69 protein-coding genes (2 of these 69 running past the window's edge) are annotated in these 53,051 nt (G+C 70.6%); 21 read left to right on the top strand and 48 right to left on the bottom strand.

What is annotated here, in order from left to right:
- Together JT721_RS14520 and JT721_RS14515 are read right to left on the bottom strand one after the other, a co-directional pair.
- A protein-coding gene (locus tag JT721_RS14520; protein ID WP_205473954.1) for a calcium-binding protein crosses the window boundary here: on the bottom strand, positions 1–49 show its start. 455 nt of this gene lie to the left of the window's left edge; only the first 49 of its 504 coding nucleotides appear in the window; its start codon is at positions 47–49; its stop codon lies beyond the left edge, outside the window.
- A gap of 123 nt (positions 50–172) precedes the next feature.
- Positions 173–376: a hypothetical protein gene (locus JT721_RS14515; RefSeq protein ID WP_205473953.1), complete on the bottom strand. Its 204-nt coding sequence runs from the start codon at positions 374–376 to the stop codon at positions 173–175.
- 109 nt (positions 377–485) lie between these two features.
- On the opposite strand from JT721_RS14515, the gene JT721_RS14510 reads away from it, so the two are divergent.
- A complete protein-coding gene (locus JT721_RS14510; protein ID WP_205473952.1) occupies positions 486–1,394 on the top strand; it encodes a glucose 1-dehydrogenase in 909 nt (302 codons plus the stop codon).
- Positions 1,395–1,404: 10 nt separating this feature from the next.
- On the opposite strand, the gene JT721_RS14505 is transcribed toward JT721_RS14510, so the two are convergent.
- Entirely contained in the window at positions 1,405–1,836 is a 432-nt protein-coding gene (locus JT721_RS14505) for a VOC family protein (RefSeq protein ID WP_205473951.1), read from the bottom strand.
- Between the two features lie 88 nt (positions 1,837–1,924).
- Here JT721_RS14505 and JT721_RS14500 point away from each other — a divergent pair, with 88 nt between their 5' ends.
- Positions 1,925–2,527, top strand: a complete 603-nt coding sequence (locus tag JT721_RS14500; protein WP_205473950.1) for a hypothetical protein — start codon at positions 1,925–1,927, stop codon at positions 2,525–2,527.
- Between the two features lies 1 nt (position 2,528).
- On the opposite strand, the gene JT721_RS14495 is transcribed toward JT721_RS14500, so the two are convergent.
- The 3 genes from JT721_RS14495 to truA are packed head-to-tail and all read right to left on the bottom strand — an operon-like array spanning position 2,529 to position 4,518.
- The gene (locus JT721_RS14495) at positions 2,529–3,086 is read right to left on the bottom strand and encodes a hypothetical protein (RefSeq protein ID WP_205473949.1); all 558 of its coding nucleotides are present in this window, start codon (positions 3,084–3,086) and stop codon (positions 2,529–2,531) included.
- Positions 3,083–3,691 (bottom strand): class I SAM-dependent methyltransferase, encoded by a 609-nt coding sequence (locus JT721_RS14490; RefSeq protein ID WP_205473948.1) that lies wholly within the window; start codon positions 3,689–3,691, stop codon positions 3,083–3,085. Before JT721_RS14490 ends, JT721_RS14495 begins: the two co-directional genes overlap by 4 nt.
- Positions 3,688–4,518, bottom strand: a complete 831-nt coding sequence (gene truA / locus JT721_RS14485) for a tRNA pseudouridine(38-40) synthase TruA (RefSeq protein ID WP_205473947.1) — start codon at positions 4,516–4,518, stop codon at positions 3,688–3,690. The genes JT721_RS14490 and truA overlap by 4 nt, the downstream gene beginning before the upstream one ends.
- A gap of 768 nt (positions 4,519–5,286) precedes the next feature.
- Between truA and JT721_RS14480 the strand changes: the two genes are divergently transcribed.
- From JT721_RS14480 to JT721_RS14445, 8 genes are all read left to right on the top strand, one after another.
- A complete protein-coding gene (locus JT721_RS14480; protein ID WP_205473946.1) occupies positions 5,287–6,075 on the top strand; it encodes a 1-acyl-sn-glycerol-3-phosphate acyltransferase in 789 nt (262 codons plus the stop codon).
- 83 nt (positions 6,076–6,158) lie between these two features.
- Positions 6,159–7,160, top strand: a complete 1,002-nt coding sequence (locus JT721_RS14475) for an RNA polymerase subunit sigma-70 (protein ID WP_240340753.1) — start codon at positions 6,159–6,161, stop codon at positions 7,158–7,160.
- The gene (locus JT721_RS14470) at positions 7,157–7,582 is read left to right on the top strand and encodes a DUF6069 family protein (protein ID WP_205473945.1); all 426 of its coding nucleotides are present in this window, start codon (positions 7,157–7,159) and stop codon (positions 7,580–7,582) included. The genes JT721_RS14475 and JT721_RS14470 overlap by 4 nt, the downstream gene beginning before the upstream one ends.
- Positions 7,583–7,585: 3 nt before the next feature.
- Positions 7,586–7,996 carry an NAD(+)--rifampin ADP-ribosyltransferase gene (gene arr, locus JT721_RS14465; RefSeq protein WP_205473944.1) on the top strand — a complete coding sequence of 137 codons (411 nt, stop codon included), beginning with the start codon at positions 7,586–7,588 and terminating at the stop codon, positions 7,994–7,996.
- Between the two features lie 155 nt (positions 7,997–8,151).
- Positions 8,152–8,928 carry a hypothetical protein gene (locus JT721_RS14460; protein WP_205473943.1) on the top strand — a complete coding sequence of 259 codons (777 nt, stop codon included), beginning with the start codon at positions 8,152–8,154 and terminating at the stop codon, positions 8,926–8,928.
- 620 nt (positions 8,929–9,548) lie between these two features.
- Positions 9,549–10,709: a DGQHR domain-containing protein gene (locus JT721_RS14455; protein ID WP_374220889.1), complete on the top strand. Its 1,161-nt coding sequence runs from the start codon at positions 9,549–9,551 to the stop codon at positions 10,707–10,709.
- A 1,376-nt stretch (positions 10,710–12,085) separates the two neighbouring features.
- Positions 12,086–13,213 carry a DNA adenine methylase gene (locus JT721_RS14450; protein ID WP_205473941.1) on the top strand — a complete coding sequence of 376 codons (1,128 nt, stop codon included), beginning with the start codon at positions 12,086–12,088 and terminating at the stop codon, positions 13,211–13,213.
- Positions 13,214–13,452: 239 nt separating this feature from the next.
- Positions 13,453–15,123, top strand: a complete 1,671-nt coding sequence (locus JT721_RS14445; protein ID WP_205473940.1) for an FAD-dependent oxidoreductase — start codon at positions 13,453–13,455, stop codon at positions 15,121–15,123.
- Here the strand turns inward: JT721_RS14445 and JT721_RS14440 are convergent.
- Together JT721_RS14440 and JT721_RS14435 are read right to left on the bottom strand one after the other, a co-directional pair.
- Positions 15,120–16,028, bottom strand: a complete 909-nt coding sequence (locus tag JT721_RS14440; RefSeq protein WP_240340752.1) for a PfkB family carbohydrate kinase — start codon at positions 16,026–16,028, stop codon at positions 15,120–15,122. The two genes, JT721_RS14445 and JT721_RS14440, sit on opposite strands and share 4 nt — an antisense overlap.
- 25 nt (positions 16,029–16,053) lie before the next feature.
- A complete protein-coding gene (locus tag JT721_RS14435; protein WP_240340751.1) occupies positions 16,054–16,833 on the bottom strand; it encodes an SDR family NAD(P)-dependent oxidoreductase in 780 nt (259 codons plus the stop codon).
- Positions 16,834–16,939: 106 nt separating this feature from the next.
- On the opposite strand from JT721_RS14435, the gene JT721_RS14430 reads away from it, so the two are divergent.
- Both JT721_RS14430 and JT721_RS14425 read left to right on the top strand, forming a co-directional pair.
- Complete coding sequence (locus JT721_RS14430) at positions 16,940–17,299, top strand: GntR family transcriptional regulator (RefSeq protein WP_205473938.1); 360 nt, start codon at positions 16,940–16,942, stop codon at positions 17,297–17,299.
- Complete coding sequence (locus JT721_RS14425; protein WP_205473937.1) at positions 17,296–17,568, top strand: hypothetical protein; 273 nt, start codon at positions 17,296–17,298, stop codon at positions 17,566–17,568. Before JT721_RS14430 ends, JT721_RS14425 begins: the two co-directional genes overlap by 4 nt.
- Before the next feature lie 62 nt (positions 17,569–17,630).
- Here JT721_RS14425 and JT721_RS14420 read toward each other — a convergent pair whose 3' ends face one another.
- Positions 17,631–18,065: an NUDIX domain-containing protein gene (locus JT721_RS14420; protein WP_205473936.1), complete on the bottom strand. Its 435-nt coding sequence runs from the start codon at positions 18,063–18,065 to the stop codon at positions 17,631–17,633.
- Between the two features lie 16 nt (positions 18,066–18,081).
- On the opposite strand from JT721_RS14420, the gene JT721_RS21930 reads away from it, so the two are divergent.
- Positions 18,082–18,255, top strand: a complete 174-nt coding sequence (locus JT721_RS21930; protein ID WP_374220890.1) for a ketopantoate reductase C-terminal domain-containing protein — start codon at positions 18,082–18,084, stop codon at positions 18,253–18,255.
- Positions 18,256–18,305: 50 nt separating this feature from the next.
- On the opposite strand, the gene rplQ is transcribed toward JT721_RS21930, so the two are convergent.
- The 33 genes from rplQ to rpsJ all read right to left on the bottom strand — a co-directional run bounded on the left by rplQ (position 18,306) and on the right by rpsJ (position 38,503).
- Positions 18,306–18,914: a 50S ribosomal protein L17 gene (gene rplQ / locus JT721_RS14410; protein WP_205473934.1), complete on the bottom strand. Its 609-nt coding sequence runs from the start codon at positions 18,912–18,914 to the stop codon at positions 18,306–18,308.
- 77 nt (positions 18,915–18,991) lie between these two features.
- The gene (locus tag JT721_RS14405; RefSeq protein WP_205473933.1) at positions 18,992–20,008 is read right to left on the bottom strand and encodes a DNA-directed RNA polymerase subunit alpha; all 1,017 of its coding nucleotides are present in this window, start codon (positions 20,006–20,008) and stop codon (positions 18,992–18,994) included.
- 127 nt (positions 20,009–20,135) lie between these two features.
- A complete protein-coding gene (gene rpsD, locus JT721_RS14400; RefSeq protein WP_205473932.1) occupies positions 20,136–20,744 on the bottom strand; it encodes a 30S ribosomal protein S4 in 609 nt (202 codons plus the stop codon).
- A gap of 25 nt (positions 20,745–20,769) precedes the next feature.
- Complete coding sequence (gene rpsK, locus JT721_RS14395; protein WP_205473931.1) at positions 20,770–21,174, bottom strand: 30S ribosomal protein S11; 405 nt, start codon at positions 21,172–21,174, stop codon at positions 20,770–20,772.
- 70 nt (positions 21,175–21,244) lie between these two features.
- Positions 21,245–21,619 carry a 30S ribosomal protein S13 gene (rpsM, locus tag JT721_RS14390; protein ID WP_205473930.1) on the bottom strand — a complete coding sequence of 125 codons (375 nt, stop codon included), beginning with the start codon at positions 21,617–21,619 and terminating at the stop codon, positions 21,245–21,247.
- A 182-nt stretch (positions 21,620–21,801) separates the two neighbouring features.
- A complete protein-coding gene (gene rpmJ / locus JT721_RS14385) occupies positions 21,802–21,915 on the bottom strand; it encodes a 50S ribosomal protein L36 (RefSeq protein ID WP_004008316.1) in 114 nt (37 codons plus the stop codon).
- 23 nt (positions 21,916–21,938) lie between these two features.
- A complete protein-coding gene (gene infA, locus JT721_RS14380) occupies positions 21,939–22,160 on the bottom strand; it encodes a translation initiation factor IF-1 (protein ID WP_036490070.1) in 222 nt (73 codons plus the stop codon).
- 276 nt (positions 22,161–22,436) lie between these two features.
- A complete protein-coding gene (locus JT721_RS14375; protein WP_205473929.1) occupies positions 22,437–23,480 on the bottom strand; it encodes an LLM class flavin-dependent oxidoreductase in 1,044 nt (347 codons plus the stop codon).
- 51 nt (positions 23,481–23,531) lie between these two features.
- Complete coding sequence (locus JT721_RS14370; RefSeq protein ID WP_205473928.1) at positions 23,532–24,536, bottom strand: TerC family protein; 1,005 nt, start codon at positions 24,534–24,536, stop codon at positions 23,532–23,534.
- A gap of 1,087 nt (positions 24,537–25,623) precedes the next feature.
- Entirely contained in the window at positions 25,624–26,442 is an 819-nt protein-coding gene (gene map, locus JT721_RS14365) for a type I methionyl aminopeptidase (protein WP_205473927.1), read from the bottom strand.
- An 8-nt stretch (positions 26,443–26,450) separates the two neighbouring features.
- Positions 26,451–27,026 carry an adenylate kinase gene (locus tag JT721_RS14360; RefSeq protein WP_205473926.1) on the bottom strand — a complete coding sequence of 192 codons (576 nt, stop codon included), beginning with the start codon at positions 27,024–27,026 and terminating at the stop codon, positions 26,451–26,453.
- Entirely contained in the window at positions 27,027–28,322 is a 1,296-nt protein-coding gene (gene secY / locus JT721_RS14355; protein ID WP_205473925.1) for a preprotein translocase subunit SecY, read from the bottom strand.
- A 265-nt stretch (positions 28,323–28,587) separates the two neighbouring features.
- Positions 28,588–29,028, bottom strand: a complete 441-nt coding sequence (gene rplO / locus JT721_RS14350; protein WP_205473924.1) for a 50S ribosomal protein L15 — start codon at positions 29,026–29,028, stop codon at positions 28,588–28,590.
- Between the two features lies 1 nt (position 29,029).
- Positions 29,030–29,212: a 50S ribosomal protein L30 gene (gene rpmD, locus JT721_RS14345; protein WP_205473923.1), complete on the bottom strand. Its 183-nt coding sequence runs from the start codon at positions 29,210–29,212 to the stop codon at positions 29,030–29,032.
- Positions 29,212–29,826, bottom strand: a complete 615-nt coding sequence (gene rpsE, locus JT721_RS14340) for a 30S ribosomal protein S5 (protein ID WP_205473922.1) — start codon at positions 29,824–29,826, stop codon at positions 29,212–29,214. The genes rpmD and rpsE overlap by 1 nt, the downstream gene beginning before the upstream one ends.
- A 31-nt stretch (positions 29,827–29,857) precedes the next feature.
- Positions 29,858–30,241 carry a 50S ribosomal protein L18 gene (rplR, locus tag JT721_RS14335; RefSeq protein ID WP_205473921.1) on the bottom strand — a complete coding sequence of 128 codons (384 nt, stop codon included), beginning with the start codon at positions 30,239–30,241 and terminating at the stop codon, positions 29,858–29,860.
- Between the two features lie 2 nt (positions 30,242–30,243).
- Positions 30,244–30,783 (bottom strand): 50S ribosomal protein L6, encoded by a 540-nt coding sequence (rplF, locus tag JT721_RS14330; protein ID WP_205473920.1) that lies wholly within the window; start codon positions 30,781–30,783, stop codon positions 30,244–30,246.
- A gap of 28 nt (positions 30,784–30,811) precedes the next feature.
- The gene (gene rpsH, locus JT721_RS14325; RefSeq protein ID WP_205473919.1) at positions 30,812–31,219 is read right to left on the bottom strand and encodes a 30S ribosomal protein S8; all 408 of its coding nucleotides are present in this window, start codon (positions 31,217–31,219) and stop codon (positions 30,812–30,814) included.
- A gap of 77 nt (positions 31,220–31,296) precedes the next feature.
- Positions 31,297–31,482 carry a type Z 30S ribosomal protein S14 gene (locus JT721_RS14320; protein WP_090849746.1) on the bottom strand — a complete coding sequence of 62 codons (186 nt, stop codon included), beginning with the start codon at positions 31,480–31,482 and terminating at the stop codon, positions 31,297–31,299.
- Between the two features lies 1 nt (position 31,483).
- The gene (gene rplE, locus JT721_RS14315) at positions 31,484–32,053 is read right to left on the bottom strand and encodes a 50S ribosomal protein L5 (RefSeq protein ID WP_205473918.1); all 570 of its coding nucleotides are present in this window, start codon (positions 32,051–32,053) and stop codon (positions 31,484–31,486) included.
- Positions 32,053–32,403, bottom strand: coding sequence for a 50S ribosomal protein L24 (gene rplX / locus JT721_RS14310; protein WP_205474011.1), 351 nt, complete (start codon positions 32,401–32,403; stop codon positions 32,053–32,055). Before rplX ends, rplE begins: the two co-directional genes overlap by 1 nt.
- A gap of 26 nt (positions 32,404–32,429) precedes the next feature.
- A complete protein-coding gene (gene rplN, locus JT721_RS14305; protein WP_205473917.1) occupies positions 32,430–32,798 on the bottom strand; it encodes a 50S ribosomal protein L14 in 369 nt (122 codons plus the stop codon).
- Between the two features lie 90 nt (positions 32,799–32,888).
- Positions 32,889–33,167, bottom strand: a complete 279-nt coding sequence (rpsQ, locus tag JT721_RS14300; RefSeq protein WP_205473916.1) for a 30S ribosomal protein S17 — start codon at positions 33,165–33,167, stop codon at positions 32,889–32,891.
- On the bottom strand, positions 33,164–33,415 hold the full coding sequence (gene rpmC / locus JT721_RS14295) for a 50S ribosomal protein L29 (protein ID WP_205473915.1): 252 nt from the start codon (positions 33,413–33,415) through the stop codon (positions 33,164–33,166). The genes rpsQ and rpmC overlap by 4 nt, the downstream gene beginning before the upstream one ends.
- Entirely contained in the window at positions 33,415–33,834 is a 420-nt protein-coding gene (gene rplP / locus JT721_RS14290; protein ID WP_205473914.1) for a 50S ribosomal protein L16, read from the bottom strand. Before rplP ends, rpmC begins: the two co-directional genes overlap by 1 nt.
- 3 nt (positions 33,835–33,837) lie before the next feature.
- Positions 33,838–34,692: a 30S ribosomal protein S3 gene (gene rpsC, locus JT721_RS14285; RefSeq protein WP_205473913.1), complete on the bottom strand. Its 855-nt coding sequence runs from the start codon at positions 34,690–34,692 to the stop codon at positions 33,838–33,840.
- Positions 34,692–35,132: a 50S ribosomal protein L22 gene (rplV, locus tag JT721_RS14280; RefSeq protein WP_205473912.1), complete on the bottom strand. Its 441-nt coding sequence runs from the start codon at positions 35,130–35,132 to the stop codon at positions 34,692–34,694. Before rplV ends, rpsC begins: the two co-directional genes overlap by 1 nt.
- Positions 35,129–35,410 carry a 30S ribosomal protein S19 gene (gene rpsS / locus JT721_RS14275; RefSeq protein ID WP_056599671.1) on the bottom strand — a complete coding sequence of 94 codons (282 nt, stop codon included), beginning with the start codon at positions 35,408–35,410 and terminating at the stop codon, positions 35,129–35,131. Before rpsS ends, rplV begins: the two co-directional genes overlap by 4 nt.
- A 5-nt stretch (positions 35,411–35,415) precedes the next feature.
- Complete coding sequence (gene rplB, locus JT721_RS14270; protein WP_205473911.1) at positions 35,416–36,252, bottom strand: 50S ribosomal protein L2; 837 nt, start codon at positions 36,250–36,252, stop codon at positions 35,416–35,418.
- Positions 36,253–36,275: 23 nt separating this feature from the next.
- Positions 36,276–36,581, bottom strand: a complete 306-nt coding sequence (rplW, locus tag JT721_RS14265) for a 50S ribosomal protein L23 (protein WP_205473910.1) — start codon at positions 36,579–36,581, stop codon at positions 36,276–36,278.
- A complete protein-coding gene (gene rplD, locus JT721_RS14260) occupies positions 36,578–37,522 on the bottom strand; it encodes a 50S ribosomal protein L4 (protein ID WP_205473909.1) in 945 nt (314 codons plus the stop codon). The genes rplW and rplD overlap by 4 nt, the downstream gene beginning before the upstream one ends.
- Positions 37,523–37,524: 2 nt before the next feature.
- Positions 37,525–38,184, bottom strand: coding sequence for a 50S ribosomal protein L3 (gene rplC, locus JT721_RS14255; RefSeq protein WP_205473908.1), 660 nt, complete (start codon positions 38,182–38,184; stop codon positions 37,525–37,527).
- 10 nt (positions 38,185–38,194) lie between these two features.
- Positions 38,195–38,503 carry a 30S ribosomal protein S10 gene (rpsJ, locus tag JT721_RS14250; protein ID WP_139977667.1) on the bottom strand — a complete coding sequence of 103 codons (309 nt, stop codon included), beginning with the start codon at positions 38,501–38,503 and terminating at the stop codon, positions 38,195–38,197.
- Positions 38,504–38,913: 410 nt separating this feature from the next.
- Here rpsJ and JT721_RS14245 point away from each other — a divergent pair, with 410 nt between their 5' ends.
- The 7 genes from JT721_RS14245 (at position 38,914) to JT721_RS14215 (ending at position 45,906) form a co-directional block, all read left to right on the top strand.
- Positions 38,914–40,041, top strand: coding sequence for a dihydrodipicolinate reductase (locus JT721_RS14245; RefSeq protein ID WP_205473907.1), 1,128 nt, complete (start codon positions 38,914–38,916; stop codon positions 40,039–40,041).
- Complete coding sequence (locus JT721_RS14240; protein ID WP_205473906.1) at positions 40,038–40,529, top strand: carboxymuconolactone decarboxylase family protein; 492 nt, start codon at positions 40,038–40,040, stop codon at positions 40,527–40,529. Before JT721_RS14245 ends, JT721_RS14240 begins: the two co-directional genes overlap by 4 nt.
- 306 nt (positions 40,530–40,835) lie before the next feature.
- A complete protein-coding gene (locus JT721_RS14235; RefSeq protein ID WP_205473905.1) occupies positions 40,836–41,792 on the top strand; it encodes a glycerophosphoryl diester phosphodiesterase membrane domain-containing protein in 957 nt (318 codons plus the stop codon).
- Positions 41,789–42,436: a DUF4129 domain-containing protein gene (locus JT721_RS14230; RefSeq protein WP_205473904.1), complete on the top strand. Its 648-nt coding sequence runs from the start codon at positions 41,789–41,791 to the stop codon at positions 42,434–42,436. The genes JT721_RS14235 and JT721_RS14230 overlap by 4 nt, the downstream gene beginning before the upstream one ends.
- Positions 42,433–43,608, top strand: a complete 1,176-nt coding sequence (locus JT721_RS14225) for a DUF4350 domain-containing protein (protein WP_205473903.1) — start codon at positions 42,433–42,435, stop codon at positions 43,606–43,608. The genes JT721_RS14230 and JT721_RS14225 overlap by 4 nt, the downstream gene beginning before the upstream one ends.
- Complete coding sequence (locus JT721_RS14220; protein WP_205473902.1) at positions 43,605–44,606, top strand: MoxR family ATPase; 1,002 nt, start codon at positions 43,605–43,607, stop codon at positions 44,604–44,606. Before JT721_RS14225 ends, JT721_RS14220 begins: the two co-directional genes overlap by 4 nt.
- Positions 44,607–44,613: 7 nt before the next feature.
- The gene (locus tag JT721_RS14215; protein WP_205473901.1) at positions 44,614–45,906 is read left to right on the top strand and encodes a DUF58 domain-containing protein; all 1,293 of its coding nucleotides are present in this window, start codon (positions 44,614–44,616) and stop codon (positions 45,904–45,906) included.
- 40 nt (positions 45,907–45,946) lie between these two features.
- Here the strand turns inward: JT721_RS14215 and JT721_RS14210 are convergent, their stop codons facing one another.
- Positions 45,947–46,942 carry a stage II sporulation protein M gene (locus tag JT721_RS14210; protein ID WP_205473900.1) on the bottom strand — a complete coding sequence of 332 codons (996 nt, stop codon included), beginning with the start codon at positions 46,940–46,942 and terminating at the stop codon, positions 45,947–45,949.
- Positions 46,943–46,997: 55 nt separating this feature from the next.
- Between JT721_RS14210 and JT721_RS14205 the strand changes: the two genes are divergently transcribed.
- On the top strand, positions 46,998–47,804 hold the full coding sequence (locus JT721_RS14205) for an RDD family protein (protein WP_205473899.1): 807 nt from the start codon (positions 46,998–47,000) through the stop codon (positions 47,802–47,804).
- 93 nt (positions 47,805–47,897) lie between these two features.
- Here JT721_RS14205 and trmB read toward each other — a convergent pair whose 3' ends face one another.
- The 5 genes from trmB to rpsG all read right to left on the bottom strand — a co-directional run.
- Positions 47,898–48,626, bottom strand: a complete 729-nt coding sequence (gene trmB / locus JT721_RS14200) for a tRNA (guanosine(46)-N7)-methyltransferase TrmB (protein WP_205473898.1) — start codon at positions 48,624–48,626, stop codon at positions 47,898–47,900.
- Positions 48,623–49,051, bottom strand: a complete 429-nt coding sequence (locus JT721_RS14195; protein ID WP_205473897.1) for a hypothetical protein — start codon at positions 49,049–49,051, stop codon at positions 48,623–48,625. The genes trmB and JT721_RS14195 overlap by 4 nt, the downstream gene beginning before the upstream one ends.
- A gap of 140 nt (positions 49,052–49,191) precedes the next feature.
- Positions 49,192–50,385: an elongation factor Tu gene (gene tuf, locus JT721_RS14190; protein ID WP_205473896.1), complete on the bottom strand. Its 1,194-nt coding sequence runs from the start codon at positions 50,383–50,385 to the stop codon at positions 49,192–49,194.
- A 72-nt stretch (positions 50,386–50,457) separates the two neighbouring features.
- On the bottom strand, positions 50,458–52,569 hold the full coding sequence (fusA, locus tag JT721_RS14185; protein ID WP_205473895.1) for an elongation factor G: 2,112 nt from the start codon (positions 52,567–52,569) through the stop codon (positions 50,458–50,460).
- Positions 52,570–52,651: 82 nt separating this feature from the next.
- Positions 52,652–53,051, bottom strand: partial view of a 30S ribosomal protein S7 gene (gene rpsG / locus JT721_RS14180; RefSeq protein ID WP_205473894.1) — the 3' portion only. The gene runs 71 nt beyond the window's last position; the window shows 400 of its 471 coding nt (coding positions 72–471); its start codon lies beyond the right edge, outside the window; its stop codon occupies positions 52,652–52,654.

Here is a 53,051-nt window from a genome sequence, read left to right as displayed (position 1 = left end):
TGGCGAGCGCGGCGAGACGGACGAGCACGGGGCGGCGGGATGCGGTCATCGGTGGATCGTAGACGACGGGGAGCGGTAGTCACGGGCGATCGACATCCGAATCGGGCTCTCGGGCCTGCCGAACGTCCGTGACTACCCCGATGGGTCGCCCCGGCCGTCGCACCCCGGCGTGTCAGCCCTGGCTGGCGCGCTCCGGCTCCGAGGACTCGTCGAGGACGTCGTCGAGGGCCTCGCGTACCGCCTGCCGGGTGGCGAGCCGCACCGAGGCGGCCCGCTCGACCTCGGCGTTCTCGGCGTCGGCGACCCGCTGCCGCTCCTCCTCCTCGGCCGCCAGGGCCCTGTCGCGTGCGTACCGGATGCGTTCGAAGATCTCCATGCGGCGCGGTACCCGGGCGGCCGCCAGCCACAAGTGCCCGCCCGTGTCGAGGTGCACGAGCCGGGTACAGGCCCACCCCGACCCACCCCGGCCTCCCGGAGGACATCCCATGAACGACGACCGGCCCACCCACGACCCCGCCCAGGTGCACGACCAGCCCGACACCGAGGGCGAGCAGCTGCCCGACCCGGGGTCGCCGGAGTCGGTGACCCCGGAGATGGGCGAGCAGCCCGACCACGGCGAGGACAGCTACGTCGGCCACGGCCGGCTCACCGACCGGGTCGCGGTGATCACCGGCGGCGACTCCGGCATCGGCCGGGCGGTGGCGCTGGCCTTCGCCCGGGAGGGCGCCGACGTCGTGATCGCCTACCTCGAGGGCGAGGACGAGGACGGCCGCGAGACCGGCCGCCTGGTCGAGGACGCCGGACGCCGCGCCGTGCTGGTGCCGACCGACCTCACCCGCGAGGAGGCCTGCCAGGCGCTGGTCGACCGCGCCGTCGCGGAGCTCGGCCGGATCGACGTCCTGGTCAACAACGCGGCGTACCAGATGGCCCAGCCCGGCGGCATCGAGGACATCACCACCGAGCAGCTCGACCGGGTGATGAAGACCAATCTCTACGCGATGTTCTGGCTGTGCCGGATGGCGCTGCCCCACCTGGGCCGCGGGGCGTCGATCATCAACACCTCCTCGGTGCAGGCGTCCTCGCCGTCGCCGGAGCTGCTCGACTACGCCACCACCAAGGCCGGGATCGCCAACTTCACCCGCGGGCTGGCCGCGATGGTCGCCGAGCGTGGCATCCGGGTCAACTGCGTCGCCCCCGGTCCGATCTGGACGCCGCTGATCCCCGCGACCATGCCGGAGGAGAAGGTGGCGTCGTTCGGCGAGCAGACCCCGCTGGGCCGGGCCGGGCAGCCGGCCGAGGTCGCGACGGCGTTCGTCTACCTCGCCTCGGCCGACTCCAGCTACATCACCGGCGAGGTGCTGGCCGTCACCGGCGGGCAGCCGGTCACCGTCTGACCCCGACCGGTCAGGAGTCGCGCCAGCAGAAGAACTCCAGGAGGTTGCCGTCGAGGTCGAGCGCGGCGAGCTCGCGGGTGCCGTACGACGTGTCGACGGCGCTCCCCCGGTCGGTGGGGTGGAGCACGCCGGCCGCCGCCAGCTCGGCGTACAGCTCGTCGACCGCGGCCACGCCGTCGACCTCGATCCGGCAGCTCGCCGTGCCGGCGAGGAACGACTCCGCCCCGCTGCGCACCGGCGTCTCCGCGAGGTCGGCCGCGCCCCGCTGCCGCCACCTTTCATCGCCGGCCCGCCACAGGTGCAGGCGCACGTCGTCGCGCACCAGCACGGCGAACTCGTCGTCGCTGTGCACCAACGTGAACCCGAACCGGGTCGTGTAGTACTTCGCCGCTGCCACGACGTCGCGGCACGGCAGCGCGGGCACGGCCGCGGTGAGACGCACCCACCCAGCATCGCCCCCGCTCCCACGTCACGGCGATAGCCCGTCCGCGCCATTGCCGAGGCCGACCACGCTGGGGACAGTGGGGCCCATGCCCCGTCTGTCACCCTCCTTCGCCGTCGCCGCGCTGGCCCTCGTCGTCGCCTGCAGCGGCGGCGCCTACGCCGCCGCCAAGATCGGGTCCGCCCAGATCAAGGACAACTCCGTGCAGTCCCGCGACGTCCGCAACGGCACGCTCACGGGCAGGGACGTCAAGGACGGGTCGCTCACACCCGCCGACGTGCGCGCTGGCCTGCCGAGCACCATGTCAGCCGGTGTGGTCATGGGCAACGGCAGCTACTCCTCGGGCTGCCCGCAGAGCTTCCACTTCCCCGCCGGCCACACCCCTGGCAGCGGCGCGAGCAGCATGGCAGCGGCCGGCATGGTGGTCCCGGTGGCCCTGGTCGCACGCGACCTCACCGTCGTCACCGAGCGGCCCGGTGCCCAGTTCTACCTGCTCGTCAACGGGCAGCGGAGCGCGCTGACCTGCACCACGCCCGCCAGCAGCACCACCGGCTATCGCTGCTCCAACACCACCGCTCGGGTGCGCGTGCCGGCGGGGGCCGTGGTCGCGCTCGAGCAGTACCGCCTGATCAGCGGCGGTACGAGCGAGCCCGTGCCTCTCGCCTTCGGCTGGCGCGCCACCACCTCCTAGCTCACTCCGGCGGCGGCTCGTAGACTTGGTACGACGCCGCGGGCGCCGTCGTCGACGGGGTGCTCCGCTCCGCCGCCGGGCCGGTGCCGGTCTGGGCGTCGCGGACCGCCTTGCGCAGCGCGTCCTCGTCGTCCCCCCAGAGGTTGCCGACCTTGGTCTCCTCACCACCGGAGTGGACGAACTTCACGTTGTCCATGAACCCCGTGACCTCGATGTCCTCGATCTCGGTCACGGGGATCTGCAGCCACCACGACTTCTGGAGGTCGTCGAGCTCGTCGCGGATGCCGCCGACGACCCGCTGGGTGGTGACGCCCACCCAGTCGGTCGGCGGCGAGATCTTGGCGACGGCGAAGACCGCGAGCAGCCGCTCGCCCTCGCCGAGGCGCACCCGGATGCTGCGCACCAGCTCCGCCCGCTCGGCGTCGTCCTCGCCGTAGCGCGTCGAGACGAAGACGACGTCGTCCTCGCCGGGCAGCGGCCGGTCGCGGGGCAGCTCGCCCGGGCTGCCGTCGGGGTCGTCGGGCGGGACGGGCGAGCCGTAGGGCACGTACTCGGTCACGACTGCTCCTCTCGGCGGCACTCCAGCACCCGGAACCCCTTGGCGCTGGCGATCCGCGTCGTCGGGTGGCCCTGCTCGACGAGCCACCGCTGGAGGGAGTCTGCACCGAGGTTCTTCCCGACCACCAGCACCGCCCGCCCACCGGGCACCAGCCGCGGCAGCCAGGTGAGCAGCAGCTCGTGCAGCGCCTGCTTGCCGATCCGGATGGGCGGGTTCGACCAGATCTCGTCCCACTGCTCCTCGGCCGGCACGGCGTCGGGGGTGGTCGCGCGGAACCGGTCGGCGAGGCCGAGCGCGGCGGCGTTCTCGTTGGCGAGCAGGACGGCGCGCTCGTTGACGTCGACGCCGGTGACGTGGGCGTCCGGTACGGCGCGCGCGATGCCCAGCCCGATCACCCCCCACCCGCAGCCGAGGTCGAGGATCCGGCCGGGCGCGGGCGGCTCGGTCTCGCGGAACAGCACCGCGGTGCCGACGTCGAGCCGGCCCTGCGCGAAGACGCCCGAGCCGGTGACGACGTCGAGGTCGTGGCCCCACACCGACACCGTCACCGGCGTGCGCGTGAAGGCGACCGCGGGGTCGGCGGTGAAGTAGTGCTCGTCGCTCACACCGGCTCCCGCCTGGCCCGGGTCAGCTCCACGCGCGCGCCGAGCTCGGCGTCGGGCGGGTAGGCGACCTCCTCGAGCGTCAGCCCGTGCGCGTGGGCGACGCGCACCGAGGAGTCGCGCTCGCGGGCGGCCAGCCGCTCGGCAGCCCAGCCCACCGGCCGGCGCCCCTCACCGATCGCGAGCAGGCAGCCCACCAGCGCGCGCACCATGCTGTGGCAGAACGCGTCGGCCCGCACGGTCGCGACCGCGAGTCCGTCGTCGTCGCGCGCCCAGGTCAGGTCGTGCACCACCCGCACGGTCGTCGCCCCCTCGCGCTGCTTGCAGAACGACGCGAAGTCCTGCTGCCCGGTGAGCGCGGCCGCGGCGTCGTTCATCAGGTCGAGGTCGAGCGGTCGCGGCCAGGCCAGCACGTGCCGTCGGGCCAGCGGGTCGACCAGGGCGGGGTCGTCGCAGACGCGGTAGGCGTAGCGGCGCCAGAGCGCCGAGAACCTCGCGTCGAACCCCTCCGGCGCCTGCGCCGCGCGCCGCACCCTCACGTCGGGGTCGAGGATGCCGTTGACCCGCCTGACCAGCGCGTCGAGCGGAGGGTCGGTCGAGCGCCCGGCGCTCGCCGCCACTACGGCCTCGTCGACGTCGAGGTGCACCACCTGCCCGCGCGCGTGCACCCCGGTGTCGGTGCGCCCCGCACACGTCAGCCCCACCTCCGGCACCCGCAGCGCGGTCGCCACCGCCCAGGTCAGCTCCCCTTGCACCGTTCGCAACCCCGGCTGGGTCGCCCAGCCGTGGAAGTCGGTGCCGTCGTAGGCGACGTCGAGGCGGATCCGCACCCGCTCAGACTAGGGCGAGCTTCAGTTGAGGAGGGGCGAGTACCCACCGCTGGTTGAGGAAGGACGAAGTCCTGTCTCGAAACCCGGTGAGACGAAGGCCTTCCGGCGACCACCGCTGGTCGAGGTGCGAGGAGCCCCGGCGACGAGCCTCGAGACCCGGCGAGCCGAACGCCTTCCGCGACCCACCGCTGGTTGAGGAAGGACGAAGTCCCGTCTCGAAACCCGGTGAGACGAACGCCCTCCCTTGGGAACAGGAGGGCTCCCGGCTAACGAGGTTTCGAGACAGTTGCTAGCGCAACTTCCTCAACCACCGGTGCCCGCTGGTCGAGCAGCGAGCCCCAGCGAGGGTCGTCGAGACCCCGTACGCCGAACGCCCTCCCGCGACCCACCGCTGGTTGAGGAGGGACGAAGTCCCGTCTCGAAACCCGGTGAGAGAAGAACCCTCCGGTGGGAACGGGAGCGCTCCCGGCTCACGGGGTTTCGAGACAGTCGCTAGCGCAACTTCCTCAACCACCGGTGCCCGCTGGTCGAGCAGCGAGTCCCGGCGGGCGTCGTCGAAACCCCGTACGCCGAACGCCCTCCGGCGACCACCGCTGGTCGAGGAGGGACGAAGTCCCGTCTCAAAACCCGGTAAGAGAAGTACCCTCCGGTGGGAACGGGAGCGCTCTCGGCTCACGGGGTTTCGAGACAGTTGCTAGCGCAACTTCCTCAACCACCGGTGGGCCGAACGGCACAGATCGACACCCGGCCGCCACCTAGAGTCGCGCCATGCCCGACCTGACCCTGCGCCCCCAGCACCTGCGGCCCTCGCGCCTCGTGCACGGCCTGCTCAGCCGCTTCCTCGGCTGGGTCGCGGGGCTGTTCTCCGACGTCGAGGTCGTGGGTCTCGAGCACGTGCCGAGCCGGGGCGGCGCGGTGCTGATCTGCAACCACCGCAGCCTGTTCGACGCCGTGGCCCTGGGTGCCGCCCTCGACCGCACCGGGCGCGACGTGATGGTGCTGGCCAAGGCGGAGCTGTTCCGGGCCCGGTTCGTCGCGGCGGTGCTGCGCCGGGCCGGGGTGATCCCGGTCCACCGCGGCACCGAGCGCGCCGCCGACGCGCTCGTCGCCGCCGTCGCCAGCCTCCGCGGGGGCGAGCTGGTCGCGGTCTTCCCCGAGGGGACGATCCCCAAGGACGGCGTGCTGCTGCCGTTCAAGTCGGGCGCCGCCCGGATGGCGCTGCAGGCCGGCGTACCCGTGATCCCTGTCGTGCTCGTCGGCACCGACCACGTGATCAGCAGCAGCAACCAGCGGGTCAAGCGCACCCTGTGGCGTCGGGCCGCCGACCGCGCCGACATCGACGTCGTGATCGGCGCCCCGATCCACCTGCCGCCCGGTGACGGCCCCGACGCCGTCGACCGCGCCACCGAGACGCTGCGCCGGGCGGTCGTCGACCTGCTCGCCGTGCACGACCGGCCCCCACCGCCGTCGCACCGCAAGCGCGACCTCGCGCTGGCCGGCCTCGCCGGCGTACCGCTGATCGGCTGGCTCGTACGCCGCCGGCTCCGCCGCCGCTGACCCCCACGAGCAGCCGAGTGATGAGTTCTGCCGCCCGCACCCGTCACACCTACGACGGACCAACCAGGCGGAAGGACGAGACGATGACGGTGGACATGCGACCGGAGGAGCTGGGCGTGCACGATCTGGGCGAGGTCGACGAGCCGACGTTCACGCGGCTGGCCGAGCGACACCGGCGCGAGCTGCACGTGCACTGCTACCGGATGCTCGGCTCGTTCGAGGACGCCGAGGACGCCGTGCAGGAGACGTTCCTGCGAGCCTGGCGGCGGCGCGAGACCTTCGAGGGGCGCTCGACGTTCCGCGCCTGGCTCTACCGGATCGCCACCAACGCCTGCCTCGACCTGCTCGACCGGCGGCGGCCGAAGCCGGCGACCGGCGGCGAGGTGCTGTGGCTGCAGCCCTACCCCGACCGGCTGCTCGACGAGCTCACGACCGCCGACGCCGACGAGCCGGAGGCGGTCGCTGTCGCCCGGGAGACGATCGAGCTGGCCTACCTGGTCGCGGTGCAGCACCTCGCGCCGCGGCCGCGGGCGGTGCTGGTGCTGCGCGACGTGCTCGGCTGGCCGGCCAAGGACGTCGCCGACCTCCTCGGCGACTCGGTCAACTCGGTCAACAGCGCCCTCCAGCGCGCCCGCGCCGGCATGCGCGAGCACCTGCCCGCCGAGCGGCAGGACTGGACAGGCGACGAGTCGGACCCGACCACCCTCGACGTGGTGCGCCGCTTCACCGAGGCCAGCGTGGCCAAGGACGTCGACGCCATCGCCGCGATGATGCGCGACGACGTCCGCTGCTCGATGCCGCCCACCCCCGGCCTCCAGGTCGGCCGCGACGCCGTGGTCGCCAACTGGCTCGACGACGGCTACCCGGAGCTGGGCGAGCTGCGCACCGTCGCCACGTCGGTCAACCGGCAGCCCGCGATCGCCTTCTACCTCTGGCGCGACGACGAGCGCGCGTACCTGCCGCTCACGGTCGACGTGCTGCGCATCGTCGACGGGGCGATCGACGAGATCACGACCTTCCACGACGACCAGTTCCCGCTGCTCGGGCTGCCCGAGCGGCTGGTTGCGGACGGGGCCGAGCGATGACCACCGCCCCCGACACCGCCACCCGTCGTACGGCGCCCGGGTTCGCCGCCACCGGCCTCCTCGCCGTCGCCGCCGCGGTCGCGGCCACCACCCTCGCCGCCGCCCTGGCCCGCGCCGCCGGCGTCGACCTCGAGGTCTCCGGCGAGGACATCCCGGTCTCGGGCGTGGCCTTCATGACCGGCGTCCTCTCCCTCGTCGGCGTGCTCCTCGCCCTCGCGCTGCGCCGCTGGAGCACGCGCCCCGCCGAGCGGTTCGCTCTGACCGCCTGCACGCTGACCGCGCTCTCGCTGGTGCCGCCGTTCCTCGCCGACGCCGACGCCGCGACCACGCTCACCCTGGTCGGCCTCCACCTGCTCGCCGCCGCGGTGGTGATCCCCGCCCTGACCCGCACCCTTTGCACCCCGGCGGCGCCTAGGCTCTGAACCGTGAGCGACGTGCTGGACGACGGGCCGTTCTTCCACGGCACCAAGGCCGACCTGCAGCCCGGGGACCTCCTCACCGCGGGCTTCCGGTCGAACTACCGGCCCGAGGTGGTGATGAACCACATCTACTTCACCGCCCTCGTCGACGGCGCCGGCCTGGCCGCGGAGCTCGCCGCCGGCGACGGTGAGCCCCGCGTGTACGCCGTGGAGCCGACCGGTCCCTTCGAGAACGACCCGAACGTCACCGACAAGAAGTTCCCCGGCAACCCCACCCGCTCCTACCGCAGCCGCGACCCGCTCCGCGTCGTCCGCGAGGTCACCGACTGGACCCGCCTGAGCCCGGAGGCGCTCCAGGCGTGGCGGGACCGGATCGCCGCGCTTCGCGCGGACGAGCGCGCCGAGATCATCAACTGACGGGAACGCGGTGCACCGACGGCCGTCGACCTCTGCGTCAAACGCGGCGGTAAGACGCACCCACCGCGGCCCGCCGTCATGCGATTCCGAGTGGAAGGGCCACGCCGTTCATAGAGAATGGGCACGTGCCCCCTAGCCCAATCAACGGCGAACACATGGATGCGGTCGATGTTCGTCGCGGCAAGCATGACCACCAGAAGATGGCGACCCCCGACGATCTCAGCGAATTCCTCGAACGCATCGGTTCCGTGTCGACCGAGGCGCGAGAGCGGCTGGCTCAACTCGGCACCGAAGCCCGTCGGCCGGTCGAGGAGATCCTCTTAGCAATAATGGAGCTGTCACCCCGAGGGTGGTCCGTTGCGTCGATGCCAATCTCCGCCGTGCGCCGAGCACTTGGAGCGATCGTAGAAGAGTCGGGAGAAGAAGCTGATCAGCTTCTGGCTGACGTATTCGATGGTCCGGGCGCTGAGCGCTTGACGCGCATCTGCTCGCGGGTCGCGCGGATACGCGTCGAGGACGACGCATTGCGTGGGTTCTTCACCGAGCGCGCCCGGTTGCTGCGATTGGCGAGCGATCACCATCTGGCGGGTCGCTACGACGCGTCGATTCCCATCCTTCTGGCGCAGATCGAAGGCATCGTCATCGACATTAGCGGTGGAAAGAAGTTTTTCACCAAAGGTCGCCACAAGGCCGATCTCTCGTCTCCGGATCGTGCGGCCAGCTTGCTTGGCGGCCTCACCGCGCTGCAAGCCCTCTTCGGAGAGGATGTGAAGCACACCCAGGCTCGGGGCAGCCTCTCACGTCACGGCGTCCTGCACGGTCGAGAGTTGGCATACGACACCCGCGTCAACTCGGCTAAGACTTGGTCGGTCCTGGAGGCCCTTGTCGATTGGTCTGAGTCACGGGCTGTTGAGGAGGTACGGACGGCATGACCAAGCCCCGGAATGCACAGAAGGTTGCCGCAGTCGCGCTTCATGGCGGCGCTGTCGGTGGTGTCCGCCATCCTGTCTACTCTGCTCGGCCCCAACAATCCGTAGCGCACACACAGACAGTTGCAGCTACCTGCGCCGCGTGAAGACACGCTTAGGCCCCGGTTCACAACTGAGTAGGCTGTGGCGGCGCGGTGACCGAAGTACGCGAGAAGGCCACAGGCGTGGGGAGGTGACCCACTAGATTGGTCCACAGCCCTAGATGAGGAGTGCCGCGCCTGATGACGGACTTGCAGGCCCTAGTGGTTCGGCAGTGGTTGCCGGACTGGGACCGAATGAACTTTTCCGAGCCGAACAGACAGAGGCGCCCAGAGCCGCACTTCTACTTGATGAGCGTCCGTGCGTCGGACCTGAGGCGCCTAGCGGACATCCATCGGCGAAATCCCGAAGGGCCGCGCGCTCAGGACCTGGCGATCCAGCGGCGCCACGATGGCGAGCGAAGCCAAGAGATCCGGAGGTACATCCGCGATGGCTTCCCAGTCTCAACGCTAGGTCCCCGAAAAGCAGCCGAGGCGGACAATCTGCGCAAGCCTGGGTGGCTTCCAAGTGCCATCATCGTCAACTTGATCGAGCCTCACGGCGAGCGCGGCGGCAGGATTCTGGACCCCGATGACGCGATCGCCGTCGGGGAACCGGTCGGCTCCATCGTCACGGTCGGACTTCCTGAGGGTTTCGATGAGGAGTGGGAACCGAAAGATCTGGCACCTATCGAGATCATTGATGGCCAGCACCGCCTGTTCGCATTCAATGACGACGACTCAGATGACTTCGAGCTTCCGGTAGTCGCATTCAAGGGACTTGACCTGTCTTGGCAGGCCTACCTGTTCTGGACTGTAAACATCAAGCCGAAAAGAATTAACGCCTCTCTGGCATTCGACCTCTATCCACTCCTGCGGGAACAGGATTGGCTGGATGCGGGCGAAGGAATTCACGTCTACAGGGAGACGCGCGCGCAAGAATTGACCGAGGCTTTATGGGCAACCCCCGAGAGCCCCTGGTTCCGTCGCATCAATATGCTTGGCGAGTCCGGACTGCGGTCTCGTCAGCCAGTTACTCAAGCGGCCTTCGTTCGCGCTCTGACCCAGACCTTCGTGAGAGCCTGGCACACCCCCCGCACGACCGTGGGCGGCCTGTTCGGCGGGGGCGAATTCGACGGACAAGGTGGGCTCGACTGGCCACGGGTGCAGCAAGCTGCGTATCTCGTCGCGTGCTGGCGTGCTATGGACGATGCAGTGGCGGATTGTGACGAGTCCTGGGCAACCGAGCTCCGCGATCTACAGGCCGAGGGCGACCTCGACTCGGTCGCCGACCCTGCGTTTGCGAGTCCATATTCGATGCTCGCATCGGATCAAGGTGTTCGGCCCCTAATGGGCCTCTTTAACGATCTGTCATATGCTGCGACTCAAGCACTGAAACTGCGACAGTGGCGCGTGGGTCAAGTCGTCGACGACCTCAATCCTGACGAGGTTTCGAGGATCGTGGAGGAGTTTAGTGAGCAGCCAGCCAGCTCCTTCTTGACGAAGATTGCCGAGGGACTTGCTACATATGACTGGCGAAGTTCAAAGGCGCCCGGGTTGGACGACGACATCCGCGGTCGGAAATTGGCATTTCGCGGCAGTAGCGGTTACAAGGAACTCCGGCGTCAGCTTCTGGACCACCTTTACGAAGAGGCGGAAGACGACACTCTAATAGGCGCCATTGAGCATGTACGGGACCGCACCTGATGGGCGGGAGTCGCAAGCAGGTGGTTGAGGCTCGACGGGCGCGCGAGGAAAAGTGTCGCGCGGCGAGCCCCGCACTAGTGGCCGCAGGGTTCAGGGAGGCTTTTCATCGAGGTCCGATCGCTTGGCTAGACACGTCAACGCAAGAACATTCAGACGCCGAGAATTTCCTTCGCAAGATGACTACCGAGGATCGTCGCGGATCTAGAGATCTAGTCGCCCAATTGGCGGGCGCATCGGCCTTTCTTCACTGCGCGGATAGCTGGACGCTTCTGGGTCGTGCCATCGACGCGATCACGATGGGGTCCCTCGCCGAAGCAGCGCATCTCGCCTACTACGCCGAAGTTCGCGCGGCTATTTCGATGATGGCGCGATCGGGTCTGCTTGTCGTAGGGAGCCAAGTCGTGTCCGTGACGGATAACGGAATTGAGACGATCAATAGTGGCGGCTCAACACACACGAACGCATGGGACTTCTTGGAAATCTGGTCTGCGACTCCTGCGGCTCTATCGACTGTGGCCCGTCAGGTCCAGTTCCGCGGGCAGCCTTTGGACCGGTGGTTAGAGGCAGCGCGGCCGAATGGGGCCTCATCGGCCCTCGCGTCGTTCTTCACTGAGTCCTGGGGCGCCGATCTCAAGGCGATGAGAGACGACCGTGACCGGCGAAACATCGCGAGTTACCACCCATCTGGGTTCAGCCCCGCCGACCCGGATGGGTACTCAACCTGGTGCGCAGACGTGGTCGCGAGCCTTGTTGAACCTCTCGGGCCGGGCGCTCCAGGCACGTTCCCCGACCTCGACTCTGCAATCGTCATCCAGGTTCTTGGTCATCTCGCGGCAGACGGCGATCGAGAGTCTTGGATTCAGCGAGCCGTTACGTCCGTGACCGGCTCTTCCTACGGCTCCGATGAAGTGGCGCGTGGCGTGGTTGAAGCTCTTCGACATCCTCACAATTCATGCGTCAGCGCGGCCATGGAGGTCGGCCCGGTGCCGGTTCTCGGCCTCACTAGAGGCGAGGTCAAGGCCATGCTCAGCCGCGCGCTGCTGCTAGCTCGCTTCGCTACGGGTGCATCCAGAAGCATGCAACGCGAGGCTGGCTTGGATCCCGAGGATTTTCGCTGGTGGTCCGATCACGTCGGAACCATGGCTGGATACTGGGATCCACTACCTCGTCCCGAGCCGATGACGGATCTCTGGCAGGATCTTGAGGCTGGTCTGGAAGACTTGGACGCACTTTCGACCGGGAACCCCCGTGGGAGCTTGGCTCTCCGCCACCAGGCGCCTTGGACGGTTCGAGAACTTTCTGGACTAGGGCGCGCGGGCCTTTGGAGTCTCAGTGCCTGAACTTCATCCTGATTCGGCGGTTCTGTTTTGAAGTACATGGGATCGAAGCAGGCTTTGCTGAATGGTGCGCTGGGCAGGGCTTTGCTCCGCCATACGGAGCCGGGACGACCCTTCGTCGACTTGTTCGCTGGGTCTGGCGTCGTCGGAACATTCGTTGCCGAAAAAACCGACTCTGTTGTGACGACGGTTGATTGCCAATCGTTTAGTTCCGCACTAGCGCTATCCGTCATCGACCGCGAGAGCGCGGTTGATCAGGGCGAGATCGTGGCGGATTGGCTAAAAAGGTCTCGAGAGATCTTCGATGAGCGACGTAGTGATCTTGGTTTCACTGACCTGGACTGGACTCAGCCCGAGAACGTCGCACGATCGCGGATGCTATGCCGGGATGCCGACGCTGGATTCATCGTGCGCGATTACGGTGGGCACTACTTCTCGCCTTTACAAGCTTTGGCACTCGAATGCCTGCTTCCGGTTAAGAGCGTGGGGGTCGACGACCTCTACTGGCTCAAGATGGGCGTGATTATTCGGACAGCTTCGCGAGTTTCGGCGTCGCCAGGTCACACCGCCCAGCCATTCCAGCCGACCGAGCGGCTCTTGCCTTACATCGGGGCGGCGTGGAGGCGCGACGTCTTCGTGGCAGCGGAGTCCATCTTGAACGCGCTTGCCCCGCGGTTCGCTAGGAGACGCGGCAGCGCGGTCGTTGAGGATGCGAACGATTACGCCGTGCGGGTTCCAATGGATGCCACGGTTTTCTGCGATCCGCCGTATTCGGACGTCCAGTACAGCCGCTTCTACCACGTTCTAGAAGGGATCGCCCGGGGTGGGTGGCCAGAGGTCCACGGGGCGGGCCGGGCTCCAGATCTGCCGTTGCGGACGTCCTCGCGGTACAGTTTGAGGACGGCGTCCGAAAAGGCGCTAGACGAACTGCTGGATGGCCTTAGGAGTCGGCGCGCAACGGTACTGCTCACGTTCCCTTCGGGCGATGCTAGCAATGGGGTCAGCGGCGATATCGCGCGCAACTTAGCCAAGAAGTACTTCAAGGTGCGCAGCCAACTGTTGCCGCACACGCATAGCACCCTGGGAGGCCCAGCCACCGCGAAAACTGGGTCACGGATGGCTCGGCGTCCCCTGAACGAACTGCTTCTCGTTATGAAGCCGAGTTGAGCGGATCAGCTTGACCCAACGCTGTCCAGGAGTCCGCTGAGATCCCCTGTGCGTTCGGTTCCTCGCCCCCCTGGCCGCGCTACTGCATGTGTCGCCCTACCTGAGAGTCGGCTCCTGAAGTCGCCCATTCCGGGCTGATGGTCGCCCCCTCGACGTGGCCCATCTGGGCGGAGTGACGCGCGACCCACCGTCTAGTCACGCTCTGGAGCACCCAGCAACCCCCGACTAGCCTTGATGACGTGCCAGCCCCCGCAATCGTGCTCGTCAGCGACACCCACCTGGCGGACCTGGAGTCGGCGTTCGCCCGCTACACCGCCGAGTACGACGTGCGTACGGCTAGGTCGCGGGGGGAGGCGACCCGGGTGGCGGAGCAGGTGGTGGCCGAGGGGGGCACGGTCGCGCTGTTCGTGTCCGACTCGCGGTTGCCCGACGACCACGTGCTGGCGGCGTGCCACCTGTGGCGCACGGTGGTGCCGACGGCGCGGCGGCTGGTGACGGCCCACTGGGACTACTTCATCGAGGACGCGCCCGCACTGCGGCAGGGCATGGCGGTCGGCAAGTACGACGCCTACCTGCTGATGCCGCGCGGGACGCGCGACGAGGAGTTCCACAACGCCGTCACCGACCTGCTGTCCGACTGGGGCGCCACCGTGCCCGACCCGGAGGTCGTCTCGGTCAAGGTGGTCTCGCCGACCAACGACGGGCTGACCATGGCGATCCGCGACTTCCTCGACCGGATGGGGATGCCGTCGCGGCGCTACGACCCCGACAGCGAGGGCGGGCGCTACGTCCGCGCGATGCTGCCGGACGACGCGACGTACCCCATGGTCTTCGCCAACAACCGCCCGGCGATCTCGGCCACCTCGGTGCGCGACGTCGCGCGCACGCTCTTCTCCGCCGACGACGTCGACATCGACCGGGTCGTCGACCTCGCGGTCATCGGGGCCGGGCCGGCGGGGCTGGCGACCGCCGTGTACGGCGCCTCCGAGGGGCTCTCGGTCGTGGTGGTCGAGGCCGAGGCGATCGGCGGCCAGGCCGGCACCAGCTCGATGATCCGCAACTACCTCGGCTTCCCGCGCGGCATCTCCGGCATGCGGCTCGCGCAGCGGGCCCGCAACCAGGCGCTGCGGTTCGGCACCGAGTTCATCACCGGCCGCGAGGTCGTCGGCCTCGAGCCCGACCCCGCCGGCGCCGCCCACCTGGTGCGCACCGACGGCGGCGACCTGCGCGCCCGCTCGGTCGTCGTCTCCACCGGCGTCTCCTACCGCAAGCTCGGCGTCGAGCCGCTCGAGGCGCTCGTCGGCAACGGCGTCAACTACGGCGCCGCGATGACCGCCGCCCGCGAGATGGAGGGCTACGACGTCTTCGTCGTCGGCGGCGGCAACTCCGCCGGCCAGGCCGCCGTCCACCTCGCCCGGTTCGCCCGCTCGGTCACCATCCTCGTACGACGACCCGGGCTCGCCGAGACCATGTCGGACTACCTCGTGCGCGAGCTGGAGTACAACCCCCGGGTCAGCGTGCGCCCGTGCACCCAGGTCGTCGACGGCGGCGGCGAGGGCCGGCTCTCGTGGCTCTGCCTGGAGGACACCCGCACCGGCGAGCGCGAGCGGGTCGAGGCCCAGGGCCTCTTCCTGCTGCTCGGCGCGGTGCCGACCTGCACCTGGCTGCCCGAGGAGATCGAGCTCGACGCCAACGGCTTCGTGCTCACCGGCCGCGACGTGCCGCAGGACCACTGGCGCGACGGCCGCCCGCCGGCCGACCTGGCCACCACCGTGCCCGGCATCTTCGCCGCCGGCGACATCCGCGCCGGCTCGATGAAGCGGGTCGCCGCGGCCACCGGCGAGGGCGCCAGCGTCGTGCCGCTCGTGCACGCCCACCTCGCCGGCATCCTTCAGAACGAGCCCGTCTAGAGCTCGTGGCGCCACGGCGGGTCGGCGCCGGGGCGCGACACCGTCACCGCGGCCGCCGCCGCGGCATGGGCGAGTACGTCGCGCACCTCGTCCTGCGGCAGCTCCCGCAGCGCCGCGCGCGACCCCGCGCCCAGGCGGCCGCGCGACCACAGCGCGTCGAGCAGCCCGGCGCCGAACGTGTCACCGGCGCCGATCGTGTCGGCCACCTCCACCCGCTGCGAGGCCACCCGCACCGAGCGGGCGGCGTCGAGCCACTCCGCGCCGCCCTCCCCCAGCGTGACCACGACGGCCGCCGGGCCGAGTGAGAGCAGGCGGTCGGCCGCCTCGCGCACCGTGCCGCCGGGCCACAGCGTGCGCAGGTCCTCGTCGCTGGCCTTCACCACGTCGGCGAGCGCCGCGACCTGCTCGACCCCCGCCACCACCTCGGGTCCGGCGCCGGTGACGGCGGGGCGCGCGTTGACGTCGTAGGTCACCGTCGAGGTGGCGCGCAGGTCGCCGAGCAGGGCGCGGACGTCGTCGGCGCCCGGCGCCAGCACCGCCGCCACCGACGAGGTGTGCACCGCCAGCGGCGCCGGCTCGCGCGGCACCGGCCCCAGCCGCCAGTCGAAGTCGAAGACGTACGACGCCGACCCGTCGGCCGCGATCGTCGCCTCGGCCGAGGAGGTGCGGGCCAGCACGTGGGGGTCCCCCGCGAGCACCACGCCCGACCCGGCGAGGTGCTCGACCAGCAGCGCGCCGTAGCGGTCGTCGGCCCAGGCCGAGGCGAACCGGACGCCGCGCCCGAGCCGACCCAGCGCCACCGCCACGTTGGCCGCGCTGCCGCCGGGGTGCTCGACCCGGGTGCCGTCGGCGCGGACCACCACGTCGACCAGGGCCTCCCCCACCACCAGCACGTCGTCGGTCATGGCCCCATCCTGCTGGAGCGAGGCGTCAGGCGCCCAGCCCCATGCCGCCGTCGACCGCGACGTCGGCCCCGGTGAGGTTGGCGGCCCGCGCGGACGCCAGGAACACCACCAGGTCGGCCACCTCCTCGGGCTCGCTGAACCGGCCGGTGAGCACGCGCAGCGCCTGCGGGATCATCGAGCCGACCACCTCCTCGGCGCTGGTGCCGGCCTGCGCGGCGATCAGGTGGGCGAAGCCGCCGTCGTCGGCCGTCCACAGCGGCGTCCGCACCGGGCCCGGCGAGACCGTGTTGACCCGGATGCCGCGCGGGCCGAGCTCGCGGGCCAGGCCGAGGCTGAAGTTGGTCAGCGCGGCCTTGGCGGCGCTGTACATGGGAATGTACGGGTCGGGGTGGCGGGCGTTGCCCGACCCGATCGTCACCACGGCTCCGCCGTCGCTCAGCACCGGGATCGCCGCCCGGGTGGTGCGCACCGCGCTCAGCAGCGTCGCGTCGAGCACCCGCGCCCACGCGGCGTCGTCGGCCGCCTCGATCGACGGCCCCGGCTCGCTGGCGCCCACGTTGTTGACCAGCACGTCGACCCGCCCGTGCGACCGCACTGCGGCCTCGACCAGCCGCGCGGGCCCGTCGGCGGTGGCGAGGTCGACCTCGACGGCCACCACCCGACCGCAGCCGACGAGCGCCGCCAGCTCCGGCCCCGTCGTCCGGGCGCCGGTCACGACCCGCGCCCCCTCCTGCACCAGCCGCCGCACCACCGCGAGGCCGATGCCCTTGCTGCCCCCGGTCACGAGGGCCACCTTGTCCGTCATCTCCAGATCCATGGCCCCAGCCAACCGCGGCGGCGCGCCGCCGTCCGGCGGGATCCGGACAGCCCATCCCAGCGGGAATCGGACGCCGCGTCGTAGGTTGGCGCCCATGGACGTCCGCCCCCTCGACACCGGCTCGCCGGTGCCACCGTTCGAGCAGCTGCGCACCCAGCTCGCCGCGCGCGCCGCCTCCGGCGACCTGCCGGCCGGCACCCGGCTGCCCACGGTGCGGGCGCTGGCCGCCGAGCTCCGCATCGCCGCCAACACCGTGGCCCGCGCCTACCGCGAGCTCGAGGCCGAGGGCGTGCTCGTCACCGAGGGCCGGCGCGGCACCTTCGTCGCTTCCACCGGCGACCTCGGGTCGGCGGCGCCCGCGGCGGCGGCGTACGCCGCGGAGGCCCGGCGCCGCGGACTCACCCTCGCCGAGGCCCACAAGCTGCTCGACGAGTCGTGGATGATCGACCCATGAGCGACCCCGAGCAGCCCGCACCCCAGTCAGGGGCGTACGAGCCCTACCCCGCGGCGGAGCCCGCCGACCCCGCCGACGGCCTGCGCAAGAACGGCCGCCTGTTCCAGACCCTCGGCCTCAGCGACCTCGCCATCGGCGTGTTCCTGCTGCTGATCGGCCTGACCCAGGACGTCACGGCCCTGGTCGTGGTCGGCGTCGTCTTCGTGGTCCTCGGCGCCGGCATGACCGCCGCGATGACCGTGGCCCGCAACCGGCCCACCCGGCTCTGAGGTGCGCTACGTCGTCCACGGCTCCGGAGTGTCGTGCAATTGATGGGGGAGCCACGGACCATTCAGTCCGGGAAGTGGGGTACGTCAGCCAACAGGGATCGGAACGTCCGCTCGACGTGCCACACCAACGGCAGCTCAAGTGCCTCGCGAGGGAGAACCCACTTGAAGTCGTCGTGCTCTTCGACACTCAGTGCTACCTCGGGCACACCGGGCTCCGGATTGAGGAGAAACGTGAGCGTGTGAAACACAAGAGGTCGACCCTCGGTGTCAGCGTTCGTGTAGTGCGCGACCTGGGGGCCGACCGTGGTGAGGATCCCCGCCTCCTCGGCACACTCGCGAACCACAGCCTCCTGGGGCGACTCATGGGCTTCCACGGCTCCACCGGGGATGTCCCATTGACCACCCAGGTAGCGACCTTCACGACGTCGCAGAACCAGGTACCTGCCACCTTGCTGGACGAGGCCGTGGGCGACGTAGCGATCCCGGACCGTAACCATGCCCGCACGGTAGTGACTGGCCGCAGAGCACGTTCAGCGGCGCGCCTGCCCTCGGCCCGGCCTGGCGACCGAGGTCGACCACCGCGCCGGGGAGCTGGTGCTGCTCGGCCGGCTGCACGGCGTGCCGACGCCCGCGTGCGAGCGGGTCGTCGCGGCCGCGCGTCCCCCCGTGCGGACGCCTGCGAAATGACACCGACCCGCCAGCAGCGCTGACGGGTCGGTGGCGAGGTGGATCAAGGCTCAGGCCTTGTCGTCCTCGTCGGTCGACTCCTCGGCGGACTCCTCGGCAGGGGCCTCGTCGGCGACGGGCTCCTCCTCGGCGATCACGCTCTCCTCGGGCGAGGCCTCGTCGGTCAGCTCGGTGGGAGCGTCCTCGACGGCGGTCTCGTCGGTGGCCTCGTCGGTCTCGGTCTCCTCGACGTCGACCTCCTCGGCGGCGGGAGCAGGCGCGGCGGCCCGGCTGGACCGACCGGTGGCCGGCTTCGGGTCGTAGGCCTCGGTCACCAGCTCGATGACCGCCATGGGGGCGTTGTCGCCCTTGCGGGGGCCGATCTTGGTGATCCGGGTGTAGCCACCGGGACGCTCCGCGAAGGTCGGGGCGATCTCGGTGAAGAGGACGTGCACGACACCCTTGTCGCGGATGGTCTTGAGGACCTCGCGACGGTTGTGCAGGTCGCCCTTCTTGGCCTTGGTGATCAGCTTCTCCGCGACCGGGCGCAGCACCCGGGCCCGGGCCTCGGTGGTGGTGATCCGGCCGTGCTCGAACAGCGCCGTGGCGAGGTTGGAGACGATCAGCTTCTGGTGGGCCGGGCTGCCGCCGAGGCGGGCACCCTTCTTGGGAGTGGGCATCTGCTTCTCTCGTTCTCTCCGGCCGTGTCAGGTACCGGGGTAGACGGTCCTCGGGCGAGGACCGATTTGGGGGTGGATCAGTACTGCTCGTCCTCGACGAACGCGTCGTCCTCGTCGTCGCCGTACGCCGCGAGGGCGGCCTGCGGGTCGAAGCCGGGCGCGCTGTCCTTGAGGGACAGGCCCATCTCGACCAGCTTGGCCTTGACCTCGTCGATCGACTTCGCACCGAAGTTGCGGATGTCGAGGAGGTCCTGCTCCGAGCGGCTGATGAGCTCACCCACGGTGTGGATGCCCTCGCGCTTGAGGCAGTTGTAGGAGCGGACGGTCAGCTGCAGGTCCTCGACCGGGAGGGCGAGGTCGGCGGCCAGCTGCTCGTCGACCGGCGACGGGCCGATGTCGATGCCCTCGGCCTCGACGTTCAGCTCGCGGGCCAGGCCGAACAGCTCGACCAGGGTCTTGCCGGCCGAGGCGATCGCGTCGCGGGGACGGATCGACGGCTTGGTCTCGACGTCGATGACGAGCTTGTCGAAGTCGGTGCGCTGCTCGACACGGGTGGCCTCGACCTTGTAGGTCACCTTGAGCACGGGCGAGTAGATCGAGTCGACCGGGATCCGGCCGATCTCGTTGTCGGCGCCCTTGTTCTGCACCGAGGAGACGTAGCCGCGGCCGCGCTCGACGACCAGCTCCATCTCCAGCTTGCCCTTGTCGGACAGGGTGGCGATCTTCAGGTCGGGGTTGTGCACCTCGACGCCGGCCGGCGGCGCGATGTCCGCGGCGGTGACGTCGCCGGCACCCGACTTGCGCAGGTACATGGTGACCGGCTCGTCGTGCTCCGAGGAGACGACCAGGCCCTTGAGGTTGAGGATGACCTCGGTGACGTCCTCCTTGACGCCCTCGATGGTCGAGAACTCGTGGAGGACGCTGTCGATGCGGATGCTCGTGACCGAGGCACCCGGGATCGACGAGAGCAGCGTGCGGCGCAGCGAGTTGCCGAGCGTGTAGCCGAAGCCGGGCTCCAGCGGCTCGATGACGAACCGCGAGCGGAACTCGTCGACGGACTCTTCCGACAGGGTGGGGCGCTGTGCGATGAGCACTGGTTCTTTCCTTTCCGGTCCCGACCGCTATTTGAGGGGACCGAACATTGCGATGGCGGCGATGTGAAGTTCTGACGGTCCGCCGCCGTGGACCCGGCAGGGTCCACGGGGCGGAGCCCCCGGGGGACTACTTCTTGGAGTAGTACTCGACGATCAGCTGTTCCTGGACCGGGATGTCGATCTGGGCCCGCACGGGGAGCTGGTGCACCAGCACCCGCATCCGCGACGGGATCGCCTCGAGCCACGCCGGCACCACGCGCTCGCCGTGGGTCTCGCGAGCCACGATGAACGGGGTCATCTCCAGCGACTTCTCGCGCACGTCGATGATGTCGTAGGCCGCGACCTGGTACGACGGGATGTTGACCTTCTTGCCGTTGACCAGGAAGTGACCGTGGGTCACGAGCTGGCGGGCGTGCCGGCGGGTGCGGGCGAAGCCGGCGCGGTAGACGACGTTGTCGAGGCGGCACTCGAGCAGCTGGAGCAGGTTGTCACCCGTCTTGCCGCTGCGGCGCGAGGCCTCGGTGTAGTAGTTGTGGAACTGCTTCTCGAGCACGCCGTAGGTGAAGCGGGCCTTCTGCTTCTCCTGCAGCTGCGAGCGGTACTCGCTCTCCTTGATCCGCGCGCGGCCGTGCTGGCCGGGCGGGTAGGGACGGCGCTCGAACGCGGCGTCGCCGCCGACGAGGTCGACACCGAGACGGCGCGACTTCTTGGTCATGGGACCGGTGTAGCGGGCCATGGTCAGTCTCCTTCTTGGTCTCGGGTCAGACGCGCCGGCGCTTGGGCGGGCGGCAACCGTTGTGGGGGGTGGGCGTGACGTCCTGGATGGTGCCGACCTCGAGGCCGATCGCACCGAGCGACCGGATCGCGGTCTCGCGGCCCGAGCCCGGACCCTTGACGAAGACGTCGATCTTCTTCATGCCGTGGTCCATCGCGCGGCGCCCGGCGGCCTCGGCGGCCATCTGGGCGGCGAACGGCGTGGACTTGCGCGAGCCCTTGAAGCCGACGGTGCCGGCGGAGGCCCACGAGATCACCGCACCCGTGGGGTCGGTGATGGTGACGATGGTGTTGTTGAACGTGCTCTTGATGTGGGCCTCGCCCTGAGCGACGTTCTTCTTCTCCTTGCGGCGGACCTTCTTGGCGCCGGCCGCGCGAGCCTTGGGAGGCATGCGTTATCTCCTGGAAGTAGCTGGTCTGTGGGGTGGAAGTCGGGTCAGTGACGCGCCGGAAGGCGTCGGGTCACTTGGCCTTCTTCTTGCCGGCAACCGTGCGCTTGGGGCCCTTGCGGGTGCGCGCGTTGGTCTTGGTGCGCTGACCGCGGACCGGGAGGCCCATGCGGTGGCGGCGGCCCTGGTAGCTGCCGATCTCGATCTTGCGGCGGATGTCGGCCTGGACCTCACGACGGAGGTCACCCTCGATCTTGAAGTTGGCTTCGATCTCGTCACGGAGCTTGACCAGCTCTTCGTCACCCAGCTCGTGGACGCGGAGGTTCGGGTTGACCCCGGTGGTCTCCAGCAGCTGCTGGGCGCGGGTACGGCCGATGCCGTAGATGTAGGTGAGTGCGATCTCGATGCGCTTGTCGCGCGGGAGGTCGACACCAACGAGGCGTGCCATGTGGCGTTCCTTCTCTGTTGCACAGTGGTGTCGGTCGTGTCGCGTCCCGTCCGTCGAGGTCGGGCTCCGGCCACTGCTCCGGAGGTGGCTTCACCGGCGCGGCCCCGAGGGGTCGACCGGCTAGCGATCACGATGTGTGGTGTTCAGTTGTCGTGCTGGGTGGTGCTGGTGCGCCGGGCGGATCAGCCCTGGCGCTGCTTGTGGCGCGGGTTCTCGCAGATGACCATGACTCGGCCGTGGCGACGGATCACCTTGCACTTGTCACAGATCGGCTTGACGCTGGGGTTGACCTTCACGAGGAGGTCCTTTCGGCTTCAGATCACTTGTAGCGGTAGACGATCCGACCCCGGGTGAGGTCGTACGGCGAGAGCTCCACCACGACCCGGTCCTCGGGGAGGATCCGGATGTAGTGCTGGCGCATCTTGCCGCTGATGTGGGCGAGAACCTTGTGCCCGTTCGTGAGCTCGACTCGGAACATGGCATTGGGCAGGGCCTCCACGACGGTGCCCTCGATCTCGATCACGCCTTCTTTCTTCGGCATGTCCTCCACAATCTGTTGAACGTGTGTCTACCGTGGTGCGCCGGCACCCGGCACGGGCCGGGACCGGTGGCCCGGGAACCTCCGGCGGGCACGCCCACCGGTGGACCTCGTGCGGCCGCTCCGGACCCCTCACCCGGACACGCGCACGGCCCGCTCTCGACGAGCGGGAGGTGTGTGGTCCGGGCAGCCGCGAGGCGCCACGAAACAGACCCACGTTGGGCCGACGCACCAGTCTAGGGGCAACCGGCGGGGAATGACGAATCCGCCGGGGTCGCTTCAGCCCGCCAGGAGGCGGAGCGTCTCCTCGCGGGCCGGGCTCAGCCGCGGCTCGGTGCCGACGTGGGCCCCGGCGACGGGGTTGACCATCACCTCGTCGACGCCGTGCTCCTCGGCGAGGCGGGCGATCTCGGCGCGCGCGGTCTCGGCGTCGCCGATCACCCACGGCGCGCGCATCGCGCTGATCAGTCCGCGCTGGCCCTCGGCGACCTCGACCTTCTCGGCCTCCTCGACCAGCAGCTGCGGGTCGAGGCGCTGGCCGCTGCGCAGCGCGAGCATCATCAGCTCCTGCGGGCGGGCCCGTCGCAGCGCCTCCTCCTCGGTCTCGGCCACCACCGCGTTGACCGTGAGGAAGGTCGTGGGGGCGTCGAGCTCGGGCGAGGCCCGGAACCCGGTGCGGTAGATCGACAGCGCCTGGGCGGTGCCCTGCCCGGAGAAGTGGTGGGCGAAGACGTAGGGCAGGCCCTTCTCGGCCGCCAGCTGCGCGGAGTAGTCCGACGACCCGAGCAGCCAGACCTGCGCCACCGAGGTGGCCGCCGGGGTCGCGCGCAGCGTGTGCGTGCGGCCCTGGACGGTCATCCCGGCGCCGGCCGGCTCCATCATGGTGAGCACGTCGTCGACGTACTGCGGGAAGCGGCTGACCGCCTCGTCGGTGACTCCCCCGGCGCCGTGCCGCAGCGCCCAGCCGGTGACCGGGTCGGTGCCCGGGGCCCGGCCGATACCGAGGTCGATCCGGCCCGGGAACGCCGCCTCGAGCAGCGCGAACTGCTCGGCGACCACCAGCGGGGCGTGGTTGGGCAGCATCACGCCGCCCGAGCCCACCCGGATCCGCTCGGTCGCACCGGCGACCAGGCCGATCAGCACGGGCGGGTTGGTGGCCGCGACCGCCGGCATGTTGTGGTGCTCGGCCACCCAGTAGCGGTGGTAGCCGAGCGCGTCGGCGGTGCGGGCCAGCGCGAGCGAGGCGGCCACGGCGTCGGCGCTGGTCTGGTCGGTGCGGACCGGGACCAGGTCGAGGACGGAGAGGTGCGGGAAGTCAGCCATCCCTGTCAGAACGCCGAGCCGCCTCGTCGCTATTCCGGCGCTGCTCCAGCGTCAATGCGGCGGCGCCGGCGGGGGCGGCGGCGCCACCTCCTCGGCGTCGGGGGTGCCGCCGCTGTCGAGGCTGCGAGAGCGGGACAGGCTGGCGACGGCCGTGATCGCCAGGGTGACGATGATGACGGCGAGGCTGGCCAGGGTCGGCACCTCCCAGTCGAGCACGTGGCTCTTGTAGAGCGCGTGGATGATCAGCTTCACGCCGATCCAGGCGAGGATGAAGGCCAGGCCGAGCGAGAGGTAGATCAGGCGCTTGAGCAGGCCGCCCAGCAGGAAGTAGAGCTGCCGCAGGCCCATCAGGGCGAACACGTTGGCCGTGAAGACCAGGTAGGGCTCCTGGGTGATGCCGAAGATCGCCGGGATCGAGTCGAGGGCGAACAGGATGTCGGTCGCGCCGAGGGCCAGGATCACGATCAGCATCGGGGAGAACACCCGGACGCCGTTCTCGCGCCACCAGAGCGTCAGGCCGCGGTAGTCCTCGGCGACGTTGAGCCGCCGCTGCGCGAACTTCACCAGCTTGTTGTCCTCGGGGTGCTCCTCCTCGTGGTTGCGGTAGCTGCGCACCAGCCCGACCGCGGTGTAGATGAGGAAGGCGCCGAAGATGTAGAAGACCCACGAGAAGTTCTCGACCAGCGTGTAGCCGATCGCGATGAAGATGCCGCGGAAGACCAGCGCCAGGATGATGCCCACCATCAGGGCCTCCTGCTGGTACTTGCGGGGCACCTTGAGCGCGGCCATCAGCACGATGAAGACGAACAGGTTGTCGACCGAGAGGCTGTACTCGACCAGCCAGCCGGTGTAGAACTCCACGCCGTAGTCGTGGCCGTGGCTGGTCCACACCCAGGCACCGAAGGCGATCGCGGCGCCGACGTAGACGGAGAGGTACGCCGCGCACTCCTTCAGCGAGGGTTCGTGCGGCTTGCGGGCGATGACGACCACGTCGAACAGCAGCACCGCGACGGTGACGCCGATCGTGATGGCCCACTCGAGTCCGGAGATCTCCACGTGTTCTAGCTCCTGCAGGTTGGGGACGGCTGGGCGCCTGAGGTCTCTTCCGCCGCCCGGACCCGCCGGGCGACCCACGGACCCGGAGCGCCTCGAGGGCGTTCGTGCTGACGAGTCCGCAGCGAAAGGAGTACTCCCCTCCTGCGTTCCCATCCTCCCATGCAGCGACCACCCGGAGGAAACCGAGGTCCGGCCGGTACCCCGTCGTACGGGGTCGAGCCGTGACGGGTGCTCGCCCCGCGCCGGTTGAGGTGCGAGCGGAGCGAGCCTCGAAAACCCGCACCCGAACGCCGACCCGCGCTGCGCTGGTTGAGGAAGTTGCGCTAGCAACTGTCTCGAAACCCCCGCCGGCCGACCGCCCTCCCGCTCCCACCGGAGGGCTGTCGGCTCACCGGGTCTCGAGGCTCAGGCCTAGCGGCCTTCGCACCTCGACCAGCGCAAGCTGGCGCCCTGCGCTGGTTGAGGTGCGAGCGAAGCGAGCCTCGAAACCCCCGCCGGCCGAACGCCCCCCGGTGGGAACGGGAGGGTTCTCGTCGTACGGGGTCTCGAGGCTCAGGCCTAGCGGCCTTCGCACCTCGACCAGCGCAAGCGCCGGTGGTTGAGGAAGTTGCGCTAGCAACTGTCTCGAAACCCCCGCCGGCCGACCGCCCCCCGGTGGGGACGGAGAGTGTCGGCGTACGGGGTCTCGACGACGCTCGCTGGCGCTCGCTGCTCGACCAGCGGTACGCGCCCGTTCACCCGCCGGCGTGCCGGGCCGCCGGCACGGAGGCGGCGGAGTGAAGGGCGGCGTTCGGCACGTAGACGGCGGCGTGGCGCCGAAGCGGACCTTGGGGAACCGCAGGGCAGAGTCCGGCGACACGGCAACGAGTGCCGAACGACGTCCGGCGCGCAGCGGCCGCAGTGCCCCACCCACGCGCGGCACCCCGCACCCCACATCACCAACAGTCACCCGCCCGCCGGATCACACCGTCCCCCAGTCAGCACTCGCCCGAGCCCCGTTCGCGGAGTCGCCCACTACAGGGAGGGCGTTCGGCTCACCGGGTCTCGACGACGCTCGCTGGCGCTCGCTGCTCGACCACCGGGATGCTCAGCGGCCGCCGAAGGGGACGCCGAGGGCGGTGAGGGCGGCCTCGCCGCCGTCGAGGGCCGTGAGCACCCAGGTGCCGGTGGCGGTCAGCGTGAAGGTGTGCTCGGAGTGGGCGGCCCAGGAGCCGTCGCGGGTGACCACGGTCCAGTCGTCGTCGAGCAGGTCGGTGTGCTTGCCGCCGAGGGTGACCATCGGCTCCACCGCGAGGGCCAGACCCTCCACCAGCCGCGGCCCGCGGCCCGGGCGGCCGACGTTCGGGACGTCGGGGGCCAGGTGCATCTGCGACCCGATGCCGTGGCCGGTGTAGTCCTCGAGGATGCCGTAGTCGCCCTGCGAGCGCACGTGGCTCTCCACGGCGTGGGAGATGTCGGTGACCCGGCCGCCGGGGCGGGCGGCGGCGATCCCGCGCCACATCGCCTCCTCGGTCACCCGCACCAGCTCGGCGACCTCGGGCGGCACCGGACCGACGGTGACGGTGATCGCCGCGTCGCCGTGCCAGCCGTCGACGATCGCGCCGCAGTCGAGCGAGACCACGTCGCCCAGCGCCAGCTCGCGCGAGCCGGGGATGCCGTGGACCACCTCGTCGTTGACCGAGGCGCAGATCGAGGCCGGGAACCCCTGGTAGCCGAGGAACGACGGCGTCGCGCCCCGGCTGCGGATGCTGTCCTCGGCGATCGTGTCGAGCTCGGCCGTGGTGATCCCGGGCCGTACGGCGCCGCGCAGCACCTCGAGCGTCTCGCCGACCACGAGGCCGGCGCGCCGCATCACGTCGACCTGCTCGGGCGACTTGATCTCGACGCCGCGGTCGAGGAAGCCCAACGCCAGGCCTAGCTCTGCGGCAGGTCGTCGAGGGCGGCGAAGATCCGCTGGGTGACCTCGGAGACCTCGCCCATGCCGTCGACCTCGTGGATCAGGCCGCGGTCGCGGTAGACCTCGATCAGCGGCGCGGTCTGGTCGGTGTAGACCTCCTGCCGCCGCCGGATGACGTCCTCGGTGTCGTCGGCGCGACCCTCTACCTGGGCCCGCTGCAGCAGCCGTTGGACGATCTCGTCCTGGTCGACGGTGAGCACCACGACGGCGTCGAGGGCGTGACCGGTGAACTTGATCATCCCGTCGAGCTCCTCGACCTGCGCGAGGGTGCGGGGGTAGCCGTCGAGGAGGAAGCCCGGCTCGGCGTCCGGCTCGTCGATCCGGTTGCGGACCATGAGGTTGGTGACCTCGTCGGGCACGTACTCCCCGGCGTCCATGTAGCGCTGTGCCTCCACGCCGAGCGGCGTGCCCTGGGACACGTTGGCGCGGAAGATGTCCCCGGTCGAGATCGCGGGGATCCCGAAGTGCTCGGCGATGAACTTCGCCTGGGTCCCCTTCCCGGCACCCGGGGGACCCATGATGATCAGCCTCATTTAGCGGAGGAATCCTTCGTAGTTGCGCTGCTGGAGCTGGCTCTCGATCTGCTTCACCGTGTCCAGCGCGACACCCACCATGATGAGGATCGAGGTGCCGCCGAACGGGAAGTTCTGGTTGGCGTTGATGAGCACCAGGGCGATCAGCGGGATGAGCGAGATCAGACCGAGGTACAGCGCGCCCGGCAGCGTGATGCGGGACAGGACGTAGGACAGGTAGTCCTCGGTCGGCTTGCCCGCCCGGATCCCGGGGATGAAGCCGCCGTACTTCTTCATGTTGTCGGCCACCTCTGTGGGGTTGAAGGTGATCGACACGTAGAAGTAGGTGAAGAAGACGATCAGCGCGAAGAAGGTGAGCATGTAGAGCGGGTGGTCGCCGCGGACGAAGTAGTCGTTGATCCAGCGGACCCAACCGGACGTGCTGTTCGCGTTGAACTGGGCCGCCATCGCCGGCAGGTAGAGCAGCGACGAGGCGAAGATGACGGGGATGATGCCGGCCTGGTTGACCTTGAGCGGGATGTAGGTCGAGGAGCCGCCGAACATCTTGCGGCCGACCATCCGGCGGGCGTACTGCACCGGGATCCGGCGCTGCGCCTGCTCGATGAAGATGACGCCGGCGACGATGACGAGGCCGATGGCCAGCACGATCGCGAAGGTCCACCAGCCCTGCTGCTGGCCGACCTGCCACAGCGCGGCCGGGAAGGTCGCGACGACCTGGCAGAAGATCAGGATCGACATGCCGTTGCCGATGCCGCGGTCGGTGATGAGCTCGCCGAGCCACATGATCACCGCGGTGCCGGCGGTCATGGTGACGACCATGACCAGGAAGGTCTGGGTGTTGTTGTCGTGGAGCAGGTCGCGCGTGCAGTTCTGGAGCAGGTTGCCGGAGCGGGCGAGCGCCACGATGCCGGTGGCCTGCAGCAGCGCGAGGCCGAGCGTGAGGTAGCGGGTGTACTGCGTGATCTTCGCCTGGCCCGCCTGGCCCTCCTTCTTCAGCGCCTCGAGCCGCGGGATGACCACGACGAGCAGCTGCAGGATGATGCTGGCGGTGATGTAGGGCATGATCCCGAGCGCGAAGATCGTCAGCTGCAGGAGCGCCCCGCCGGAGAACAGGTTGATCAGGTTGTAGATCCCGCTGTTGTCCACCTGGTCGATGCACTGCTGGACGTTCGAGACGTTGACGCCGGGAGCGGGGATCTGCGAGCCCGCACGGAAGATCACGATGATCCCCAGGACGAACAGCAGCTTCTTGCGCAGGTCCGGGGTGCGGAACGCGTTGGCGAAGGCGCCTAGCACGACAAGATCCTCTTTCTCACAGCTTGATGCAGGGCCCTTGCAGACGACCGGCCAAGAACCTCCGGAAGCCTAACAGGGGTGTGGTGCGGGCAGGGGCGTGGTGCCCGTCCGGGTGCAGAAGGGGCGCGGGCGGGCTGCTGGTCAGTCCCACCGCGCCCCACCCCCCGTGGGCGGGGTGGGTGGGTTGGGGGGGGGGGGGGGCCCCCCGCCCCCCCCCCCCCCCCCCCGCCCCTCCCGACGTGGTCCCGCACGGGTTCCTGGTCGGTCAGACCAGGGTGGTGCTGCCGCCGGCGGCCTCGATCTTCTCCTTGGCCGAGGAGGAGAACGCCTGGGCGCTCACGTCCACCTTGACCGAGATCGAGCCCTGGCCGAGCACCTTGACGGGCTGGTTCTTGCGCACCGCGCCCTTGGCGACCAGGTCGTCGACCGACACCGTGCCGCCCTCGGGGAACAGCTCGTTGATCCGGTCGAGGTTGACGACCTGGAACTCCACCTTGAACGGGTTCCGGAAGCCCTTGAGCTTCGGGAGCCGCATGTGGATCGGCATCTGGCCACCCTCGAAGGCGACCGGGACCTGGTTGCGGGCCTTGGTGCCCTTGGTACCGCGACCGGAGGTCTTGCCCTTCGAGCCCTCACCGCGACCCACGCGGGTCTTGGCGGTCTTGGCACCGGGAGCAGGACGCAGGTTGTGCAGCTTGAGCGTCATGTCACTCCACCTCCTCGACCGTCACGAGGTGACGGACGGTCTGGACCATGCCCCGGATCTCCGGGCGGTCCTCCTTGACGACGGTGTCGCCGATCCGCTTGAGGCCGAGCGAGCGCAGGGTCTCGCGCTGGTTGGCCTTGCAGCCGATCGAGGACTTCTTCTGCTGGACCTTGAGCTGCGCCATCACGACACCTCCGCGGCAGCCGCCGCACCCTCGGCACGCGCCCGGAGCAGGGCCGCCGGAGCGACCTCCTCCACCGTCAGGCCACGCCGAGCGGCCACGGCCTCGGGCTGCTCGAGCATGCGCAGCGCCTCGACGGTCGCGTGCACGATGTTGATCTGGTTGGACGACCCGAGCGACTTGCTCAGGATGTCGTGGATGCCGGCGCACTCGAGGACGGCGCGCACCGGGCCACCCGCGATCACACCGGTACCGGGCGCGGCCGGGCGCAGCATGACCACGCCGGCGGCCTTCTCGCCCTGGACCGGGTGCGGGATGGTGCCCTGGATGCGGGGGACGCGGAAGAATGCCTTCTTCGCCTCCTCGACACCCTTGGCGATCGCCGCGGGCACCTCCTTGGCCTTGCCGTAGCCGACGCCGACCAGGCCGTCACCGTCACCGACGACGACCAGGGCGGTGAAGCTGAAGCGACGTCCACCCTTCACGACCTTGGCCACACGGTTGATCGCAACGACGCGCTCGATGTAGGCGGTCTTGTCGGCGGCCTGGCCACCGCGACGGTCGTCGCGGCCTCGGCGCTCGCCACCCCCGCGCTGTCCGCGCTGGGCTCCGCTCATGACTTTTCCTCTTCTCTCTTCGCGTCTGCGTTCAGAACGTCAGGCCGCCCTCGCGGGCGCCATCGGCAAGGGCCGCGATGCGGCCGTGGTACTTGTTGCCGGCGCGGTCGAAGACCACGCCCTCGACTCCAGCGGCCTTGGCCCGCTCGGCGACGAGCTCGCCGACCTTCTTGGCCTTCTCGGTCTTGTCGCCGGAGACCGCACGCAGGTCGGCCTCCATGGTCGACGCGTACGCGAGGGTCTTGCCGACGAGGTCGTCGACGACCTGGACGGTGATGTGCTTGGCCGACCGGGTGACCACGAGACGCGGACGCTCGGCGGTGCCGGCGACCTTCTTGCGTCCCCGGACCTGACGGCGCAGGCGCGACTTGGTGCGCGCTGCGGTGTGCTTGTTGTTCGACAGTGAGATCGCCATGGTCACTTACCAGCCTTTCCGACCTTGCGGCGGACGTGCTCGCCGGAGTAGCGCACACCCTTGCCCTTGTAGGGCTCGGGCTTGCGCAGCTTCCGGATGTTCGCGGCGACCTCGCCGACGAGCTGCTTGTCGATGCCGACGACGCCGAGCCGGGTGGGACCGTCGACCGTGAAGGTGATGCCCTCCGGCGCGTCGAAGATGATCGGGTGGGAGTAGCCCAGCTGGAACTCCAGCTGGGTCGGGCCCTTGGACAGGACGCGGTAGCCGACGCCCACGATCTCGAGCTTCTTCTCGTAGCCCTCGGTGACGCCGACGACCATGTTGTTGACCAGGGTGCGGGTCAGGCCGTGGAGCGACTTGCTGATCCTGTGGTCGTCGGGGCGCTTGACGTCGAGGACGCCCTCACCCTGCTCGACGACGATCGGCTCGGCCACGGTGTGGCTCAGGGTGCCCTTGGGGCCCTTCACCGTCACCACGGGGCCGTCGATGGCCACGTCGACACCGGACGGGACCGCGACGGGGAGCTTGCCAATGCGCGACATGCTGTTGTTCTCCTATCTCGGTCTCGGGCTACCAGACGTAGGCGAGGACTTCCCCACCCACGCCCTTCTGGTTCGCCTGGCGGTCGGTGAGCAGGCCCTGGCTGGTCGAGATGATCGCGACCCCCAGTCCGCCGAGCACCTTCGGGAGACCCGTGTGCTTGGCGTAGACCCGCAGGCCGGGCTTGCTGATGCGGCGCACGCCGGCGATGGAGCGCTCGCGGTTGCGGCCGTACTTGAGGGTGATGGTCAGCGTCTTGCCGACCTCGCCCTCGGCCGGCTCCGCCACGTCGTAGGACGTGATGTAGCCCTCGGCCTTGAGGATCTCGGCCACGCCCTGCTTGAGCTTGCTGTACGGCATGGTGACCGCGTCGTGGTACGCCTGGTTGGCGTTGCGCAGACGCGTGAGCATGTCTGCGATCGGGTCAGTCATCGTCATTGCGGTTGTTCTCTCTCTTCTGCGGTTTCGCGCCCCTCAGCGGGAACGCGACCTTCAGCGGTCGTGGAACCTGGTGGTCACCAGGAGGACTTGGTGACGCCGGGCAGCTCGCCGCGGTGCGCCATCTCGCGCAGGCAGATCCGGCACAGGCCGAACTTGCGGTAGACGGCCTTGGGGCGGCCGCAGCGCTGGCAGCGGGTGTAGCCCCGCACCGCGAACTTCGGCTTCTTGGCAGCCTTGACCTTGAGCGCAGTCTTCGCCATCTCAGTTCTCCTTGAACGGGAAGCCGAGGTGCTTGAGGAGCGCCCGGCCCTGGTCGTCGTTGGTGGCCGTCGTGACGACCGTGATGTCCATGCCGCGCGACCGGTCGATCTTGTCCTGGTCGATCTCGTGGAACATCACCTGCTCGGTGAGACCGAAGGTGTAGTTGCCGTTGCCGTCGAACTGCTTGGGCGAGAGGCCGCGGAAGTCGCGGATGCGCGGCAGCGCGAGCGACAGCAGCCGGTCGAGGAACTCCCACATCCGGTCGCCGCGCAGCGTGGTGTGCGCACCGATCGGCATGCCCTCGCGCAGCTTGAACTGCGCGATGGACTTGCGGGCCTTGGTCACCAGCGGCTTCTGGCCGGTGATCGCGGTCAGGTCGCGGACGGCGCCCTCGATCAGCTTCGAGTCGCGCGCGGCCTCGCCGACGCCCATGTTGACCACGATCTTGGTCAGGCCGGGCACCTGCATGATGTTGGCGATCTCGAACTCCGAGCGCAGCGCGGGGATGATCTCCTCGCGGTAGCGCGTCTTGAGCCGCGGGGCCGCCGTGGCGGTCTGGGTCTCGGTCATCAGATTTCCTTGCCGGTCTTGCGCGAGATGCGGACGCTGCGCTGGGCCTTGTAGGTCGACCCGTCGGGGCGGCGCTTCGTGACCTCCTCGCGGCGGTAGCCGATCCGGGTGACGCCGTCACCCTCGACCAGCATCACGTTGGAGACGTGGATGGGGGCCTCGGCCGTGACGATGCCGCCGGTGTTGCCGGCGCGACCGCCCTGGTTGACGACCTTGGTGTGCTTCTTCACCCGGTTGACGCCCTCGACGATCACCCGCTGCTCCTCGCGGAGCACCTGGATCACCTTGCCCTCGGCACCCTTGTCCTTGCCGGCGATCACCTTGACGGTGTCGCCCTTCTTGATGCCCACGTGGGGCTTCGACTTCTCGGTCATGGTCACAGGACCTCCGGGGCCAGCGAGATGATCTTCATGAACTTCTTCTCGCGCAGCTCGCGGCCCACGGGGCCGAAGATGCGGGTGCCTCGCGGCTCGCCGTCGGCCTTGAGGATGACGGCGGCGTTCTCGTCGAAGCGGATGTAGGAGCCGTCGGGACGACGACGCTCCTTGACGGTGCGCACGACCACGGCCTTGACGACGTCACCCTTCTTGACGTTGCCACCGGGGATCGCGTCCTTCACGGTGGCAACGATGACGTCGCCGATGCCGGCGTAGCGCCGACCCGAGCCGCCGAGCACGCGGATGCAGAGGATCTCCTTCGCACCGGTGTTGTCGGCGACCTTGAGTCGCGACTCCTGCTGGATCATCAGTTTCTCCTTGTCGAGCCGGTTCTCAGGGCCTCGCGGGCCGTGAGCCTGGTCGAACTGTGGTTGGTCCGGGCGGAACCCGGGTGGGGCTTACTTGGCCTTCTCGAGGATCTCGACGACGCGCCAGCGCTTGGTGGCCGACAGCGGACGGGTCTCCATGAGGAGGACCCGGTCGCCGATGCCGCAGGCGTTCTGCTCGTCGTGCGCCTTGAGCTTGCTCGTGCGGCGCAGCACCTTGCCGTAGAGCGCGTGCTTGACGCGGTCCTCGACGGACACGACCACGGTCTTGTCCATCTTGTCGCTGACCACCAGGCCCTCACGGACCTTGCGGGCGTTGCGCTCGCTCGTCTTCTCCGCCGCGTCGCTCATGCGGCACCATCCTCGTCCTCGTTCGTCGCGCCCGGGGCGGTCCGGATGCCGAGCTCGCGCTCGCGCACCACGGTGTAGATCCGGGCGATGTCCTTCTTGACCGTGCGGAGCCGGCCGTGGCTCTCGAGCTGACCCGTCGCGGCCTGGAAGCGCAGGTTGAACAGCTCCTCCTTGGCCTCGCGGAGCCGCGCCTCGAGGTCGACCTCGTTCAGCTCGTCGAGCTCGTTCGCCTTGATGCCGTTGGCCATCAGAACTCACCTGCCTCACGGGTGATGAAGCGGCACTTCATCGGGAGCTTGTGGATCGCCCGGCGCATGGCCTCGCGGGCGACGTCCTCGGTCACACCGGAGAGCTCGAACATCACCCGACCGGGCTTGACGTTCGCGACCCACCACTCCGGCGAGCCCTTGCCGGAGCCCATGCGGGTCTCGGCGGGCTTCTTGGTCAGCGGGCGGTCGGGGTAGATGTTGATCCACACCTTGCCGCCACGCTTGATGTGACGGGTCATGGCGATACGCGCCGACTCGATCTGCCGGTTGGTCACGTAGTGACCCTCGATCGCCTGGATGCCGAAGTCGCCGAAGGCGAGCTTCGTGCCTCCCTTGGCAGCACCGGTCCGCTTGGGGTGGTGCTGCTTGCGGTGCTTGACACGACGGGGCATCAGCATGGGTCAGCCCTCCTGGGTCTCTGCCGGGGTGGTGGCCTGGGCGGTGTCGCCGCCGGCCGGAGCCTCGGTCACGGCCGGGGCGCCGTCGCCGGCGCGGTCGCCGCGGTCGGCACGCGTCGGGCGCGAGCCGCGGCTCGGCCGCTCGCCGCCGCGCTCGCCACCACGCTGGGGGCGACCGCCGCGACCGGGGACGCCGGCGCGCGCGGCGGCCTGGGCCTGGCGCTCGGCACGGGTGCCGGCGACCTCGCCCTTGTAGATCCAGACCTTCACGCCGATCCGGCCGAAGGTCGTGCGGGCCTCGTAGAAGCCGTAGTCGATGTCGGCGCGCAGGGTGTGCAGGGGCACGCGGCCCTCGCGGTAGAACTCGGTGCGCGACATCTCGGCACCGTTGAGGCGACCCGAGCACTGGATCCGGATGCCCTTGGCACCGGAGCGCATCGTGGTCTGCATCGCCTTGCGCATCGCCCGGCGGAACTGCACGCGGCCGGAGAGCTGCTCGGCGACGCCCTGGGCGACCAGCTGGGCGTCGACCTCGGGGTTCTTGACCTCGAGGATGTTCAGCTGGACCTGCTTGCCGGTGAGCTTCTCCAGCTCGCCGCGGATCCGGTCGGCCTCGGCGCCACGGCGACCGATGACGATGCCCGGACGGGCGGTGTGAATGTCGACGCGCACGCGGTCACGGGTGCGCTCGATCTCCACCTTGGCGATGCCGGCCCGCTCCATGCCCTTGGAGAGCAGCTTGCGGATCGCGACGTCCTCGCCGACGTAGGACTTGTACAGCTTGTCGGCGTACCAGCGGGACTTGTGGTCCGTGCTGATGCCGAGGCGGAAGCCGTTCGGGTTGATCTTCTGGCCCATCAGGCACTCTTTCCGTTCTTCCGGGTCGCCTTCTTCGCGGCCGCGACGGCTGCGGGCTGGACGACCAGGGTGATGTGGCTCGTGCGCTTGTTGATCCGCGTGGCGCGGCCCTGGGCGCGCGGACGCCACCGCTTCATCGTCGGACCCTCGTCGACCATGGCGACCGACACGACCAGGTCGTTGCGGTCGAGGCCCTCGGTGGTCTCGGCGTTGGCGACGGCGCTCTCGAGGACCTTGTAGACGGTCTCGGACGCCGCCTGCGGGGCGAACTGCAGGAGCGAGAGAGCCTCGTCCACGGGCAGGCCGCGGACCAGGTCGACGACCCGGCGGGCCTTCAGCGGCGTGATCCGCGTGAAGCGCGCGCTCGCGAACGCGCCCGGCTCCTCGCCGAGCAGCGACTCACGGCGGGCGCTGATGCGCTGGCGCTCGGTGGTGCTCATCGACGGCGTCCCTTCCGGTCTTCCTTGACGTGCCCGCGGTAGGTGCGGGTCGGGGCGAACTCGCCCAGCTTGTGACCGACCATCGAGTCGGTGACGAACACGGGGACGTGCTTGCGGCCGTCGTGCACGGCGATCGTGTGACCGATCATGTCCGGCACGATCATCGAGCGGCGCGACCACGTCTTGATGACGTTGTGGCTGCCCTTCTCGTTCTCGGCGTCCACCTTCTTCTGGAGGTGGTCGTCGATGAAGGGGCCCTTCTTCAGGCTGCGAGGCATCTCAGTTACTTCCTACCCTTGCCGGACTTGCGACGACGGATGATCTGGGAGTCGCTCGCCTTGCGCTTGCGGGTGCGACCCTCGGGCTTGCCCCAGGGCGAGACCGGGTGGCGACCACCGGACGTCTTGCCCTCACCACCACCGTGCGGGTGGTCGACCGGGTTCATGACGACACCGCGGACGGTCGGGCGCTTGCCCTTCCAGCGCATCCGGCCGGCCTTGCCCCAGTTGATGTTGGACTGCTCGGCGTTGCCGACCTCACCGACGGTGGCGCGGCAGCGCACGTCGACGAAGCGCATCTCGCCCGAGGGCATGCGCAGCGTCGCGCGGGAGCCCTCGCGGGCGACCAGCTGGGCGCTGTTGCCGGCGGACCGGGCGATCTTGGCACCGCCGCCGGGCCGCAGCTCGACGCAGTGGATCGTCGTGCCGACGGGGATGTTGCGCAGCGGCAGGTTGTTGCCCGGCTTGATGTCGGCGTTGGGGCCCGACTCGACCGGCGTCCCCTGCGTCAGGTCCTTCGGCGCGATGATGTAGCGCTTCTCGCCGTCGACGTAGTGCAGGAGCGCGATGCGCGCGGTGCGGTTGGGGTCGTACTCGATGTGAGCGACCTTGGCCGGCACCCCGTCCTTGTCGTAGCGACGGAAGTCGATGACGCGGTAGGCCCGCTTGTGACCGCCACCCTGGTGCCGGGTGGTGATCCGGCCCTGGTTGTTGCGGCCGCCCTTCTTGGGCAGCGGACGCGTCAGCGACTTCTCCGGGGTGGTCCGGGTGATCTCGACGAAGTCGGCCACCGAGGAGCCACGACGGCCCGGGGTGGTCGGCTTGTACTTGCGGATAGCCATGTCTGTTCCCTCTCAGAGACCGGTCAGGAGACCGGGCCCCCGAAGATGTCGATGCGGTGGCCCTCGGCGAGGCTGACGATCGCGCGCTTGGTGTCCTTGCGCTTGCCCAGGCCGTTGCGCGTGCGGCGCGTCTTGCCCTGGCGGTTGAGCGTGTTGACGGAGGTGACCTTGACGTTGAACACCTTCTCGACCGCGATCTTGATCTCGGTCTTGTTCGCCTCCGGGTGCACCAGGAAGGTGTACTTGTTGGCGTCGAGGAGGCCGTAGCTCTTCTCCGACACCACCGGCGCGATCAGGATGTCGCGGTGGTCCTTGTGCAGGGTGCTCACTTGTCGTCCTCCTTCTCACCGGCGCGCGTGAAGCCAGCGGCCTCGGCGTCCTCGGCGGACTTGAACCAGAACTCCGCGACCGTGGCGTCGTACCACTGGCCGTCGGGCTCGTGGTAGAGACCCGAGTCGGCGTTGCCCTTGATCTCGTAGCCCTTGGGGTTCTTGCCGCTCTTCAGCGGCGCCTTGGCGCCCTTCGGCAGCGGCTTCTCCTCGACCTCGGCGGTCTCGGTGGCCGGCTCGGCGGCGGGAGCCTCGGCGGCGAACGCCGTGGGCTCGGCGACCGCGTCGTCGGCCGGGGCCGTGGTGACGGTGGCCGGGCGGGCGGAGGCCTTGGCCGAGCCGCTCACGAACGCGTCGTAGGCACCCTGGGTGAAGACCACGTCGTCGGCGGCCAGCACGTCGTAGGTGTTGAGCTGGTCGACGGCCACGATGTGCACCTGCGGCGCGTTGCGCAGCGAGAGCCAGGTGACGGTGTCGGTGCGCTCGAGGACGACGAGGAACCGCTTGCGGTCGCTCAGCGAGGCGAGGCCGGCGAGCGCCGTCCGGGTGGACGGGGTGTCGCCGAGCCCGAAGCTCTCGACCACGTGGATGCGCTCGTTGCGGGCCCGGTCGCTGAGGGCACCGCGGAGGGCGGCGGCCTTCATCTTCTTGGGGGTCCGCTGGTCGTAGCTGCGCGGCTGCGGGCCGTGGACGACGCCACCACCGGCGAACTGCGGCGCGCGGGTCGAGCCCTGGCGGGCCCGGCCGGTGCCCTTCTGCTTGTAGGGCTTGCGGCCACCGCCGCGGACCTCGCCGCGGGTCTTGGTGGCGTGCGTGCCCTGGCGGGCGGCGGCCTGCTGGGCCACCACGACCTGGTGGATCAGCGGCACGTTCACCTTCGCGTCGAAGATCTCCGCGGGGAGGTCGACGGCGACGGTCTTGACACTGGACTGGGCAGCCATGCTCAGGCCTCCTGAGTCTTCTTGGCGGCCGAGCGCAGGACCACGAGACCGCCGCGGGGGCCGGGGATGGCGCCCTTCACGAGGATCAGGCCCTTCTCGGCGTCGACGGCGTGCACGGTGAGGTTCTGGGTGGTCACGGTGTCCGTGCCCATCCGGCCCGCCATGCGGACGCCCTTGAACACGCGGCCCGGCGTGGCGCAGGCGCCGATCGAACCGGGCTTGCGGTGGTTGCGGTGGGCACCGTGGGAGGCGGACACGCCGGCGAAGCCGTGGCGCTTCATGACACCGGCGAAGCCCTTGCCCTTGCTGGTGCCGGTCACGTCGATCTCCTCGCCGGCGGCGAAGGTGTCGACGGCGAGCTCCTGGCCCACGGTGTACGACGCCGCGTCGGCGGTGCGGATCTCGGCCAGGTGGCGGCGCGGGGTGACCTCGGCCTTGCTGAACTGGCCGGCGCGCGGCTTGTTCACCTTCCGGCCGTCGATCTCGCCGAACCCGACCTGGATGGCGTTGTAGCCGTCGACCTCGGGCTTGCGGACCTGGGTGACCACGTTGGTGCCGGCGGCGACGACGGTCACGGGGACGATGCGGTTGTTCTCGTCCCAGAGCTGGGTCATGCCGAGCTTGGTGCCCAGCAGGCCCTTCACGTTGCGTTCGATGGTCATCTCGTCAACCTCAGAGCTTGATCTCGATGTCGACACCGGCCGGCAGGTCGAGCCGCATGAGCGAGTCGACGGTCTTCGGCGTCGGGTCGATGATGTCGATGAGTCGCTTGTGGGTGCGCATCTCGAAGTGCTCGCGCGAGTCCTTGTACTTGTGGGGCGAGCGGATGACGCAGTACACGTTCTTCTCGGTCGGCAGCGGCACGGGGCCGGCGACGCGAGCACCCGTGCGGGTGACGGTGTCCACGATCTTGCGTGCCGAGGTGTCGATCACCTCGTGGTCATAGGCCTTGAGCCTGATGCGGATCTTCTGTCCCGCCATAGGTCTCTCTCGTCCTTCTCGTCGTACCGCGTGTCGGGGACGTCCTCCGGCTGAGTCGGTCCCGCCCTGCTGCTGACCCCCCTCGAGCGACCCCCGCGGTCGGGCGTGTCGCGCTGACTTCCGTGCGCGACACAGGACCTGGATCCTGCTCTTTGTTGGGTGGCGCCCGACGGTTCGTCGGGCCGATCGGGTCTCCCTCTCCCCCTGACGGAGGAGTACGGTGCAGCGCACACGCCGACCACCGAGGACTCGGTCCGAGGAGCTCGGACCAGGAGACGCGATTCAGTAGTCAAGATGTGGTGCACCTCGGCAGTCCCGCCGAAGCAACCGGAACAGTTTGGCAGAGATCGGCGCACGCGCCAAATCCGGCGGATGACGCCTCCCCGCCCCGTGGGCTAGGGTCTCTCACCATGCAAAACGAGAACACGTTCTATTTTGCTGCCGGGGGCGGCCCGCCGGCGCCGGTGGTCGTCTGGGGCACCGGCAACATGGGTCGCGCCGCGATCCGCGCGGTCGCCGCGCACCCCGGGCTGCGCCTGGCCGGCGTGCTGGTGCACGACCCCGCCAAGGCGGGCCGCGACGCTGCCGACCTCGCCGGTCTCGACGCGCCGCTCGGGGTCGCGGCGACCACCGACGTCGACGCCGCCCTCGCGCTGGCCGCTGGCGGTGCGGTCGCCTACACGGCGTCCGGCGACGTGCGGCCCGACGACGCCGTGCGCGACCTGGAGCGGTGCCTGCGCGCCGGGGCGAGCGTGGTGACCCCCTCGGTCTACGCGCTCTACGACCCGCGCAGCGCGCCCACCGCGCTGCGCGACCCGCTGCTCGACGCCGCCCGTGCGGGCGGCGCCTCTCTCTTCGTCAGCGGCATCGACCCCGGCTGGGGCAACGACCTGCTGCCGGTGCTGGTCGGCTCGCTGGCCGGCACCGTCGAGCAGGTGCGCTGCCTGGAGGTGTTCGACTACTCCACCTACGACGCCCCCGGCTCGGTGCGCGACCTGGTCGGCATGGGGCACCCCATGGACTACGACCCCCCGATGGTGCTGCCCGGCGTCCCGTCGATGGTGTGGGGCGGGCAGGTGCGGCTGGTGGCCCGCGCGCTCGGCGTCGAGCTCGACGAGGTGCGCGAGACGCTGGAGCGTCGTCCGCTGGAGCACGACGTCACCAACGCGATGGGGCTCTTCGAGGCAGGCACCCAGGGTGCCCTGCGCTTCGAGGTGCAGGGCGTGGTGGACGGCGAGCCGGTGATCGTCGTCGAGCACGTGACCCGGATCGCCCCCGACGTGGCGCCCGACTGGCCCACGCCGCCCGACGGCGGCGCCGGCGCCCACCAGGTCGTGATCGAGGGCCGGCCCCGGATCGTGGTCAACGTGGAGGCCACCGACGAGGGCGGCAACCGCGCCGCCGGGGGCAACGCCACCGCCGCCAACCGGCTGGTCAACGCCGTCCCGTGGCTGCTCGCCGCGGAGCCGGGCCTCTACGACGGGCTCGACGTACCCCTCTCTCCCCCCGTGGGCCGCATCGGAAGGACCAGCGCATGATCATCGACATCCCCGAGGGCGCCGACCCCATCGTCCACGTCTGGGGCTCGATGGTCCCCGGCATCGGCCCGGCGGCCGCGGCGTTCGCCCAGAGCGTCTACGAGCACACCACGCTGGGGCTGCGCGAGTTCGAGGCGGCCCGGCTGCGGATCGCGCAGCTCAACGGGTGCCTGTTCTGCCAGGACTGGCGCACCGAGCGCGACGGCGTCAAGGTCGAGGACGGCTTCGACGACGCGGTCAAGGGCTGGCGCACCACCCAGGCCTTCGACGAGCGCACCCGGCTGGCCGCCGAGTACGCCGAGCGCTACGCGCTCGACCACCACGGCCTCGACGACGGGTTCTGGACCCGGATGAAGACCCACTACTCCGACCGCGAGATCGTCGAGCTGTCGATGTGCCTGGGCTCGTGGATCGCGTTCGGCCGGCTCAACCGGGTGCTCGGCCTCGACACCGCCTGCGTGCTGCCCTCCCACCTCAGCCGGCGCTGAGCCCCTCGCCGAACCCGGCGCGCCGGACACCTCGGCGACCCTCGGTGCCGCTCCGCCGGACCTGACAGGATGGGCGGCGCCGGGACCCGCCCGGTCGTGTCGGTCGAAGGGACGAGGATGTCCGACCCTGGAGGAGGGGCCTTCCCGCCCCCCGGGAGCCAGCCGCCTCCGCCCGGCCCCCCGGCCTACCCGCCGCCCGGCCACGTGGCCCCACCCACGCACCAGCCGGCGCCCCCGCCCGGGTGGGCCGCCCCCGCGGCGTACCCTCCCCCGCCGCCGGCGGGGGGCTGGGCCCCACCGCCCGGCATGCTGGGTGCGGCCCACAAGCCGGGTGCGATCGCGCTGCGCCCGCTCTCGCTGGGCGACATGTACGACGGCGCCTTCCGCATCATCCGGTTCAACCCCCGCGCCACCGTGGGCGCGGCCGTGCTGGTGAGCGCGGTGGCGATGGTGCTGCCGCTGCTGGTGACCGCGGTGCTGACCTGGACCGTCGACGCCTCCTACGACTTCTACGGCGAGAGCACCGACCCGCTCTCGGAGGGCGACGCGCTCGCGATCGTGGGCTCGATGGGCTCGCTCGGCATCGGCGCGCTCCTGCAGATGGTCGGCACCGTGCTGGTGACCGGCATGCTCGCCCAGGTCACCCACGCGGCCGCGCTGGGTCGCCGGATGTCGCTCGGCGAGGCCTGGGCCTCCACCCGCGGCGGCCGCTGGCGGCTGATCGGCCTCGCGGTGCTCCAGCTGGCGCTGGTGGTCCTCGGCCTGGCCGTCTACGTCGTCGTCTGGGTGCTGCTCGCCCTCGGCGAGAACGTCGCCGTCCTGGTGGTCTGGGGGCTGGTCAGCGTGCCGGCCGTGCTGTTCGCGCTGCTGTTCTTCTGGGTCCGGGTGGCGCTGCTCTCCACGCCGGCACTGATGGTCGAGCGGCTCGGGGTGTTCGCCTCGCTCGGCCGGGCCGCCCGGCTCAGCCACCGCCAGTTCTGGCGGATCCTCGGCGTCGCGCTGCTGACGCTGCTGCTGGTCAGCATCGCCGGGCAGGTGCTCGGCCTGCCGCTCGGCATCCTCGGCGTGGTCGCCGACGCGTTCGTGCCCGAGCAGTACTCGCTGCTCACGCTGGTCGTCGTCCAGTCGCTGACCATGGTGGTGACCGCCGCCTTCGTCACGCCGTTCACCGGCGCGGTGACCTCGCTGCAGTACCTCGACCAACGGATGCGCAAGGAGGCCTACGACGTCGAGCTGATGCGCCAGGCGGGGCTCGCCGGGTGAGCACCGACCGGCTCGTCCACCTCGCCGCCGGGCCGCTGGTGCGCGCCGACGGCCCACCGCTCGCGCCCTCGGGCGACGACGGCCGGTCGCTGCTGCGCCGCGAGCTGCTGCGGCCCGAGTACCACGAGACCAACCTGGTCCAGCGGGTCGTCGACTGGTTCTCCCGCCAGTTCGACCGCGGGCTCCGGGCGGCGTCCGACACCTCCGCCCTCTCGACGCTGGCCTGGATGCTGGTGCTGGTCGCGCTGGTCTCCGGGCTGGCGTTCCTGGTCTCGCGGGCCCGACGCACCACCCGGGCCCCCGGTGGCGAGGGCGCGGTGCTGGCCGAGGAGCGGGTCACCGCCGACGAGCTGCGCGAGCGCGCCCGCACCGCACTCGCCGAGGGCCGTCACGAGGACGCGGTCGTCGAGGGCTTCCGGGCCCTGGTGGTGGCGCAGGTCGAGCTCGGCGTGCTCCCCGACGTGCCCGGCGCGACCGCCCACGAGGTGGCCGCCCTGCTCGGCGACGACCACCCGGGCCGCGCCGACGCGGTGCTCGCCGCGGCGCTGCTCTTCGACGGCGTGCTCTACGGCGACCGCCCGGCCACCTCCGAGCAGGCGACCCGGGTGCTGGCGCTCGACGCCGAGCTGGCGGGGGTGCGGTGACCGCCACGACCGCCGTACCCGCCTCCCCCGCGGCCCCGGCGGCCGGGGGCGCCGGCGGGCCCCTGCGCCGGCACCGGTCCGCCCTCGTGGTGGGGGGCTCCCTGCTGCTCGCGCTGGTGCTCGCCGCGCTCGTCGGCGGCGGCCCGCGCACCGGCACCCCCCTCGACCCCGACAACCCCGGCCCCACCGGTGGGCAGGCCCTGGCCCGGGTGCTGGAGGACCAGGGCGTCGACGTGACGGTCGCCCGCTCGGCCGACGAGCTCGATGACCTGGCCGACGACCGGTCCGGCCTCGGCCCGGACACCACGGTGCTCGTGGTCGGGCCCGAGAACCTCGGCGACAGCACGGTCGAGCGGCTCCGCGACGCCACCCGGCGGGCCCGGCTCGTGGTCGCCGGTGCTGGGCCGATGACCAGCGAACTGGTGGCCGACGTCGCCTCGCCGGACCGGGTGCCGGTCACCGACCCGCTGGCCGCCGGGTGCGACGTGGCGGGCCTCGGCGGGCTGCGGGTGGAGGTCGAGCGCGCCTACGCCTACCCCGGCGACGGCTGCTTCACCTCCGGCCCCCGCGCCCTGCTGGTCCGCTCCGGCCGGACCACGCTCTTCGGCGCCGAGGAGGCGCTGACCAACGACCAGGTGCTGCGCGCCGACAACGCCGCGGTGGCGCTGCGGCTGCTGGGCCAGCACGAGCGGCTGGTCTGGTACGTCCCCACCTTCGAGGACCTGCTGGCCGGCGACGGCGTCAGCCTCGGCAGCCTGCTCCCGCGCTGGGTGCGGCCCGGCCTGTGGCTCGGGCTGGCGGTGCTCGTCGCGCTGGTGCTGTGGCGCGGGCGCCGGCTGGGCCCGCTGGCCTCCGAGCCGCTGCCGGTCGTCGTCCGCGCGGTCGAGACCACGCGCAGCCGGGGCCGGCTCTACCGCCGCGCCGGCGACCGCGGCCACGCCGCGTCGGCGCTGCGGGCCGCCGCCCGCGCCCGCTGCGCCGAGGCGCTGCGGCTGGGCTCCGCCGCGGGGCCGGACGAGGTGGCCGACGCCGCCGCCCGCCACACCGGCCGCGACCTCGAGGCGGTGCGCCGGCTGCTCGGCGACACCGCGTCCACGCCCGCCACCGACCGCGACCTGATCACCCTGGCCACCGACCTGGCCGAGCTCGAGAAAGAGGTACGCCGACCATGAACTCCCCCACCCACCCCGGAGCCGGGACCCCCGCCGCGGGACCCAGCAGCGGCGACGCCCGGGAGCGGCTGACGGCGGTGCGCGCCGAGGTCGGCAAGGCCGTGGTCGGCCAGGACGCCGCGGTGTCCGGGCTGCTCGTCGCCCTGCTGTGCGGCGGCCACGTGCTCATGGAGGGGGTGCCCGGCACCGCCAAGACGCTGCTGGTGCGCACCCTCGCCGGGGCGCTGGCGGTCGACACCCGGCGGGTGCAGTTCACCCCCGACCTGATGCCCGGCGACATCACCGGCTCGATGGTGATCGACAACCAGCAGGGCGAGCTCGCCTTCCGCGAGGGTCCGGTCTTCACCAACCTGCTGCTCGCCGACGAGATCAACCGCACGCCGCCCAAGACCCAGTCGGCGCTGCTGGAGGCGATGGAGGAGGGCCAGGTCTCCGTCGACGGCGTCTCGCGGCGCCTGCCCGCGCCGTTCCTCGTGGCCGCGACGCAGAACCCCGTGGAGTACGAGGGCACCTACCCGCTGCCCGAGGCCCAGCTCGACCGGTTCCTGCTGAAGGTGGTGCTGCCGATCCCCGACCGGCCCGCCGAGCTGGAGATCCTGCGCCGCCACGCCGAGGGGTTCGACCCGCGCGACGTGGCCGCCGCGGGGGTCACCGCGGTGGCCGGCCCGGCGGACATCGTCGCCGGCCAGGCCGCGGTGCGGACCGTGCAGGTCTCCCCCGAGGTCACCGGCTACGTCGTCGACATCGCCCGAGCAACCCGCGAGTCGCCGTCGCTGAGTCTCGGCGTCAGCCCGCGCGGCGCCACCGCCCTGCTGCGTGCCGCCCGCGCGTGGGCGTGGCTGACCGGGCGCGACTTCGTCACCCCCGACGACGTCAAGGCGCTCGCCCACGCCACGCTCGTGCACCGGCTCGGGCTGCGCCCCGAGGCCGAGCTCGAGGGCGTCGACGTCGCGCAGGTGCTGGCCTCGGCGCTCGGCTCGGTGCCGGTGCCCCGGTGACCTGCTGATGGTCGTCTCGTGGCGCGTTCCGCTGCTGCTCCTGGTGGGCCTGGTGCCGCTGGTGCTGCGGCCGAGCTCGTCGACCCTCGGGCTGTGGCTGCTGGTGGTCGCCGCGATGGTGGTCGCCGACTGGCTGGCGGCGCCGCGTCCCCAGCGGCTCGAGGTGCACCGCGAGCCGGTCGGCGCCGTGCGGATGGGCTACCCGGCGCTCTCCGACCTGCGGGTGCGCAACCCCGGCGGCCGCCGGGTGCGCGGCGTGCTGCGCGACGCCTGGCAGCCCTCGGCGGGGGCCCGGCAGAACCGGCACCGCCTGCGGCTCGCGCCCGGCGCCCGGGCCCGGCTGCGTACGCCGCTGGTGCCACGGCGCCGCGGCGACCTGCGCGCGCTCGGCGTCACCGTGCGGCTGCACGGCCCGCTCGGGCTGGCCTCGCGGCAGCGCACGCTGGAGGTGCCCGGCTCGGTGCGCTCGCTGCCGCCGTTCGAGTCGCGCAAGCACCTGCCGAGCCGGCTGGCCCGGCTGCGCGAGCTCGACGGCCGCTCCGCCGTGCGGGTGCGGGGGCAGGGCACCGAGTTCGACTCGCTGCGCGAGTACGTGCGCGGCGACGACGTCCGCTCGATCGACTGGCGGGCCAGCGCCCGCAACCGCACGGTCGTCGTCCGCACCTGGCAGCCCGAGCGCGACCGGCGGGTGGTGCTGGTGCTCGACACCTCGCGCACCTCGGCCGGCCGGGTCGAGGACGTGCCGCGGCTCGACTCGGCGATGGACGCTGCGCTGCTGCTGGCCGCCCTCGCCGCGCGGGCGGGCGACCGGGTCGACTTCGTCGCCGGCGACCGCCGGGTCCGGGCCCGGCTGCGCGCCGCCGGCGCCCGCGACGTCGCCGCCCGGCTCCAGGACACGATGGCCGACCTCGAGCCGGTGATCGCCGAGGCCGACTGGCGGGCGCTGGCCGGTGCGGTCACCGAGTTCGGGCGGCAGCGCGCGCTGGTGGTGCTGCTCACCCCGCTGGAGCCGTCGGCGGTCGAGGAGGGACTGCTGCCGGTGCTCACCACGCTCACCCGCCACCACCGGGTGGTGCTCGCGTCCGTGCGCGACCCCGCCCTCGACCAGCTGGCGGCGACCCGCGGCACGGTCGACGAGGTCTACGACGCCGCGGCGGCCGAGCAGGCGGCGCTGCGGCGCCGTCGTACGGCCGACCTGCTGCGGGCACTGGGCGTCGACGTGGTCGACGCCGACGCCGAGGCGCTGCCGCCGGCGCTGGCCGACCACTACCTGGTGCTCAAGGCCTCCGGGCTGCTCTGACCTGGCTGCTCTGACCGGGCTGCTCAGCTCGGTCGGGCGCTCACTCCTGGGTGGCGAGCCGGTCCTCGAGCCACCGCTCGTCGACGTCGCCGGTCTCGCCTTCGGCGACCGCCTGCCGGCCGAGCACGAACACGTAGGCGAGGAACACCAGCTCGGCGAGCACCCCGATCGCCAGCCGGGCCCAGGTCGGCAGGCCCGACGGCGTCACGAACGCCTCGATCACCCCGCTCACGAAGAGCACCAGCACCAGGCCGAGCGCGACCGTGCCGGCGGTGCGGCCCTCGCGGGCGATCGACTGGCTCCGGGTGAGCGAGCCAGGCTCGATCCACGACCAGAACAGCCGGGCGCCCACGCCGCCGGCGACGAACACCGCGGTGAGCTCGAGCAGCCCGTGGGGCAGCAGCAGCCCGAAGAAGTGGCCGCCGTGGTCGTGGCGGATCATGATCGAGCCGATGATCGCGAGGTTGGCGATGTTGTTGAAGAGCAGGTACACCAGCGGCAGCCCGAGGATGCCGAGCGCCAGGCAGAGCGCGGAGACCCAGGCGTTGTTGATCCAGACCTGCGCGGCGAAGTGGCTGGCGGCGTACTCGCTGTAGTAGTCCTCGAACTCGTGGTCGACCAGCGCGTCGACCTCGCCCGGTGAGAGCAGCGACTGCTCGGCGACGGGGTGCTCGAGGAGCCACCAGATCATCACCGCGGTCACCAGCACGTTGAGGGCCAGGCAGCCGAGCCACCACCAGCGCAGCCGGTAGAGGGCCGCCGGGAAGCGGTGGGTGAGGAAGCGCTGCACCCCCCGCCAGGCCGGCACCCGGGTGCCGACCGCCTTGTTGCGCGCCCGGGCGAGCAGGGACGACAGGTGGGCCACCAACGAGGGGTCGGGGGCGGAGGTGCGCACCACCGACAGGTGGGTGGCGACCTGCTGGTAGCGCTCGACCAGCTCGTCGCTCTCCGGCCCGGTCAGCCGGCCCCGACCCACGAGCTCCTCGAGCCGCTGCCACTCGTGGGCGTGCGTGAGCACGTAGGCGTCGAGGTCCACGCGCCCACCCTACGGTCGTCCCCCGCCGCCGGGCGTCGTCCCTAGACTGGCGGCGATGTCGACCCCCGAGTACGCCACCCTCACCGCCGACGACCTCGTCACCGGCGAGGCGGTGGCGCTCGACCTGCCCCCCGCCGGGCTCGGCAGCCGGCTGGTCTCGGGGCTGATCGACGGCGTCGCCACCCTGGTGCTGCTGTTCGCGGTGCTGTTCGTCTACCTCACCGCGGCGATCCGCACCGACGGCGCGCTCCTGCACGTGGCGCTGGTGGGCGCCATGATCACGGTCTTCCTCGTCTTCCCCACCACGCTCGAGACGCTGACCCGCGGCAAGTCGCTCGGCAAGCTCGCGATGGGGCTGCGCACCGTGCGCGACGACGCCGGGCCGATCACCGTGCAGCATGCGTTCGTGCGGGCGCTGGTCGGCTTCGTCGAGATCTACGCGCTGACCGGCGTGCCGGCGTTCTTCTCGATCATGCTCAGCCACCGCGGCAAGCGGCTGGGCGACTACGCCGCCGGCACCTACGTCGTGCGCGAGCGGGTGCGGCTCCAGCTGCAGCCGCCCCCGCAGATGCCGCCGCCGCTCGCCGCCTGGGCCGCCGCCGCCGACATGGCCAGCCTGCCCACCGGCCTCGCGCTCGCGGTGCGCCAGTACATCACCCGGCTGCCCACCCTCGACCCCCGCGCCCGCACCGAGGTGGGCCACCGGCTCGCCGTCGAGGTCGCCGAGCACGTCGCTCCCCCGCCGCCGCCCGGCACCCCGCCGGAGATGTTCCTCGCCGCGGTGGTGGCCAGCCGCCGCGAGCGCGACCTGGCCCGGCTGCGCCGCGAGGACGACCTTCGCCGCCGGCTGACCCGCTCCTGAGGCGCCGAGCCGGCGGTTAACGGGGCGCGTTAACCCCGCGGGGCGGGGGCGTCGTTACTCGTGCCGAGTAACGACGGCTCGGCGGGGTGGGAGTCAGCCGGGGAGGCGGCGGTAGAGGAGGTCGGTGATGGTGCGGCCGGCCTCGAGGCCCTTGCGCTCGAACTTGGTCACCGGGCGCTCGGCCCAGCGCTCCACCTCGCCGCCCTCGAGGGCCGGCTCGGCGTCGAGGACGGTGCGCATCTGCTCGGCGTAGTCGGCCCAGTCGGTGGCGAGCCGCCAGGCGGCGCCGGGGGCGAGGCGCGAGGCCGCGAGCCGGGCGAACGGCGCGTCGACCAGCCGGCGCTTGTGGTGCCGGGTCTTGTGCCACGGGTCGGGGAAGAAGGTCCACAGCTCGGCGACCGAGCCCGGCCCGAGCAGGTGCTCCAGCGACCAGACCGCGTCGACGCCGCACAGGCGCACGTTGTCGGCGCCCGCCTCGGCCGCCCGCCAGAGCGTGTCGGCGACCCCGGGGCGCCAGACCTCCAGGGCCAGCACGTTGGCCTCGGGCCGGGCCGCCGCGAGCACGGCGGTCGCCTCGCCGACGCCCGAGCCGATCTCGACGACCAACGGCGCCTCGCGGCCGAACCAGGTCTCGAAGCGGAACCCGGGCCGGTCGACCGCCTCGTCCGGGATCACCCACGCCTCGTGGTGCGCCGCCCAGGCGGCCGCCTGGTTGGGCGTGAACCGGTTGCCGCGGCGGGAGTAGGACAGGACCTCGCGCACCCGCCGGCCGTCGGCGGTCAGCTTGTGGTGCGGCCGGGCGGGTGGGACTCCGTCGGTCACGTGAGGGCGGTGCTGGTGCCGATCGCGACGACGAGCACGAACGCGAAGATCAGCACCGTCACGCCGATCAGCACGGTGCCGACGATGCCGCAGATCCGGCCGGCGTTGGCCGAGCCGCGGCCGGCGTAGGCCCCGCCGCTGGCGTCGATCTCCCTGACCACCCGGTTGCCCATCACCCAGGCGAACGGCGCCAGCACCTGGCAGAGCACGAGCCCCAGGATGCCCAGGACCAGCACGGTGGTCGCCTGCGGGTGGTCCGGCGCGGCGGCGTACTGCGGCTGGCCGTACTGGTTGGCCTGCGGCTGCCCGTACGGCGGCTGGCTGTACTGCGGCTGGCCGTAGGGCTGCTGCGGCGCGCCGTAGGGCTGCTGCGGCTCGCCCTGCGGCGGCTGGTCGCCCGACGGGTTCTGGGGGGTCTCGCTCATGGCCCGCATCCTCCCACGACGGGTCCGTCCCGGACGGCCACCACCCCCGGCCACGGATCCCGACCCGGCCACGGCCCGGGCATGACGAAGGGCCCCCAGCCAGTGGCTGGGGGCCCCTCGGTGGAGCTGGGATCAGTCGATCACTTGGTGATCTTGGTGACCCGGCCGGCGCCGACGGTGCGGCCACCCTCGCGGATCGCGAACTTCAGGCCCTCGTCCATCGCGATGGGCTGGATGAGCTCGACCGACATCTCGGTGTTGTCACCCGGCATGACCATCTCGGTGCCCTCGGGCAGGGTCACGACGCCCGTCACGTCCGTGGTCCGGAAGTAGAACTGCGGACGGTAGTTGTTGAAGAACGGCGTGTGGCGGCCGCCCTCCTCCTTCGAGAGGATGTAGACCGAGGCCTCGAAGTTGGTGTGCGGGGTCGTGGTGCCCGGCTTGACGACGACCATGCCGCGCTCGACGTCCTCGCGCTTGGTGCCACGGAGGAGCAGACCGACGTTCTCGCCCGCCTGGCCCTCGTCGAGCAGCTTGCGGAACATCTCGACACCGGTGACGGTGGTCTTCTGCGAGCCCTCGCGGATGCCGACGATCTCGACCTCCTCGTTGACCTTCACGATGCCCCGCTCGATGCGGCCGGTGATGACCGTGCCGCGACCGGTGATGGTGAAGACGTCCTCGACGGGCATGAGGAACGGCTTGTCCGTCTCGCGCTCGGGGGTCGGGATCGACTCGTCGACGGCCGCCATCAGCTCGGCGATCGAGTCGCCCCACTTGGCGTCGCCCTGCAGCGCCGGGAAGGCCGCCACGCGCACGACCGGGATGTCGTCGCCCGGGAACTCGTACTCGTTGAGGAGCTCGCGCACCTCCATCTCGACGAGCTCGATGAGCTCCTCGTCGTCGACCATGTCGCACTTGTTGAGCGCCACGACCAGGGCCGGCACGCCGACCTGACGGGCGAGCAGCACGTGCTCCTTGGTCTGCGGCATCGGGCCGTCGGTGGCGGCGACCACGAGGATCGCGCCGTCCATCTGGGCCGCGCCGGTGATCATGTTCTTGATGTAGTCGGCGTGACCGGGGCAGTCGACGTGCGCGTAGTGCCGCGACTCGGTCTGGTACTCGACGTGCGCGATCGAGATCGTGATGCCGCGCTGACGCTCCTCGGGAGCCTTGTCGATCTCGTCGAAGGCCGACGCTTCGTTGAGGTCAGGGTGCTTGTCGTGCAGAACCTTGGTGATCGCTGCGGTCAGCGTCGTCTTGCCGTGGTCGATGTGACCGATGGTTCCGATGTTGACGTGCGGCTTGGTCCGCTCGAACTTCGCCTTAGCCACGGTGGGCTCCTCCTGGGTGTTGTGTGTTGCTGACTCGTACTGGCTGGGTGGTGCTGCCGAAGGTTCCGGACGTCACTCGCCGCGGGCCTTCTTGATGATCTCGTCGGCGATGTTCGTGGGAACCTCGGCGTACGAGTCGAACTCCATCGAGTACGAAGCCTGACCGGAGGTCTTGGACCTCAGGTCGCCAACGTACCCGAACATCTCGGACAGCGGCACGAGGGCGTTGATGACCATGTCACCGTGACGCTCCTCCTGGGCCTGGATCTGGCCGCGGCGGCTGTTGATGTCGCCGATGACCGTGCCGAGGAAGCTCTCGGGGGTGGTCACCTCGACGGCGAACATCGGCTCGAGCAGGACCGGCTTGGCCTGGCGGGCGGCCTCCTTGAAGGCCTGGTTGCCGGCGATCTTGAAGGCCAGCTCGGAGGAGTCGACGTCGTGGTAGGCGCCGTCCTCGAGCGTGAACTTCACGTCGACCATGGGGTAGCCGGCGAGCACGCCGAACTCCATGGCCTCCTGGCCACCCTGGTCGACCGAGGGGATGTACTCCCTCGGCACCCGGCCACCGCTGACGTTGTTGACGAACTCGTAGCCCGCACCGGTGCCCGTCTCGGGGTCGATGTTGGGGCCGAGCGAGATGACGACCTTCGCGAACTGACCCGAACCACCGGTCTGCTTCTTGTGGGTGTAGCTGTGGTTCGTGACCTCCTTGCGGACGGTCTCGCGGTAGGCCACCTGCGGCTTGCCGACGGTCGCCTCGACGCGGAACTCGCGCTTCATCCGGTCGACCAGGATCTCGAGGTGGAGCTCGCCCATGCCGGCGATGATCGTCTGGCCGGTCTCCTCGTCGGTCTTGACCGTGAAGGTCGGGTCCTCGTCGGAGAGCCGCTGGATCGCGGTGCCGAGCTTCTCCTGGTCGCCCTTGGTCTTCGGCTCGATGGCCACCTCGATCACGGGCGCGGGGAAGGTCATCGACTCCAGGACCACCGGGTTGGCCGGGTCGCACAGGGTGTGCCCGGTCTTGGTGTCCTTGAGGCCCATGACGGCCACGATCTGGCCCGCGCCGACCGAGCTGATCTCCTCACGCTTGTTGGCGTGCATCTGGTAGACCTTGCCGATCCGCTCCTTGCGGCCGTTGACCGAGTTGAGCACCGACGAGCCGGCCTCGAGCTTGCCCGAGTAGACCCGGACGTAGATCAGCTTGCCGAGGTGGGGGTCGCTGGCGATCTTGTAGGCCAGGCCGGAGAACGGCTCGGAGTCGGCCGGCTTGCGGGAGATCTCCTCGTTCTCGTCCTTGACCGAGTGGCCGACGATCGCGTCGATGTCGAGCGGCGACGGCAGGTACTTGACGACGGCGTCGAGCAGGGGCTGCACGCCCTTGTTCTTGAACGCCGTACCGCACAGCACCGGGTTGAGCTTGTCGGCCAGGGTCGCGCGACGGATCGCGGCCTCGAGCTCGGCGACGGTGAGGTCCTCGCCCTCGAGGTACTTCTCCATGATGGCGTCGTCGGCCTCGGAGAGGGTCTCGAGCAGCTTCTCGCGGTACTCGTCGGCCTGCTCCTGGAGCTCGGCCGGGATGTCCTCGACGGTGTAGTCCTCACCCATCTTGGTCTCGCCGCGCCAGGTGAGCGCCTTCATCTGCACCAGGTCGACGACACCGAGGAAGTCGGACTCGGCACCGATCGGCAGCTGCAGGACGAGCGGGGTGGAGTTCAGCCGCTCGACCATCATGTCGACGCAGCGGAAGAAGTCCGCGCCCGTGCGGTCGAGCTTGTTGACGAAGCACATGCGGGGCACGGAGTACTTGTTGGCCTGCCGCCACACGGTCATCGTCTGGGGCTCGACACCGGCGACGCCGTCGAACACCGCGACCGCGCCGTCGAGGACGCGCAGCGAGCGCTCGACCTCGGCGGTGAAGTCGACGTGGCCCGGGGTGTCGATGATGTTGATCTGGTGGTCCTTCCACCAGCAGGTCGTCGCGGCCGACGTGATCGTGATGCCGCGCTCCTGCTCCTGCTCCATCCAGTCCATCGTGGCCGCGCCCTCGTGGACCTCACCGATCTTGTAGGTGATGCCGGTGTAGAAGAGGATGCGCTCGGTGGTGGTGGTCTTGCCGGCGTCGATGTGAGCCATGATGCCGATGTTGCGGACCTTGTTGAGGTCCGTGGTGATGTCGACAGCCACTGTGTCTGTGTTCCTTAGGTAGGAGTGTTGCTGGTTCGAGCGGGCGGTTGCGGGCGCACCTCTTCGGGTGCACCCGCACGCCTCACCAGCGGTAGTGGGCGAAGGCCTTGTTGGACTCGGCCATCTTGTGCGTGTCCTCGCGCTTCTTCACCGCGGCACCGAGGCCGTTGGAGGCGTCGAGGATCTCGTTCATCAGGCGCTCCGACATGGTCTTCTCGCGACGGTCGGCGGCGTAGCCGACCAGCCAGCGGAGGGCCAGGGTGGTGCCCCGGGTGCCCTTGACCTCGATCGGGACCTGGTAGGTCGCACCGCCGACGCGGCGGGACTTGACCTCGATGGCCGGCTTGACGTTGTCCATCGCCCGCTTGAGCGTGACGACGGGGTCGGTGCCGGTCTTGTCGCGGCAGCCCTCGAGCGCGCTGTAGACGATGCGCTGGGCGACCTGCTTCTTGCCGTCCTGCAGCACCTTGGAGACGAGCTGG

The sequence above is a fragment of the Nocardioides sp. SYSU D00038 genome (genome assembly GCF_016924665.1).
Classification (GTDB): domain Bacteria; phylum Actinomycetota; class Actinomycetes; order Propionibacteriales; family Nocardioidaceae; genus Nocardioides.
The sequence above is the reverse complement of the archived record's forward strand: the minus strand, read 5'-3'. Positions and strand labels throughout refer to the sequence as shown.

What these genes read in the sequence shown, in the direction of transcription:
- JT721_RS14515 (WP_205473953.1), bottom strand. Translation starts at nt 376, where the DNA reads ATGGAGATCTTCGAACGCATCCGGTACGCACGCGACAGGGCCCTGGCG.
- JT721_RS14510 (WP_205473952.1), top strand. Translation starts at nt 486, where the DNA reads ATGAACGACGACCGGCCCACCCACGACCCCGCCCAGGTGCACGACCAG.
- JT721_RS14500 (WP_205473950.1), top strand. Translation starts at nt 1,925, where the DNA reads ATGCCCCGTCTGTCACCCTCCTTCGCCGTCGCCGCGCTGGCCCTCGTC.
- JT721_RS14480 (WP_205473946.1), top strand. Translation starts at nt 5,287, where the DNA reads ATGCCCGACCTGACCCTGCGCCCCCAGCACCTGCGGCCCTCGCGCCTC.
- JT721_RS14475 (WP_240340753.1), top strand. Translation starts at nt 6,159, where the DNA reads ATGACGGTGGACATGCGACCGGAGGAGCTGGGCGTGCACGATCTGGGC.
- JT721_RS14470 (WP_205473945.1), top strand. Translation starts at nt 7,157, where the DNA reads ATGACCACCGCCCCCGACACCGCCACCCGTCGTACGGCGCCCGGGTTC.
- JT721_RS14460 (WP_205473943.1), top strand. Translation starts at nt 8,152, where the DNA reads ATGGATGCGGTCGATGTTCGTCGCGGCAAGCATGACCACCAGAAGATG.
- JT721_RS14450 (WP_205473941.1), top strand. Translation starts at nt 12,086, where the DNA reads ATGGGATCGAAGCAGGCTTTGCTGAATGGTGCGCTGGGCAGGGCTTTG.
- JT721_RS14440 (WP_240340752.1), bottom strand. Translation starts at nt 16,028, where the DNA reads ATGACCGACGACGTGCTGGTGGTGGGGGAGGCCCTGGTCGACGTGGTG.
- JT721_RS14435 (WP_240340751.1), bottom strand. Translation starts at nt 16,833, where the DNA reads ATGACGGACAAGGTGGCCCTCGTGACCGGGGGCAGCAAGGGCATCGGC.
- JT721_RS14430 (WP_205473938.1), top strand. Translation starts at nt 16,940, where the DNA reads ATGGACGTCCGCCCCCTCGACACCGGCTCGCCGGTGCCACCGTTCGAG.
- JT721_RS14425 (WP_205473937.1), top strand. Translation starts at nt 17,296, where the DNA reads ATGAGCGACCCCGAGCAGCCCGCACCCCAGTCAGGGGCGTACGAGCCC.
- JT721_RS14420 (WP_205473936.1), bottom strand. Translation starts at nt 18,065, where the DNA reads ATGGTTACGGTCCGGGATCGCTACGTCGCCCACGGCCTCGTCCAGCAA.
- rplQ (WP_205473934.1), bottom strand. Translation starts at nt 18,914, where the DNA reads ATGCCCACTCCCAAGAAGGGTGCCCGCCTCGGCGGCAGCCCGGCCCAC.
- rpsD (WP_205473932.1), bottom strand. Translation starts at nt 20,744, where the DNA reads ATGGCCCGCTACACCGGTCCCATGACCAAGAAGTCGCGCCGTCTCGGT.
- rpsK (WP_205473931.1), bottom strand. Translation starts at nt 21,174, where the DNA reads ATGCCTCCCAAGGCTCGCGCGGCCGGCGCCAAGAAGGTCCGCCGCAAG.
- rpsM (WP_205473930.1), bottom strand. Translation starts at nt 21,619, where the DNA reads ATGGCACGCCTCGTTGGTGTCGACCTCCCGCGCGACAAGCGCATCGAG.
- infA (WP_036490070.1), bottom strand. Translation starts at nt 22,160, where the DNA reads ATGCCGAAGAAAGAAGGCGTGATCGAGATCGAGGGCACCGTCGTGGAG.
- JT721_RS14375 (WP_205473929.1), bottom strand. Translation starts at nt 23,480, where the DNA reads ATGGCTGACTTCCCGCACCTCTCCGTCCTCGACCTGGTCCCGGTCCGC.
- JT721_RS14360 (WP_205473926.1), bottom strand. Translation starts at nt 27,026, where the DNA reads ATGAGGCTGATCATCATGGGTCCCCCGGGTGCCGGGAAGGGGACCCAG.
- rplO (WP_205473924.1), bottom strand. Translation starts at nt 29,028, where the DNA reads ATGACGCTCAAGCTGCACAACCTGCGTCCTGCTCCCGGTGCCAAGACC.
- rpmD (WP_205473923.1), bottom strand. Translation starts at nt 29,212, where the DNA reads ATGGCGCAGCTCAAGGTCCAGCAGAAGAAGTCCTCGATCGGCTGCAAG.
- rpsE (WP_205473922.1), bottom strand. Translation starts at nt 29,826, where the DNA reads ATGAGCGGAGCCCAGCGCGGACAGCGCGGGGGTGGCGAGCGCCGAGGC.
- rplR (WP_205473921.1), bottom strand. Translation starts at nt 30,241, where the DNA reads ATGGCGATCTCACTGTCGAACAACAAGCACACCGCAGCGCGCACCAAG.
- rplF (WP_205473920.1), bottom strand. Translation starts at nt 30,783, where the DNA reads ATGTCGCGCATTGGCAAGCTCCCCGTCGCGGTCCCGTCCGGTGTCGAC.
- rpsH (WP_205473919.1), bottom strand. Translation starts at nt 31,219, where the DNA reads ATGACGATGACTGACCCGATCGCAGACATGCTCACGCGTCTGCGCAAC.
- JT721_RS14320 (WP_090849746.1), bottom strand. Translation starts at nt 31,482, where the DNA reads ATGGCGAAGACTGCGCTCAAGGTCAAGGCTGCCAAGAAGCCGAAGTTC.
- rplE (WP_205473918.1), bottom strand. Translation starts at nt 32,053, where the DNA reads ATGACCGAGACCCAGACCGCCACGGCGGCCCCGCGGCTCAAGACGCGC.
- rplN (WP_205473917.1), bottom strand. Translation starts at nt 32,798, where the DNA reads ATGATCCAGCAGGAGTCGCGACTCAAGGTCGCCGACAACACCGGTGCG.
- rpsQ (WP_205473916.1), bottom strand. Translation starts at nt 33,167, where the DNA reads ATGAGCGACGCGGCGGAGAAGACGAGCGAGCGCAACGCCCGCAAGGTC.
- rpmC (WP_205473915.1), bottom strand. Translation starts at nt 33,415, where the DNA reads ATGGCCAACGGCATCAAGGCGAACGAGCTCGACGAGCTGAACGAGGTC.
- rplP (WP_205473914.1), bottom strand. Translation starts at nt 33,834, where the DNA reads ATGCTGATGCCCCGTCGTGTCAAGCACCGCAAGCAGCACCACCCCAAG.
- rpsC (WP_205473913.1), bottom strand. Translation starts at nt 34,692, where the DNA reads ATGGGCCAGAAGATCAACCCGAACGGCTTCCGCCTCGGCATCAGCACG.
- rplV (WP_205473912.1), bottom strand. Translation starts at nt 35,132, where the DNA reads ATGAGCACCACCGAGCGCCAGCGCATCAGCGCCCGCCGTGAGTCGCTG.
- rpsS (WP_056599671.1), bottom strand. Translation starts at nt 35,410, where the DNA reads ATGCCTCGCAGCCTGAAGAAGGGCCCCTTCATCGACGACCACCTCCAG.
- rplB (WP_205473911.1), bottom strand. Translation starts at nt 36,252, where the DNA reads ATGGCTATCCGCAAGTACAAGCCGACCACCCCGGGCCGTCGTGGCTCC.
- rplD (WP_205473909.1), bottom strand. Translation starts at nt 37,522, where the DNA reads ATGGCTGCCCAGTCCAGTGTCAAGACCGTCGCCGTCGACCTCCCCGCG.
- rplC (WP_205473908.1), bottom strand. Translation starts at nt 38,184, where the DNA reads ATGACCATCGAACGCAACGTGAAGGGCCTGCTGGGCACCAAGCTCGGC.
- rpsJ (WP_139977667.1), bottom strand. Translation starts at nt 38,503, where the DNA reads ATGGCGGGACAGAAGATCCGCATCAGGCTCAAGGCCTATGACCACGAG.
- JT721_RS14245 (WP_205473907.1), top strand. Translation starts at nt 38,914, where the DNA reads ATGCAAAACGAGAACACGTTCTATTTTGCTGCCGGGGGCGGCCCGCCG.
- JT721_RS14240 (WP_205473906.1), top strand. Translation starts at nt 40,038, where the DNA reads ATGATCATCGACATCCCCGAGGGCGCCGACCCCATCGTCCACGTCTGG.
- JT721_RS14235 (WP_205473905.1), top strand. Translation starts at nt 40,836, where the DNA reads ATGCTGGGTGCGGCCCACAAGCCGGGTGCGATCGCGCTGCGCCCGCTC.
- JT721_RS14220 (WP_205473902.1), top strand. Translation starts at nt 43,605, where the DNA reads ATGAACTCCCCCACCCACCCCGGAGCCGGGACCCCCGCCGCGGGACCC.
- JT721_RS14215 (WP_205473901.1), top strand. Translation starts at nt 44,614, where the DNA reads ATGGTCGTCTCGTGGCGCGTTCCGCTGCTGCTCCTGGTGGGCCTGGTG.
- JT721_RS14205 (WP_205473899.1), top strand. Translation starts at nt 46,998, where the DNA reads ATGTCGACCCCCGAGTACGCCACCCTCACCGCCGACGACCTCGTCACC.
- JT721_RS14195 (WP_205473897.1), bottom strand. Translation starts at nt 49,051, where the DNA reads ATGAGCGAGACCCCCCAGAACCCGTCGGGCGACCAGCCGCCGCAGGGC.